At 41.7% G+C, this 57,671-nt stretch carries 50 protein-coding genes (2 of these 50 running past the window's edge); 8 read left to right on the top strand and 42 right to left on the bottom strand.

From position 1 onward, the window contains the following. From IGJ01_RS04250 to IGJ01_RS04225, 6 genes are all read right to left on the bottom strand, one after another. Nucleotides 1–187, bottom strand: the 5' end (the start) of a protein-coding gene (locus IGJ01_RS04250; protein ID WP_244733283.1) for a LacI family DNA-binding transcriptional regulator. Its footprint begins 761 nt before the window's first position; the window shows 187 of its 948 coding nt (coding positions 1–187); the start codon lies at nt 185–187; its stop codon lies beyond the left edge, outside the window. 188 nt (nt 188–375) lie between these two features. Then, complete coding sequence (hpf, locus tag IGJ01_RS04245; protein WP_005237301.1) at nt 376–933, bottom strand: ribosome hibernation-promoting factor, HPF/YfiA family; 558 nt, start codon at nt 931–933, stop codon at nt 376–378. 137 nt (nt 934–1,070) lie between these two features. Then, on the bottom strand, nt 1,071–1,754 hold the full coding sequence (locus IGJ01_RS04240) for a ComF family protein (protein ID WP_034872461.1): 684 nt from the start codon (nt 1,752–1,754) through the stop codon (nt 1,071–1,073). Continuing rightward, nucleotides 1,744–3,054 carry a DEAD/DEAH box helicase gene (locus tag IGJ01_RS04235; protein ID WP_244733281.1) on the bottom strand — a complete coding sequence of 437 codons (1,311 nt, stop codon included), beginning with the start codon at nt 3,052–3,054 and terminating at the stop codon, nt 1,744–1,746. The genes IGJ01_RS04240 and IGJ01_RS04235 overlap by 11 nt, the downstream gene beginning before the upstream one ends. 106 nt (nt 3,055–3,160) lie before the next feature. Beyond that, nucleotides 3,161–3,481 carry a PTS sugar transporter subunit IIB gene (locus tag IGJ01_RS04230; protein ID WP_005228768.1) on the bottom strand — a complete coding sequence of 107 codons (321 nt, stop codon included), beginning with the start codon at nt 3,479–3,481 and terminating at the stop codon, nt 3,161–3,163. Nucleotides 3,482–3,553: 72 nt separating this feature from the next. Then, nucleotides 3,554–3,847 (bottom strand): DUF7662 domain-containing protein, encoded by a 294-nt coding sequence (locus tag IGJ01_RS04225; protein ID WP_005237305.1) that lies wholly within the window; start codon nt 3,845–3,847, stop codon nt 3,554–3,556. Between the two features lie 110 nt (nt 3,848–3,957). Here IGJ01_RS04225 and IGJ01_RS04220 point away from each other — a divergent pair, with 110 nt between their 5' ends. Continuing rightward, nucleotides 3,958–4,599, top strand: a complete 642-nt coding sequence (locus IGJ01_RS04220; RefSeq protein WP_016613813.1) for a YigZ family protein — start codon at nt 3,958–3,960, stop codon at nt 4,597–4,599. 200 nt (nt 4,600–4,799) lie between these two features. Here the strand turns inward: IGJ01_RS04220 and IGJ01_RS04215 are convergent, their stop codons facing one another. Together IGJ01_RS04215 and IGJ01_RS04210 are read right to left on the bottom strand one after the other, a co-directional pair. Beyond that, complete coding sequence (locus IGJ01_RS04215) at nt 4,800–5,507, bottom strand: GntR family transcriptional regulator (RefSeq protein ID WP_005228765.1); 708 nt, start codon at nt 5,505–5,507, stop codon at nt 4,800–4,802. 199 nt (nt 5,508–5,706) lie between these two features. After that, nucleotides 5,707–9,933: a 2-hydroxyacyl-CoA dehydratase gene (locus IGJ01_RS04210; RefSeq protein WP_016620645.1), complete on the bottom strand. Its 4,227-nt coding sequence runs from the start codon at nt 9,931–9,933 to the stop codon at nt 5,707–5,709. 174 nt (nt 9,934–10,107) lie between these two features. Here IGJ01_RS04210 and IGJ01_RS04205 point away from each other — a divergent pair, with 174 nt between their 5' ends. Then, nucleotides 10,108–10,713, top strand: coding sequence for a TetR/AcrR family transcriptional regulator (locus IGJ01_RS04205; RefSeq protein WP_005237309.1), 606 nt, complete (start codon nt 10,108–10,110; stop codon nt 10,711–10,713). Between the two features lie 150 nt (nt 10,714–10,863). Here the strand turns inward: IGJ01_RS04205 and IGJ01_RS04200 are convergent, their stop codons facing one another. The 19 genes from IGJ01_RS04200 to IGJ01_RS04110 form a co-directional block, all read right to left on the bottom strand. Next, nucleotides 10,864–11,877 (bottom strand): LacI family DNA-binding transcriptional regulator, encoded by a 1,014-nt coding sequence (locus IGJ01_RS04200; protein ID WP_244733279.1) that lies wholly within the window; start codon nt 11,875–11,877, stop codon nt 10,864–10,866. A gap of 211 nt (nt 11,878–12,088) precedes the next feature. Beyond that, nucleotides 12,089–13,012, bottom strand: coding sequence for a carbohydrate ABC transporter permease (locus IGJ01_RS04195; protein WP_016613811.1), 924 nt, complete (start codon nt 13,010–13,012; stop codon nt 12,089–12,091). A gap of 35 nt (nt 13,013–13,047) precedes the next feature. Next, nucleotides 13,048–13,911 (bottom strand): carbohydrate ABC transporter permease, encoded by an 864-nt coding sequence (locus tag IGJ01_RS04190; protein WP_139843242.1) that lies wholly within the window; start codon nt 13,909–13,911, stop codon nt 13,048–13,050. Then, nucleotides 13,908–16,163 carry a DUF5696 domain-containing protein gene (locus IGJ01_RS04185; RefSeq protein WP_244733278.1) on the bottom strand — a complete coding sequence of 752 codons (2,256 nt, stop codon included), beginning with the start codon at nt 16,161–16,163 and terminating at the stop codon, nt 13,908–13,910. Before IGJ01_RS04185 ends, IGJ01_RS04190 begins: the two co-directional genes overlap by 4 nt. Next, a complete protein-coding gene (locus IGJ01_RS04180) occupies nt 16,160–18,175 on the bottom strand; it encodes a hypothetical protein (protein ID WP_244733276.1) in 2,016 nt (671 codons plus the stop codon). The genes IGJ01_RS04185 and IGJ01_RS04180 overlap by 4 nt, the downstream gene beginning before the upstream one ends. 1 nt (nt 18,176) lies before the next feature. Then, nucleotides 18,177–19,046, bottom strand: a complete 870-nt coding sequence (locus IGJ01_RS04175; RefSeq protein ID WP_430601446.1) for a carbohydrate ABC transporter permease — start codon at nt 19,044–19,046, stop codon at nt 18,177–18,179. Nucleotides 19,047–19,073: 27 nt separating this feature from the next. Next, nucleotides 19,074–20,009 (bottom strand): carbohydrate ABC transporter permease, encoded by a 936-nt coding sequence (locus IGJ01_RS04170; RefSeq protein WP_005237317.1) that lies wholly within the window; start codon nt 20,007–20,009, stop codon nt 19,074–19,076. Further along, complete coding sequence (locus IGJ01_RS04165; RefSeq protein ID WP_430601445.1) at nt 19,993–23,004, bottom strand: extracellular solute-binding protein; 3,012 nt, start codon at nt 23,002–23,004, stop codon at nt 19,993–19,995. The genes IGJ01_RS04170 and IGJ01_RS04165 overlap by 17 nt, the downstream gene beginning before the upstream one ends. Nucleotides 23,005–23,093: 89 nt before the next feature. Then, on the bottom strand, nt 23,094–24,620 hold the full coding sequence (locus IGJ01_RS04160) for an ABC transporter substrate-binding protein (RefSeq protein WP_005237319.1): 1,527 nt from the start codon (nt 24,618–24,620) through the stop codon (nt 23,094–23,096). Between the two features lie 739 nt (nt 24,621–25,359). Next, a complete protein-coding gene (locus IGJ01_RS04155) occupies nt 25,360–25,527 on the bottom strand; it encodes a hypothetical protein (RefSeq protein ID WP_005237320.1) in 168 nt (55 codons plus the stop codon). 457 nt (nt 25,528–25,984) lie between these two features. Beyond that, nucleotides 25,985–26,392: a NusG domain II-containing protein gene (locus tag IGJ01_RS04150; RefSeq protein ID WP_005237322.1), complete on the bottom strand. Its 408-nt coding sequence runs from the start codon at nt 26,390–26,392 to the stop codon at nt 25,985–25,987. A gap of 25 nt (nt 26,393–26,417) precedes the next feature. After that, nucleotides 26,418–26,813, bottom strand: a complete 396-nt coding sequence (locus IGJ01_RS04145; protein WP_005237323.1) for a hypothetical protein — start codon at nt 26,811–26,813, stop codon at nt 26,418–26,420. Nucleotides 26,814–26,850: 37 nt separating this feature from the next. Then, nucleotides 26,851–27,021: a 50S ribosomal protein L32 gene (gene rpmF, locus IGJ01_RS04140; protein ID WP_005237324.1), complete on the bottom strand. Its 171-nt coding sequence runs from the start codon at nt 27,019–27,021 to the stop codon at nt 26,851–26,853. A gap of 28 nt (nt 27,022–27,049) precedes the next feature. Beyond that, the gene (locus tag IGJ01_RS04135; protein ID WP_005237325.1) at nt 27,050–27,184 is read right to left on the bottom strand and encodes a putative metal homeostasis protein; all 135 of its coding nucleotides are present in this window, start codon (nt 27,182–27,184) and stop codon (nt 27,050–27,052) included. 15 nt (nt 27,185–27,199) lie between these two features. Beyond that, nucleotides 27,200–27,469 (bottom strand): 30S ribosomal protein S14, encoded by a 270-nt coding sequence (gene rpsN, locus IGJ01_RS04130; RefSeq protein ID WP_005237326.1) that lies wholly within the window; start codon nt 27,467–27,469, stop codon nt 27,200–27,202. A 16-nt stretch (nt 27,470–27,485) separates the two neighbouring features. Beyond that, nucleotides 27,486–27,638 carry a 50S ribosomal protein L33 gene (rpmG, locus tag IGJ01_RS04125; protein WP_005225339.1) on the bottom strand — a complete coding sequence of 51 codons (153 nt, stop codon included), beginning with the start codon at nt 27,636–27,638 and terminating at the stop codon, nt 27,486–27,488. A 298-nt stretch (nt 27,639–27,936) separates the two neighbouring features. Further along, nucleotides 27,937–29,916, bottom strand: a complete 1,980-nt coding sequence (locus tag IGJ01_RS04120; protein ID WP_244733272.1) for a S9 family peptidase — start codon at nt 29,914–29,916, stop codon at nt 27,937–27,939. Between the two features lie 78 nt (nt 29,917–29,994). Beyond that, the gene (locus tag IGJ01_RS04115) at nt 29,995–30,939 is read right to left on the bottom strand and encodes a tocopherol cyclase family protein (RefSeq protein WP_005237328.1); all 945 of its coding nucleotides are present in this window, start codon (nt 30,937–30,939) and stop codon (nt 29,995–29,997) included. 213 nt (nt 30,940–31,152) lie between these two features. Continuing rightward, a complete protein-coding gene (locus IGJ01_RS04110) occupies nt 31,153–32,190 on the bottom strand; it encodes an NADH:flavin oxidoreductase/NADH oxidase (protein ID WP_244733270.1) in 1,038 nt (345 codons plus the stop codon). 263 nt (nt 32,191–32,453) lie between these two features. Between IGJ01_RS04110 and IGJ01_RS04105 the strand changes: the two genes are divergently transcribed. Then, nucleotides 32,454–34,592 carry a HelD family protein gene (locus IGJ01_RS04105; RefSeq protein ID WP_430601444.1) on the top strand — a complete coding sequence of 713 codons (2,139 nt, stop codon included), beginning with the start codon at nt 32,454–32,456 and terminating at the stop codon, nt 34,590–34,592. A gap of 163 nt (nt 34,593–34,755) precedes the next feature. Here IGJ01_RS04105 and IGJ01_RS04100 read toward each other — a convergent pair whose 3' ends face one another. After that, a complete protein-coding gene (locus IGJ01_RS04100; protein ID WP_042890032.1) occupies nt 34,756–36,138 on the bottom strand; it encodes a CHAP domain-containing protein in 1,383 nt (460 codons plus the stop codon). A 392-nt stretch (nt 36,139–36,530) separates the two neighbouring features. Between IGJ01_RS04100 and IGJ01_RS04095 the strand changes: the two genes are divergently transcribed. Continuing rightward, on the top strand, nt 36,531–37,931 hold the full coding sequence (locus IGJ01_RS04095; RefSeq protein ID WP_430601443.1) for a metallophosphoesterase: 1,401 nt from the start codon (nt 36,531–36,533) through the stop codon (nt 37,929–37,931). A gap of 451 nt (nt 37,932–38,382) precedes the next feature. On the opposite strand, the gene IGJ01_RS04090 is transcribed toward IGJ01_RS04095, so the two are convergent. The 5 genes from IGJ01_RS04090 to IGJ01_RS04070 all read right to left on the bottom strand — a co-directional run bounded on the left by IGJ01_RS04090 (nt 38,383) and on the right by IGJ01_RS04070 (nt 44,515). Then, nucleotides 38,383–38,736: a nuclear transport factor 2 family protein gene (locus tag IGJ01_RS04090; RefSeq protein ID WP_087664402.1), complete on the bottom strand. Its 354-nt coding sequence runs from the start codon at nt 38,734–38,736 to the stop codon at nt 38,383–38,385. A gap of 558 nt (nt 38,737–39,294) precedes the next feature. Further along, nucleotides 39,295–39,495 carry a cold-shock protein gene (locus IGJ01_RS04085; protein WP_005225331.1) on the bottom strand — a complete coding sequence of 67 codons (201 nt, stop codon included), beginning with the start codon at nt 39,493–39,495 and terminating at the stop codon, nt 39,295–39,297. 247 nt (nt 39,496–39,742) lie between these two features. Next, complete coding sequence (locus IGJ01_RS04080; protein WP_086332108.1) at nt 39,743–41,203, bottom strand: glycoside hydrolase family 1 protein; 1,461 nt, start codon at nt 41,201–41,203, stop codon at nt 39,743–39,745. 1 nt (nt 41,204) lies between these two features. After that, nucleotides 41,205–42,647: a glycoside hydrolase family 1 protein gene (locus tag IGJ01_RS04075; RefSeq protein ID WP_016620634.1), complete on the bottom strand. Its 1,443-nt coding sequence runs from the start codon at nt 42,645–42,647 to the stop codon at nt 41,205–41,207. Continuing rightward, complete coding sequence (locus tag IGJ01_RS04070) at nt 42,644–44,515, bottom strand: beta-glucoside-specific PTS transporter subunit IIABC (RefSeq protein WP_016620633.1); 1,872 nt, start codon at nt 44,513–44,515, stop codon at nt 42,644–42,646. Before IGJ01_RS04070 ends, IGJ01_RS04075 begins: the two co-directional genes overlap by 4 nt. 107 nt (nt 44,516–44,622) lie before the next feature. Here IGJ01_RS04070 and IGJ01_RS04065 point away from each other — a divergent pair, with 107 nt between their 5' ends. Both IGJ01_RS04065 and IGJ01_RS04060 read left to right on the top strand, forming a co-directional pair. Beyond that, nucleotides 44,623–45,432: a MurR/RpiR family transcriptional regulator gene (locus IGJ01_RS04065; RefSeq protein WP_008377267.1), complete on the top strand. Its 810-nt coding sequence runs from the start codon at nt 44,623–44,625 to the stop codon at nt 45,430–45,432. A 245-nt stretch (nt 45,433–45,677) separates the two neighbouring features. Further along, nucleotides 45,678–46,259 (top strand): polymer-forming cytoskeletal protein, encoded by a 582-nt coding sequence (locus tag IGJ01_RS04060; protein WP_005237347.1) that lies wholly within the window; start codon nt 45,678–45,680, stop codon nt 46,257–46,259. A 193-nt stretch (nt 46,260–46,452) separates the two neighbouring features. Here the strand turns inward: IGJ01_RS04060 and IGJ01_RS04055 are convergent, their stop codons facing one another. The 4 genes from IGJ01_RS04055 to IGJ01_RS04040 form a co-directional block, all read right to left on the bottom strand. Further along, nucleotides 46,453–48,117, bottom strand: coding sequence for a peptide ABC transporter substrate-binding protein (locus IGJ01_RS04055; RefSeq protein WP_005237349.1), 1,665 nt, complete (start codon nt 48,115–48,117; stop codon nt 46,453–46,455). A gap of 228 nt (nt 48,118–48,345) precedes the next feature. After that, on the bottom strand, nt 48,346–49,293 hold the full coding sequence (locus IGJ01_RS04050; protein ID WP_005237351.1) for a hypothetical protein: 948 nt from the start codon (nt 49,291–49,293) through the stop codon (nt 48,346–48,348). A gap of 108 nt (nt 49,294–49,401) precedes the next feature. Then, nucleotides 49,402–50,241: a Cof-type HAD-IIB family hydrolase gene (locus IGJ01_RS04045; protein WP_005237353.1), complete on the bottom strand. Its 840-nt coding sequence runs from the start codon at nt 50,239–50,241 to the stop codon at nt 49,402–49,404. Nucleotides 50,242–50,397: 156 nt separating this feature from the next. Then, nucleotides 50,398–51,021 carry a GNAT family N-acetyltransferase gene (locus tag IGJ01_RS04040; protein WP_034878738.1) on the bottom strand — a complete coding sequence of 208 codons (624 nt, stop codon included), beginning with the start codon at nt 51,019–51,021 and terminating at the stop codon, nt 50,398–50,400. A gap of 73 nt (nt 51,022–51,094) precedes the next feature. On the opposite strand from IGJ01_RS04040, the gene IGJ01_RS04035 reads away from it, so the two are divergent. After that, nucleotides 51,095–51,883: a MerR family transcriptional regulator gene (locus IGJ01_RS04035; protein ID WP_430601442.1), complete on the top strand. Its 789-nt coding sequence runs from the start codon at nt 51,095–51,097 to the stop codon at nt 51,881–51,883. A gap of 87 nt (nt 51,884–51,970) precedes the next feature. Here IGJ01_RS04035 and IGJ01_RS04030 read toward each other — a convergent pair whose 3' ends face one another. Beyond that, nucleotides 51,971–53,743 (bottom strand): oleate hydratase, encoded by a 1,773-nt coding sequence (locus IGJ01_RS04030; protein ID WP_008377255.1) that lies wholly within the window; start codon nt 53,741–53,743, stop codon nt 51,971–51,973. Between the two features lie 244 nt (nt 53,744–53,987). Next, on the bottom strand, nt 53,988–55,628 hold the full coding sequence (locus IGJ01_RS04025) for an SH3 domain-containing protein (protein ID WP_430601441.1): 1,641 nt from the start codon (nt 55,626–55,628) through the stop codon (nt 53,988–53,990). Between the two features lie 611 nt (nt 55,629–56,239). Here IGJ01_RS04025 and IGJ01_RS04020 point away from each other — a divergent pair. Further along, nucleotides 56,240–56,380: a hypothetical protein gene (locus IGJ01_RS04020; RefSeq protein WP_005237363.1), complete on the top strand. Its 141-nt coding sequence runs from the start codon at nt 56,240–56,242 to the stop codon at nt 56,378–56,380. Between the two features lie 345 nt (nt 56,381–56,725). Here IGJ01_RS04020 and IGJ01_RS04015 read toward each other — a convergent pair whose 3' ends face one another. From IGJ01_RS04015 to IGJ01_RS04005, 3 genes are all read right to left on the bottom strand, one after another. After that, nucleotides 56,726–57,184: a GNAT family N-acetyltransferase gene (locus IGJ01_RS04015; RefSeq protein WP_430601440.1), complete on the bottom strand. Its 459-nt coding sequence runs from the start codon at nt 57,182–57,184 to the stop codon at nt 56,726–56,728. Between the two features lie 72 nt (nt 57,185–57,256). Then, nucleotides 57,257–57,556, bottom strand: a complete 300-nt coding sequence (locus IGJ01_RS04010; protein ID WP_196044459.1) for a MazG-like family protein — start codon at nt 57,554–57,556, stop codon at nt 57,257–57,259. Nucleotides 57,557–57,645: 89 nt separating this feature from the next. Continuing rightward, nucleotides 57,646–57,671: the 3' end of an FGGY-family carbohydrate kinase gene (locus IGJ01_RS04005; RefSeq protein ID WP_430601439.1), read on the bottom strand. 1,447 nt of this gene lie beyond the right edge of the window; 26 of the gene's 1,473 nt are visible here — the last part of the coding sequence; its start codon lies beyond the right edge, outside the window; the stop codon is at nt 57,646–57,648.

The raw sequence follows: 57,671 nt of genomic DNA, 5'->3' as shown, positions 1-57,671 counted from the left end.
TGATGATATGGGAACGCTTGGAAACTAATGATTTGGCAGCAATATTCGGCTGATAATCCAATTCAAGCATCGCTTGATGAACCAGCTGCTTTAACTCTTCAGTTACTTTGTCCGGATGATTGATCACTCGAGAAACGGTCATTGCGGAAACATTTGCTTTTTTAGCAACATCTGCTAGCGTAGTCATGATTCACTCTCCTTGTATTATTTCATCTATAGTATAACATAATAAACCAAAAGAAGAACCAAGGCACTCTATATATAAAAAAGATTTCCAGCCAATTTAACGAGTATAAAAAAACAGAGTAGCTTCTCAGCTACTCTGTCAAAAAAGACTATTTTTTTGGGGTGTCGAGAAAAAGGTATCAACACTTGTTAATCGGTTTCGATCAACCCGTATTTGCCATCTTTTCGACGATACACAATGCTCGTTCCATTCGTTTCCGCATCTTCAAAGATAAAGAAGTTGTGTCCAAGCATGTTCATTTGTAAAACAGCTTCTTCACTGTCCATTGGTTTTAAAGACAAACGTTTTGTACGTACGATGTCTAATTCAGAACCATTGTTTTCTTCATCGTTTGCTTCAGTTGTGAACAAATCACCATCTGTTGGCGGAACCAATGCTGTCTCGCGAGATTTGCGGTTGATTTTTGTTTTAAATTTGCGGATTTGGCGTTCCAATTTGTCAACAACCAAATCGATACTAGCATATAGATCAGGTGAGGTTTCTTCCGCACGCAGAACTAAGAATGGTAAAGGAATCGTTACTTCTACTTTTGCTGTTTTTTCAGTATAAACTTTCAAATTAACATGTGCTGTTGCTTCCGGCACATCGTTAAAATAACGTTCTAATTTACCTACTTTTTTCTCGACGTAATCACGGATCGCTTCTGTTACCTCGATATTTTCGCCGCGCACATTATATCTAAACATAAAAATTACCCCTTTCGTCTACCAGTAAAGAAGGAAAAGGACCACTCTTTTCTTCTTCTTAACTCTATTATATCGAACTCTTGCTCATTTGCCTAGTAAATCGAACAAATTTCTTTAAGCGTTTTCAAAATAACGATTCAACGGGCAAAGGAAAAGGATCGAATCGACTGGGGGCCAAAGGTCTGCAATGCTTCAGCTGCGTGATATAACGTTCTACCGGTAGTGTAAACATCATCGATCAACAACAGTTTCTTGTTTTTTATTTCAACCGTTGCCTCTGGCTTCACCGCAAAAGGTTGCACCTCCTCTAATCGTTGCTTGCGAGAACGTTGAGCTTGTGGTGCGGTATCAACCACTTTATCCAGCCATTCTTTCGACTTAACTCCGCCTGCGTCTAGCACAGCGGTCACTTGATTAAACCCTCGCTCCTGGTAACGTTCTGCCGATAGCGGGATGGGTATCAAACAATCGTAATCAAAGTTGTTGATCTTTTGTCTGATGGCAGCAGCAAAGGTCTCTCGCAACTGATAGTTTCCCATTAATTTGTATTCGTGAATCCACTCCTTCATCCCTTGATCGTAAGCGAACAGTGCCCGATGCTGCAAATGGATCATGGGACAGGTTTTCGCCCAAAAGAGACAGTCACTGCAGGAAATGGTATCCTTTTTGCCACATGTTGGGCAGCAGCTTTGCCAATTGATCACTGTAAATCGCTGAGCGCATTGTGGACATAATTCTTTTTCGGGGATGCGCCAAGGAGCCAACAGCTCAATGATCGTTACCTCTCTTGAAAAAAATATTTGGCACCAACTACACTCCATCGGTCAACCAGCTCCTTGCTAATTGGTTCATCTCATTGATTTCTTTGATTGCTTGACGGATTGCTTCTGTCATTTGGTCGTAGAAAAAAATGACTTCCCCTTCTGTAAACGCACCTTTGCGATCGACACGGCCAGCGATTTGTACTAACGCCGATTTTGTAAAGACCGGGTGATTGGCTCCCAGTACCACCACTGAGACATTTTCAAACGTTACACCTCGTTCTAAAATCATCGTTGTAAACAACACCTTGTACACTTGGCTACGTGCCGATTGGACTTTTTCCCTCCGTTTTTCATCTTGTGAAGAAACACTAGTGAGGAGCCATGATGCTTCTTGCCTGCGGACTGCCCCTTCCATTTCCTTCATCAGCTGAATACTTGGACAAAATACCAAGACAAAGTTTTTTTTAACCAACTGCTGCAAGTGCTGTAGCAATGGTCGCAGCCAACGTTTTTTGCGATAAGCCTGCGCCCAGCGGCTATAATGAATAGGTTTCGGAACGATCAGCGGACGCTGATGAAACCGTAGAGGCATTTTTAACACTGCAAATTCCGAATAAATTTCTTGCAACAATCGTTTTGAAGGCGTCGCACTTAAATAGATCAGACACCCGTTTTCTGCCAAGGCATTGTATAATCCGTAACGCAGCTGCGCATCGCCCTCGTAGGGAAATGCATCTATCTCATCCACTACGATCAGTTGAAAGCTGCGATAAAAATGCAGTAGCTGATGAGTGGTGGCAATAAGGATCGTTGTATAACGATAAGGTTCTTCTGATTTCCCATAAAGGAGCAGGCTTTCCTCTTGTGGGAACGCTTGTTGAATCCGGGGGAACAGTTCACGGCAGACATCGATCCGTGGCGAGACGATCGCCACACGACCACCTTCTTGCCGTATGTGGCGGATCGTTTCAAAGATCATCTCGGTCTTCCCTGAACCCGTGACTGACCAAACAAGAGACGATTTCTTTTGTCGACAATTTGCCACTAATTGCTGAGAAATTTTTTGCTGAAACGAAGTCAACACTCCTGGCCAAACGATCTTGTGATCAAAGGCTGCAAGATCCGTTTGTTGAATTACGAGTTGGCCATCTGATGTGATCCGACCATAGCGAATACAAGTTGGACAGTAATAGCAGCCTATCGGCAATAGAACCGACGGCTTGTGGTGGGAAGAACCGCAACGCTGACAAACGATTCTCTTCCCCTGCTCGAGCATTGCCGGTCGAGAATCAAAAGTTTTTCCTACACTCATTGTTTCATCTAAAACAAAAAATTGTCTTCCTTTTTGATTGGTCATAACATACACCTCAGTTTTAAGTACGCAAAAAAATCGGTTCAAGTACTTTTTGAAAAGTACTTGAACCGATTACAGGTTTCTTGTTTGCTTCAACAGCAGGTCTTGCTTATTCGCCGATCAATGTCAAAGCTTGATCTAAGACTTTTTCGCCGTTCATCATGCCGTAATCTGCCATGTTGATTACTTCTAATGGAATTCCTTTTGGCGCTAGACGTTTCTCGAAATCGCCTTTCATGAAACGAACTTGTGGTCCTAATAGTAAAACGTTTACGTCTTTGCTTTCTAAATGTTGATCTGCTTCTGATGCGGAAACTGCAAAAATATCTGCTTCTAATCCTTTTGCTTCAGCTGCTTTTTGCATTTTTGTTACTAATAAGCTTGTACTCATCCCTGCAGAACAAACTAACATAATTGTTTTTTTCGCCATATCGAACACTCCTTGAATTTTAAGAATAAGATAACATTTCCTATCTCTAGTATAGAACAAGTTTGAAATTTGTCAACGCTTTCTATCCAGCAACCAGTTTGATTTTACTAAACGATTAAAAACGACGTACTCTTTTTTTAAATTGACGAGGACTACCTCGTAGCCGGCATTCAGCCACGCATAAGCCCCATTTTCTGGATGTCGGTAATCATTCGCCCACCAATCGCTACTGGTGCGGGCACTTTTGGGCAAACCGGATGCGGGGAAAAGAAATTCATCAAACTGCGTAAACGTTAAGGTGATTTGCGAACCACCGTTGTTTTTTAAATAGTGAGTGATCGTATCGTACTTTTTGCGTCTACCCAAAGCAACTGCCTCCTCTTTTTAGAGTCTATGTTCGTACCTGTTTCTTTCTTCTATTTGTAACTTTCCTTCCGATTGCCTATACTAGAAATATAAAGGAGGCGATCGTGCGCGTGACTTATCGAACGATTCGACAAGACGGAGAAACAGAAATAGAAATCAAAAAATCGCGTTTCCTCTGTTCATTAAAACGAATTCAATCAGAAGACGAAGCCAAAGCGTTTATTCAAGCCCTCAAGAAAGAGCATTGGAAGGCAAATCATCATTGCAGCGCCTATGTATTAGGTGAAAATCATGAGATCCAGCGCAGCAGTGATGATGGTGAACCGAGCGGCACCGCTGGGGTACCGATTTTAGAAGTGTTAAAGAAAAACGAACTGATCAATGTGATCGCCGTTGTTACCCGCTACTTCGGTGGAACGAAACTGGGTGCTGGTGGATTGATTCGCGCTTATTCAAGTTCGGCCTCTGCTGGAATCAAAGAGGTAGGAATCGTCGAGGGTATTTTGCATCAAGAACTTGCCTTGACCATCGAGTATCCACTTTTAGGCAAGCTCCAAAACTACTTAGAACTGCAGAATATCTATATAAAAGATATTGCTTATACGGAGAAAATCGTTGTCACCTTAATGATTCCTGAAGCAGTACTTGCCGACCAAGAAGCCGCTCTGATCGATTTGCTACAAGGTCAAGTGCAATTGACCAGAGGGACTACCGAATATGTAGAACGCTTGATCGAGCAGTCAACAGAGTAAGCCAGCTTACTAAAGACCTTCCAGTGTGTGCTCTTTTCCTCAAGGAGGACGCTGCCAAGTTTGCTACAACCAATGCAGGAAGCCCAAATATTTGAAAAGCCGAAACGGTCATGCAACCAGCGACGCTACGCAACAGCTGAAACGCTCGTAGGGTCCTTTCGGCTTTTTTGGTCTTTTTGTTGCCAATTGGAATAGACAGGTTATTTTTCCATATAAAATTCAAAACGATTACCAACATATTGGGTGCGCACGTATTCAAATGGTTGACCATCTTCAAATGAAGTGATTTGCCGCATACGTAAAATCGCATCGCCGCGTTTGATTTGTAAGTAATCAGCAATTTGCTCGGAAGCGACCATAGCTGAGATCGTTTGCGAAGCGCCGCCAATTTTCCGCTGTCCTTTTTCTTCCAACACTTTATAGAGGGAAGAGATGATCTCCTCCTTGCTAAAGTCATGAATAAACTTTTCAGGAATACTCGCTACTTCAAAACAGATCGGCACATCATCCGCATACCGAATCCGCTCCATCCGTAAAATCGTTTCGTGACCTTCTAATTGCAGCTTTTCCATCTCACTGGAGCTAGGTGCCGTCAAGAAATAAGCGACCGCTTTGCTGGAAGGTTTACGACCAAGAGAATTCATGATTTCGGTAAAACTCGTCGTGCCCGTCATTTTCTCTTGTACTTTTTGGCGAGCCACATAAGTGCCGGAACCGATTTTACGCTCAAGAATCCCCTCATCTGCTAAGGTTTGGATCGCTTGTCGCAACGTCATGCGACTCACGCCGAATTGTTTCGACAACTCGCGCTCTGAGGGCAGACGATCCCCGATTTTGTATGTATTGTTTTCAATATTGGCTTTAATTTGATCATGAATTTGGATATAAACAGGTAATTTTTCCACCACTACACATTCCTCCGTTCCCCTCCTATTATAACTGGTATATACCTAAATAGCTAATAAAAAAAGCAAAAACTGCTCTGTTTTTCTCAATTTGTGCGAATTCTTTCCCTATTTTATAGGCAGAAGAAAGAAGTTATCACAAAATGTCCAAACAAGAGCAGTCGCTTTTCTTTTAAATTGGTTCGGTCGCTGGCTTGAGAATTTATTCAGCCAACGCTTTATTGGCAGTGGCCATCAACAAGCGGATACGATTCAATTGATTGACGATTGAGACACCTGGATCATAATCAATGGCCGCAATGTTCGCCTGCGGGTATTGACGACGTAATTCTTTCATAACACCTTTTCCTACCACATGATTGGGCAGACAGCCAAATGGTTGCAGACAAATGATATTGTTGACATTATTTTCCAATAGATCAATCATCTCACCGGTCAAGAACCAGCCTTCTCCCGTATGATTACCAATGGAAACAATCTCGCTCGCTTGCTCCGCAAGCTGATGGATCGAATGGATACCATCAAAACGCGTTGACGCCCTCAGTGCTTTATCCATCGGTTTTTGGAGCCTTTCAATCGCCATGATCGCAAAATCAGCGATCATTTTACTTTTCTTCGCCATCCCCAAATGCTCGTAGCGCCAAATCTGATTGTAGAGGGAATAATTCATGAAGCCGACAATATCTGGTACGACCGCTTCCGCTCCTTCTGCTTCTAACAGGCGAACGACATCGTTATTGGCAGTCGGTGAATACTTCACTAAAATCTCTCCCACGACACCGACACGCGGCTTCTTGATATCTCTTATCGGCACTTGATCAAAGGCTTGAATGATTTTTTTCATATTTCGATTAAACAGACTGAAGGAGCCATTACGAACGTTTTTGGCAATTTTTTCCAGCCATTCTTGATGGAGCCGATCGACAGCCCCTGCTTCTTGCTCATACGGACGGGTGCGATAAACGACCCGTTCAAAGAGATCTCCGTATAAAAATGCCACCGCCAAACGCTTCATCATCGGTAAGGTAAAGCGAAAGCCCGGATTTGATTCAACCCCGGTGTTGCCCATCGAAATAGATACCACCGGCACTTGTGGAAATCCTGCATCGTTCAGTGCTTTACGTAACAAAGGAATATAGTTCGTTGCACGACATCCGCCGCCCGTCTGAGTCATCAAAACACTGGTATTTTCAACATCATATTTTCCGCTTTGCAATGCTTCTACTAGCTGTCCAATGGAAATGATCGCCGGATAGCACGCATCATTATTGACAAAGCGTAAACCGACATTAACCGCCTCACGATCTTCACTAGGTAGACAGACCACTTGATACCCAGAAGCTTGCAAAGCAACATCGACTAACCCGCTTTGATGGATGGGACTCAACATCGGCAATAAGAGCGTGTGCTGCTTGCGCATCTCTTTGGTAAAAATGATCTTTGCCGGTTCCTCGTATTGCTTTTTAGGTACAAAGTGCTGTTTGTCCCGTTCGTTGACTGCTGCTTTCAAGGAACGCAACCGAATCCGAATTGCCCCAAGGTTCGCTCCCTCATCGATTTTCAACACCGTATATAACTTCCCATACTGCGCCATAATCTCTTCGACTTGATCAGTAGTGACTGCGTCGATCCCGCAACCGAATGAGTTTAATTGAACCAGTTCTAATTGTTTGTTTTTCGCGACCACTCGAGCTGCCGCATACAATCGCGAATGATAGACCCATTGATCCACAACCCTCAGATCGCCGACATTTGCTAAATGAGCAATACTGTCCTCAGTCAATACATGGAAACCTTCTTGGGTAATGACTTCTGCAATCCCATGGTTGATTTCAGGATCCAAATGATATGGTCTTCCAGATAAAACGATCCCTTTTTGATTGGTCGTCATCAGCATACGTAGCGTTTCTTCTCCCCGTTGCGCAATATCTGTCTTGAACTGATCCAGCTCCTCGAAACCGCTGCGTAGGGCTTGGGCAATTTCTTCTTCTACAAAACCAAAATCTTGAAAAGTACTCGTTAAAGTTTTGACCATTGAGGCTTCATCCGCCAAATTCAAAAACGGACAGCGGTAGTCAACCGCCCCTTCACGAATCGCATCGACGTTATTACGAATCACTTCTGGATAGCTTTGCACAATTGGACAGTTAAAATGATTCTCAGCGGCAGTGTTCTCTAGTCGCTCAAAAATAACACCTGGATAAAAAATCAACGGTACGTTTTGATCAATCAGTGCTTGGATGTGTCCATGGGCTAGTTTGGCTGGGTAACAAACCGTATCACTAGGAATCGTTTCAATCCCTTGCTCATATAGTTCTTTGTTGGAACGTGGCGACAAGGTTACTCGAAACCCTAACTTGGTGAAAAAGGTATGCCAAAGCGGATAATTTTCATAAAGATTCAATACTCTTGGCAGGCCGATTTCGCCATGGACGGCCTCTTTTTTACGTAAGGAACGGTACTTAAACAAGCGGCGATATTTTTCATCCACAAGATTGATTTTGCGGTCTTCTTTCTTGATTTTGATTCGCGCACCACGTTCGCAGCGATTCCCGGTAATAAATTTTCGGCCGTCAGAAAAGAGGGTCACCGTCAACAAGCAATTGTTTTCGCATAGACCGCAATTCGTAAATTCTTTTTCTGCTTGGAAATCGGCCATTTCTGCTGGAGACAACAACGTACTAACATCGTCAAGGGCTGCTTCTTCTAAAGCGATCAAGGCGGCACCATATGCCCCCATCAAACCGGCGATCGATGGTCGAACGACTTCACGGCCGCTGATCAATTCAAAAGCGCGCAGAACCGCTTCGTTATAGAAAGTCCCTCCTTGGCAGACGATTTTCTCGCCGAGGTCTTCAGGTCGCCGAACCTTGATAACTTTATAGATAGCATTTTTTATGACCGAGTAAGATAAGCCGGCTGAAATGTCGCCAACAGAAGCCCCTTCTTTTTGGACCTGTTTCACTTTTGAGTTCATAAAGACGGTACAACGCGAACCAAGGTCAACAGGTGCTTGGGCTTTTGTAGCTGCCAACGCAAATTCTTTGACATCCTGATTCATAGATTTGGCAAAAGTCTCAATGAAGGAGCCGCATCCTGAGGAACAGGCTTCATTCAATTGAATCGAAGATAACGCGCCATCTTTAACCGTCATCGCCTTCATGTCTTGTCCACCGATATCTAGGATAAAATCAACCCCCGGCTGGAAATGTTCGGCAGCTTTGTAATGGGCCATCGTTTCCACTTCACCGATATCGACTTTCAGTGCATGTTTGATCAAATGCTCGCCGTAACCTGTGATCGTTGACTTTGCGATGTAAACGTCAGAAGGCATCTGACGATAAAGCTCTTGTAAAACCGCCATCGTTGTCGCTAACGGTTCACCTTCATTATTGCCATAGAAAGAAAACAATAATTCCCCTGCATCATTGATCAAAACCACTTTCGTTGTGGTTGATCCTGCATCGATGCCTAGATAAGCAGCGCCTGTATGCTCAGACAACGCTTTTTCTGTGGCCACCGCTTGAGCATGGCGAGCACGAAAAGCAGTCAATTCCTCCTCGTCTTTAAACAATGGGGCTAATGTATCAGTTGGCGCGAGTTTGCCATCTTCTCCGTTGGCTAAGCGGGCTAATAGCACGGAAAGCTGTTGCTCTTCTTCTGCATATAGTGCAGCCCCCATCGCCACAAACAGTTCTGGGTTCTCGGGAAAAATGATATCTGCTTCTTGCAGGTTCAACGTATCGATAAATCGTTGACGCAATTCCGACATAAACGTCAACGGTCCACCTAGAAAGGCTACCTTGCCTTTGATTTTACGACCAGCAGCCAAGCCAGCAATCGTTTGATTGACCACCGCTTGAAAGATACTCGCCGCAATGTCTGCTTTTGCTGCTCCTTCATTGATCAGCGGCTGCACATCGGTTTTGGCAAAGACCCCACAGCGTGAGGCAATCGGATAAAGGGTTTGATAATCTTTGGCTAGTTCATTGACCCCATTGGCATCCGTTTTCAATAAAACCGCCATCTGATCAATAAACGCACCCGTTCCACCGGCACAACTGCCGTTCATTCGCTGCTCCAATGCCCCTTCAAAAAAGGTGATCTTCGCATCTTCGCCGCCTAACTCGATAGCCACATCGGTTTCGGGAATCATTGTCTCAACTGTTTTGGTACAAGCGATGACCTCTTGGACAAATGGGATCCGCAAAACTTCCGCCAGACCCATCCCACCCGATCCGGTAATCGCCAGCGCCAGCGGCTGATCTTCGATCACTTCTTGCGCTTCTCTAATGATTTTTTCCGCTGCCTTCTGGATGTCTGCATAGTGTCGTTCATATCTTGAAAAACACGTTTGATTGCCTTCATCTAACAGAACCATCTTGACTGTTGTCGACCCGACATCGATGCCCGCTTTATATTTTTTCATTTGTTGCCTCCATCTAAACAACACTTTGTTGATTATCTAACAAGCCGTTTGTTATAATACTTATGTTCATTGTAATTCTTTTGATTGATAATTCAACAAACAATTCTAAGGAAGGTGTGGGATAAACAACAATTACCCGTTTTTTGTTGTTTATTTTGAAAGGAAATTCACAATATGAAAAAATTGGATTTACGTGTCAAACGAACCAATAAGTACATTATTGAAGCTTTTATCCGCTTAGTGGAAGAAAAAGGCTTCGAGCAAGTGACTGTCCAAAATATCGCCGATGAAGCCATGATCAACCGTGCAACCTTTTATGCCCATTACAAAGACAAACAAGACTTGTATGAAAAGATATTTGACTTGGCTGTCGAATCATTTACCGCGATTCTTGATTTTGAAGATTTTGTTCAAGGAAATCGCATCAAAATCCGCAAAATCGAAGCGGCCATGACCGAACTTTTTTTACACATTCAAAACAATCGTTCCTTTTATTTGACGATCATGGATGCCTCTGCCATTGAGATCATCCGTAAAAAGTTGGGCCTGATTTTGACTGAACGTTACCAAGAGATCTTTTCAACGTTAAGAATCACCGAAGGAGACATTGAAGTGCCCTTAGACTTCATCATTGACTATATGACCTCGATATTTGTTGGTACCTTGCATTGGTGGCTAACGGCAGAAACAACGATGACACCCGACCATCTAGCAAAACTTGTCATCAAACTGGTGGCAAACGGCCACCTGACTGTCTTGGGGATTGAGATTGAGGAATAGCTGCCAAACCCACTTTACTGGTTTGCCCAAAGAGAAGGGGGTCGCTCCCTTTTTGCGAAGAGCATTCATTTTAACAACGTTTAACCGTTTATTTTTTTCTAGAATCATGGAAAAACCCGTCCAGATCGCTTGATCACATGGACGGGTTTCTTACCGATTATTTACGTTCTTTTTGACAGATTTGCGTTCAATCAATTCGAAAGGAATGATTTCTGAGGTGATTTTTTTCCCGTTAAGAATACAGTCAAGCAGCTTTAAACAAGCGCGTTTCCCCATCTCATGAAAAGGCTGGGAAATGGTGGTCAGCGGTGGACTGACCATTGCGGCAATCCGAGAATTATCATAACCGACTACCGAAAGATCATCGGGGACGACGATCTTGTTTTCATAACAAATAGAGATAATCCCTAGTGCTGTTTCATCACTCGCACAAAACACAGCTGTAATCGGTTCTTTCCTCTCCAAATACCCGCTCATTGCACGTCTTCCAGATTGAAAACTAAAGTAGCCATAATCAATAAATTGTTTATTTACGGGAATCTGATTCTTCTCTAGGGCGTCGACATACCCTTTGATCCTAGGCACACTCGTATTTTCATCATCATAGCTTAATCCTGCCAAGCCAATATTGTAGTGCCCCTGTTTGATCAGATAATCAACAGCGGTAAAAGATGCCAAATAGTCATCCACTTTTATCGAAGGAATTTTTTTGTTTGTATCAGTACTAGAAACTAGAATAATCGGGATATTCAAGCTTTCGATCGGTGCTAAATCGTATTTAGACAAAAAAATGGAAAACACAATAATACCATCGACTCGACGTTCAGCCATAAGATCTAAACTTTTCTGAAACCCTTCTCCACCAACACCTGCATGAGTCACGATCACACTAAACCCTCTAGCGTGTGCTTCTTCTTCAATCCCCTCGATGATTTTTACATAAAAAGAGGTGTCGGAGTTCGGCATAATGATCCCCACCGTCTTTGTCGTTTTCGTTACAAGACTGATAGCAGTTTCATTCTTACGGTATCCTAACTTTTTGACTGCCGAAAGAACACGTTCTTCAACTTCTTTGCTATATCCGCCAATATTATTCAGCACTCTCGACACAGTGGCAATTGAAACGCCTGTTTCTCGAGCAATATCTTTGATAGTTGCCGCCATATCAAAACTCCTTTTATCTGCTTTCATTGCCTTTTCTTTCGATCGAATAGAAAAAGGCTTGTTCCTTCCATACTTGGCCGACAATTTCAGCCAAGTGTCTCTTCCATTCTAACAAATATTGAGAAAAAAACGATAGTTAGAAGAAGTAAAAACGACTTCTAGCTATCGTTAATCGGAGGAAAACGATGGAAATTGGTTCTAAGATACCTGCTTATTCACCCGTGATCCCAGACTTGTCGATACTTTCAACAAACCATTTCTGAACAAAAACATAGAAGAAGATCAATGGAAAAATACTCAGAATCGTTCCCGAATAGGCTACCGCCTCTGTATAACTAAGATTGGGATTGACTCCTGGATCACCTAGATTCGAGGTATTGTTGACGACATTGTTAAATTGACTTTCCAATGAATTGAGTAACATTGGAGTTGTTTGAATGTTTCCTTCTAAATAGAAAGAAGTCAACAAGGTTTCATTCCAGTACAACGCAAACGCATAGATCCCCACAATCACAAATGCAGGTCTCACCATCGGTAAGGCGATCTTATAAAAGGTTTTAAAGGCACCCGCTCCATCCAAAAAGGCTGCTTCTTCTAATGCAGTTGGGATCATTTTGAAAAACTGATAAAAGATCAAAATGAATAAAGCGGCTTGTTCTCCTTGACCCATAAGAGCTGGAAAAATCAGCGCCCCCATATTTCCGCTTAATCCTAACGTCGTAAAGAGTTGATAGCGAGGAATAAAAAACAACACCTTCGGCGCAAGATACGTAAAAAGCAACAATGAAAAGATCAGAAATTTTCCAGGTACTTGAAAACGGGCTAACCCGTATGCAATCAAAGCAGAAGAAAGCATCAGACAAACGGTCGATACTCCTGCAACAAGTACCGTAGTGAAATAGCTCCCTGGCAAACGTAACGCCCGCCACGTAAGCCGAAAATTTTCTAGATAAAATTCTGAAGGAATCCATTCGATCGAGTGATCAGCCAAATCTAAATTTGACATCAATCCTACAGTTATCATATTGATCAGCGGGAAGATAAAGACAAAACTAAGCACGATCAAGATTGCATAAATGACGATTTTTCCTAATAAGCCGTTTGTAAAATTGGTTCCCAGTAACAGTTTTTTCATTCTATGGGTATTTCCTCTTCGTCGTATCATCATTCTTAACCCGCCTTACTTTTCTTGCGTTCTTTTATGACCATATACAAAATACCAATCATTATGAATTGGAACAACGTATATAAAATAGCAATCGCTGACGCATAGCCTTCTCTTCTCGCTCCATCGTAGGTCGATTCCAGAATGATCGAAACAATCGGATTTGCTTCAAAATTCGCTAAAAAAACCACAATAAAGACGACCGCTACATTGATCAGTGGAAAAATGATTGGTAAGGTGATTTTCCAAAAACTGACCCAGGAAGAAGCACCATCGATTGATGCGGCCTCATAAATGCTCGGGTTGACATTTTGGAGGGATGCTAGAAAAATCAATACCGGAACTGCACAATACCACAATAATTGCGCAATCATTTCAAATAATTCTGCAACCAGCAGGACAACGGCTTGTGAAGGAATAAATAAATCTAAGATATTGAGAATCACCAGATTCTCAACGATCCCTGTACCACCATACTCACTGATCATAGTCATCAATTTGCCACTTAAGATAATGATTGGTAGAAAAAAGACTAAGCGAAAGAACCAATTGCCGTGAATTTTTTGATTCAAAAGCATGGCAATAATCACCGATAAAGCGATAATCACAGGAACTTGAAACAAGGTAGCAACAAAAAAATCTTGTAAGGCAATCACGAAGTCAATATCCTGAAACAAAATTCGGTCATAGTTCTCCCAACCGACCCAATTATAACGCCAGCCAGAACGAATGCCATAGGAGACATTATGAAAGCTAAAGAAGATCGTTCGAGTAAGCGGATAGGCCACTAATGTCAGAAACCCAATGATCCATGGACTAACAAAAAGCAGCCCTGTTAATTTCTTTTTCTTTTGCATGGATAATTTCACCGTACAACGACCCCCTTTCCTTCTACTATGACTTCTCCTGTTTCAAAGGTTGTCTCATTATAGTTGATTGTTAGTGTCTTTTGATTTGCATAGGTTACTTGAACGACTCCGTCGGCTAAGAGTTGATGATCGACCATCTCACTCCCTCTGACAACTGACAAAGCTTCATCCATCGCTTCATAATAAAACATGATTCGCTCTGATAAATACTCATATTCCGAAACAGTGATCGCACTCGCCCCAGTATTTTTCATTTTGTATGCAGGCTCTCCCGTCAAGACAAATGTGGGATACACACCAAATTCGATCAGCCGCAAAAGAGTATCTTGATCATGGGAAACACTATTAAGATACGTAGAATACATCTCTACTTGGCCACTTAAAATCAGCTGCAATAAAGGAATCGTTTCATCAATAAACACAAAACCGGAAGAGTAGATGGGTGTATCATAATACTCATCAAGATAAGGGAAAAGATACGCATTTGGTTGATAGATATTCGTTGCTATTTCAGCTGCTTCCAACCGCTCAAGCAGCTGTTTGACACTGGTCATCGCCACAAGACTACTATGGATCTGACGTTCTTCAAAAAAAGTAAATACATTGTGATCAAAACCAGCCAAAGCCAGACTTACTCCCGCAAGATCAGCGAGTGTCGTTAAATCATTTTCTAAAGATGAAGCATAGAAGTACGGACTGTTCATATAATTGAGGGTTGCCTTTTCAGGATCAAAAAATTGAAAGTCATTCCGATTTAATTTGTATGTTTGCTGATTGCTTGCATTGTGATACGTTTTTGTATAGTCGACGTAAAAATTGAAATCTACCTCGTGTTCATGAAAGTAAGCCAGTAACGCTTGGAAATCATCGTCATTGTTCAGATTTTTTTGTGGGCCAATGCCATACGTCCAACGGTCTTGCAGAAACGCTTTGGCAGTGACGGTTAATTGCTCGATGCCATTTTCTAGTAATTGTTCCGTGATAGCTTTTGCTTGAAGAGGATCTGTCAAGGTTACTTCCTCAATCCCCAAATTCCCCATCTTTACTTCATTCATCAAAAAATCGATTTTTAAAGGCAGCGATTGTTCGGGCGTTTCTTTATCTTTGGTTTTTCCAAGCTGTTCAATAAAGCTGCGATAACTCTTTGCCAGCCCAACATAATTTGCCTCATCTTCTCGCAAGAAAACATAGCGTTGCACGACATCATACTCGTTGGGAAGTTCTTGAAAACCTAGGATATGCTGATCTTCATTGATCCGACTTTGAAATTGAGAATAGGCGGTTCGATACGTATAAGTAAAATAAGATTGATAGAAATGTGTATCCGTATTTTTGGGTCGATAGTTATACGTGGCATAGCTTTCTCCGTTTTCAGAAATGACTAAAACACCGGCACTATTCTCTTCTTTGATCACACCATAAAGAGGCAATGTCAAAAGTTCAATTGGTTTTGAAGGATAGGCACCGCCTCGAGGATTGTCCTCATATCCTTGATCTAAACCATAGACTGGTGCCGAATACCCCACCAATGACCGCGGTGTCTCATCAAGGCGAATGGTTGCTCCAGGACCATCGGGTATGACCAAATACCCCGTTTCTTCCCCTTCTGTACTAGCAAAAAAAGGATACATGATCAATTGGTTCAATGAAATATTATTGTTTCCCGGCTGCCAAAGGTTTTCATTGTATTCTTCAATACTCTCCTTCGGAATATGAACAAGAAGATCCCCGCCTTGAATAGTGACTCTCATTTCAAAACGAATCTTTTGTGAAGTAAAATCAATTGCAACAACAAAGCCATCCTCATGAAATTGGTATTCCCTCGTGACCCCTGAGTCCATCAGGGTACGCCGTCCCGGTGTGGCTCGGTCATAGGTAACGATCGAAACACCGGACTTGATATAATTGATGATTTCTTGACTATACTGCATCTCAACATAGTCTGCTTGGTAATCATAAGACGCCCACTGCTCACCATTCACCTTATCAAAGACAAGAATTGCTGCCGTCTCCTCCTCGACATACAACACGAGTTGTTCATTTTCAGCCGCTAATCGAAAAGTGTCTGGAATTTCTGATGGTGCCTCATACCTCCCCTCAGAAACGTTTGCTGCGGTATTGACAGTCACCGCCTGAAAATCATTCATCAGCGGCTCGATCGTAGGTCTTACCTCTTGCGAATCGAACAACCAAAATCCCAGTAAAACAATCACTGGTAAAAATAGTATATAAGTCAGCCATTTCTTATTCATCGGGCACTCACCTCAGTTATCACGTCTAGAATAAAGTTGATTAGCTGGCTGCCTAATGTATAAAGGACAAACACACACAATCCAATAATCAACATGGTAAAAATACTTTTGAAGATAATCGTAAAGGTCTCGCCAACTTCATAGTTGTGTAGATCTTTGATCACAAAAAATTGTAAAAATAAGACCCAAAGACCTGCAATCGCTTGTGGGAGATAAAAAAAGACGCTTTGTTCTAAAGTGAGACCATTACTCAGCAAAATCACCACTGGGAAAACAAACAATATTGGTGTCATCGCATAAGCTGTCCCATTGACACTTTGAAGAAACGTGCCTTCCCCATCATTGATCGAGCAAATCAAGTAATTCGATACCATCCATAACAAGACGACAAAAATGAAGGTTGCTAGCTCATACAAAAGATAAGGATTATCTGCTACAAAGATCACATTCGTCCATTGATGGTACATGAGAAACAAACCGATGTAGAGAAGAAAGAGAATCATAGAGAAGAACACGGATACCCGTTTGCGACGCTTGATCGTATAGATCCCATCAAAAATTGCTTGATGAAACTCGAAAATAAACAAAAAATTATCGACGAATTTATACTTTTTCAGCCATTGAAGCTTATGAGTGAGTGAAATAGAACGCCGACTAAATTTCTTCACCAATCGCCATAAACTCCACAATATCAATCCAACTATCATCAAGACAAACAACGTATTTAAATTGGCACTCAACCAGTCTTGCCGAATCTCCCAAAAAGCCGCTGATATTCCTGGTTTAAACTCAGCACTCATAAATTCTTGGTACGCCAACTGTGCTTCACCTTCTCGCAAGTAAGCGTTACCCAATCCGATCCGTGCATTATCAAACACTGAATTATAATTCAAGGTATATTCCCAAAGTTCTTGACTGACTCGGTACTCTCCTTGTTGATAACTACTCATGGCTTGATGGACCGCTTCGGTGAAACGAGTGCGTTCATACTTCACTAGCGAAGCGGCTCCTTGATCGACGACGATCAGCTCATTTTCGGACGTTGCTGCAATACTCGTAGGTCGGCTTAAAATCCCGAAACGACTAGAGATCACATCATTCCCTCCAAATACGAAGAGCAACTGCCCTTGAGAATCGTACTCATAGATCCAACCATCTGAAGAAACTGCATAAACACTGTCCTGCTGACCGACCCAAATACTTTCCATATTAAACTCACCTAACAAGTTGTCTGGAAAATAATTGGTCCCTGCAACGTTAAACTTTTTGATCGCACCATTTGCCAACGAAGAGGTCACCGTGTAAACAAATCCTTTTTGGTCAATACTCACATCCGCGATAATGTTTGGAAAGACAGTTTCCATCGCTTGTTGCTGCGTTTCTGTTAAAAAGAAGGAACGGATTTGATCTAAGAGGGGGACATTTAAGGGATTGGCACCAAAAAAAGTCACGAACTCTCCTGCACGATTCAGCATAATCAAGCCATTACTTGATTCAGAACTTCGAACATAGATGTTCCCCCTCATATCCACCGCAAGATGCGTTGGTAAGAAAGGATAGCCTTCATTGAATACAGGTGCATCTGGCGTACCAATTTCTTGTAATAATTCATGGCTCTCTTTGTCATATGAGAAAATTTTATTTTGGCTCGTATCTACTGCATAAATAATATCTTCTGTCACGAAAGTACTATGTACTTCCACTAATTCTTCACTCTCTAGAAATCCTTGATAGGACAACGTTTTATCAAGAATGATGACTTGATTCAGCCCCGTATCAGAAATATAAACATTGTCTTCATTATCAACAAAAACATGATTTGGTTCGACAAATGAATGACCATCAAACGCTGTGATTTCTTTTGCAGGTGTATAGGCTGTTTGGGTCCGCAAAAAATAATTTTCACTATCCGTCGTAAAAGTAAAATATGGAACCTCTTGGGCAACGGCTTTATTCGGTAAAATAGTTGCGAAGACCATAACAAATAAAATAAGCATCGTCATCTTTTTCATATCACTTGATCCCCGTATGCGCCATTGAATTCATGACTTTATTTTGTAAAATGATAAACAACAATAAATTAGGGACAAACATAATCAGTCCACCAACCGCTTCGACACCCGCACTTGCGACGACATTTCCCGTTTGCGAAGATAGGGTCGACATATAAAACGGAAGCGTACGGATAGTTTCACTATCCATAAAAATCGCTGAAGCTTCTACGTTGCCCCATACGGACTGAAACGTCAACAACGAAACAGTGATCAGTGCTGGTTTGATCATCGGCATGATAATACTCCAATAAATTCGGGCGAAGCTTGCTCCATCCATTTTAGCTGCTTCGATCAAAGAATCTGGGATCTGATCGATAAATTGCTTCAATAAAAACAAGCCGACAGGCATTGCCAACATTGGGATAATATGTGCCCAAATCGAGTTGTATAAGCCCAATTGGACAATGATCAGAAATCGGGGGATCGCCACCGCAACCGGAACGAACATCAGCGCCAAAGTATTGATTTTATTGAAGGTCTCCTTACCTTTAAAATGCAGTTTAGACAATGCAAAGGCAGCAGAGGAACTGATCAACAACGTCAAGACAATCAACGTGAACGCTACGAATAAACTATTGAATAAATAGCGGCTCATTGGTATGCCTGACTGATTGGAAAAATTGGTCAGTAGTTGAAAGTTTTCTAATGTGGGTTGCCGAACAAAAAAAGTCGGCGGATAAGCAAATAACTCGGTAAAAGGTTTAAATGCATGATTCACAATAAAGATCACTGGTAACCCCATGATCAATGAGACGAAGACCAAAAGTACATGTATTTTTAGTTGATCCTTATGAAATCGCTGCGGATTCACTTTGACGGGACGGGACATCTTTTCACCACTCTCTAAATAATAATTTTAGTTTTCACTAAACAGCTTATAGCTGACACGATTAAATAGAATCACAATAAGTAATAGCACAACTGTAACCGCTGAGGCATAGCCTAACTCATACCGGGTAAAGCCAAAATCTTGGGCATGATCGACGATCAACCAGCCGGAATATTGAGGTGGTGGATTGCCACCACTCAAAGCTGCCGCCAAACCAGCTGTGTTAAACGTGCCAACGATGGCCATGACTGCGCCAAATAGCATTTGTGGCTTCATGGAAGGAATGGTAATAAAGAAGACTTCCTGCCATCTATTTTTCACTCCATCAATACTTCCTGCTTCATAAAGTGAGCGATCGATATTCAATAACCCGCCTAGCATAGCTAAAAAGCCGACCCCCATGCTACTCCAGATCCCGATAAAAATCATAATGACAAATAAAATCGTTGGCTGTTGTAAAAATTGAATCGGCTCTCGCACGATGCCCCACTCTAAGAGCCAATGATTCAAGTAGCCGGTCTCATCACCACTGAATAAAACCCGCCAAACTGTCCCCATCATGATGGAGCCTGTAATCGAAGGTGAGTAAATGATCACTGTATAAATGGTCCGCATTCGATGGGTAACTTGCGAAATATTCCAGGCGAGAAAAAAAGCGAGCATATAGCCGACAGGCCCAACAATCACACCATACAAAATCGTATTCATCAGCGCATTTTGTAAAAAAATCGTATCTCCCATAATCAAATCAATGTAATTTTGAAACCCGATGAATTCTGGAAATTGAACAGTATTGAAATAGGTAAAGGACAAAAGAAATGCGACGATGACTGGCAATAAAATTAACAAGCCAAATAATAGCGCATAAGGCGAAAGAAAGAGAAACGATGAATTCAGTAGACGATCTAGCCAGCGATACTCTTTTTTGGCTGTCTTTTGATTTGATTTAGTTATCCCCATCATGACTTGGTATCCACCTTTCAATTGTTTCTAGTACGGGAACATTAAAAGGCCGAACCAAGACGTCTTCTTGGATATACCCAAACTCCCTCAATTTTCTTTCCAACTCTTTGTCGATTATCCTGACCGCATGATCGATGGCGATCCGCGGATTCTCTCCATCGAGAACTACTTTGTTCCAAGCATTGCTAAGCTCTCTTTCTACAATATAATCACCGGGAACTCTCCCTGTTGTTTGAATCCATTGCCATTGCTCTAAAATCACTTGCTTTGATTCTTGCGGCCAAGCACTTGCTTTGAATCCTTCTAGGTTGGCTGGCAAATAGAGAAACTGGTGTCCCAGAGTCGCCTGCAGATCATAGGAGAACGTCGCCTGTGTTTGGCTACTGTTCCACCATTGTAAGAAAGACCAGCTTCCTGCTTTTTTCTCACTATCGCTAAAAATAATCGACGCAGAACCATAGGTAGGATCCCATCGTTCGATCTCTCCACTGTCATTTTCGATCCCAGGAATTGGGATCATCCCCCACTGACCGGCAATTTCAGGCGCTGCATGCTTCAATTGCACATAGAGATTAGCATCGCCGATCCCAATAGGAGTTTTCCCATCACGAAAACTCTGATAGAATTGCGCAGTAGTCAAGGGCATGTTGTAGACTGTAAAAAGACTGGTCATAAAATCAAACGCTTCATAGGAACCACCTAAATGAATCTCCGTCTGACTCCCAGTGTCATCGAACAACCGCCCGCCATACTGATAAATAAACGGCGTGGTCGTGTCGAATCCTTTATGTGAACTGTCGGATCCTAAAGGGATATAAATATTCATATCGTATCTTTGTAATAATGGAATGATGCTGATCATTTCTTCCCATGTTTGCGGTGGTTCTTCTCCGATCATCTCCAACAGATCCTTACGGTAATAAAGTAACTTGACTGTCTGTGTTTCTGGAATCGCATAGACTCCTTCGTCATAGATATATTGCGTAAAGGAATTTGGGTTGTATTCAGCGGTAAGCTGCTCAAATCCTTCCAGCTCACTTAGATCTTCGATGATTCCTCGCAGTCCCAACTCAAAAGGCATCCCATGACTGACACTTAAGGCCGCATCCGGCACACTTCCTGCAGCATTGTTTAAGATGATTCGTTGTTCATCAGGCAACAAGGATAAATTCACTTGGATGCCCGTTTTAGGTGTAAATTCTTCATCAACAAGTCGCTGAATGATCTCTAAATTTAAACGCGATTGATTGACCCAAACCTCTATCGCTTCTCCCTCAGTTTCATTTATTTGACGATATCTTGGATTGATAAACGTATAAGCAAATGCCTTTACGCTTTCCAAAGCTGTGGTAAAAATCCCTACTCGCTCCCTTGGCAGTTCGACATTCGCATCATGGATAAAAATTCGATCCATTGATAAGGGACTAGCAATTAAAGTTGGTAAGACAGATTGGATCCTTCCGTAGGCCGAGGAGTAGCCTTGATTAAAACGGGTTAAATAATGAGGCAATGTATCCGGCTGTTCATAGAAACTCTCGACCATAGCGATTGCAACCGCTAATTCTGTCAAAATCGGTAATTTTTCATTGCCTAATAAATCGATCAACACTTCTCTTTGTGCGTTCAATCCATCTAGGATCTCTGCTAATGATGTTTTGAGTTCTGGGAAATAGGTTTCGATCCGCCAGTCTCTCTGACGATCAACCAATCCACCCGTCAAGCGCACCACTTCCGCACCGATGCCATCCATCTTTGCCAGTAATGCCAACAATTCATGGTATGGTGCTGCAACAAGCGTGCTGTCAATGACAAGCGATAGCGTATGTTGTCCCTCTTCTAAATAAAATAAAAAGGCGTTTCCCTCATCATCACTCAGTGTTTCATGGATCCACTTATTTGAATAATCAAAGGAATAAGTACTCAATTCTTCAAACGGAACTTCGCCATTTAACTCGATTCGTCTTCTAGCAGGCATTCCGTTATTCATGTTTTGTAAGTATTTGAAGGTGATTTGGTAAAAGCCACTCTCTTCCACAGTCAAAACATACGACACTTGGTCCCCAGGCTCAGAAAAAGAAGCACCATCTAAAACATTCAATAATCGGGTTTGATAGTCATAGGGACTTAATGCTGGGTTACGAAGATATTGACCGCGGATACTTCTTCGACTTTTAGTCACAGGATTTTCTGTCTCGATCGTCAATAATTGTTGATCATTTTGTTTTGATGCGCCTTCGTGCACGACAAGATATTCCTCATAGGAAAGGATGGATCGTTGCGTGTTCTTGATAATGATATCTCCTAGTAAAATAGCTCCTTCAATCAATTCGAAGGAAAGCGTGTTCTCACCTTCTGCTAGTTCAAACTTCAACGGATCAGCAAAGAAATGATTTGGGTCTTTCAATGGTTGTTGGTCCCATTCCCCAGCTAGCTCTGATCGCACCTGAAGCTGATCGCCATAACGATCAAATTGAATTGCAGATTCCTCGTGCGCTTGTTGCCATTGCAAGGGCAACGTTAAGGCGTTCATCTCATTAAACTGAGTCGTATCGTTGATTTCGAAGGACAGTTCTGGGTTTAAAAATGTCTGCTCTTCTACACGGTAATCCAGCCAAACCTCATACAAACCCCCAACAGGCGCATTGATGGTCAACTCGATTTTATCTCCAGCTTGAAGATTCGTGACATATCCCTCATAGTTCTTACTCTGAGAAGGAGGCACCAATTCACCACCCAGGCGCTCTTGCGCTAAGTTAACTGACTCCTCAGTAGGTATTTCAAGCCCTTCTCGTAATCGTTCCATCGCTACCGCATAGTAATGATCTGCTTCGTGGGAAAAAGCCATTAATTCTTCCGTACTCCTTAGATCACTCCGACTTACTTCCTTTTCTTGTTCGGTATCATTTCTCGAAAAAAGAACGGATGCCAATACGATCACTGTTGTGATGCCGATTGACCAGGCTATTTGAAACATACTTCTTTTTTTCTTTGTCATAGAATCCCAACCTATCACTCATTTTTTGATGTAAGGAAACCTTGTTATGGTTCAAATGACCATAACAAGGTAGGTACTGATGGAAGTGATCAACGATTGTATTGTCGTAAGTATTCTTCGATCTGTTCATTGATTCTGCGGTCCCATTCGCTAGCGATGTCACTATAGCGAACTCCTTCATCCTTGATTTGATGCATGATTTCCCAAGGATCAACATCCCCTTGGACATTAGAGAAACCAGGCATTTGTCTCGGATAAGCGACAGGGTTAGATAATTGTTGCTGGAAGGCTTCTTCTTTAAAAGCGGCGAAATTGTAGTTAGCTAATCCACTCTCTTCATCGAACCCTTTTACCAATGGATGATTCGCTAACACCGTTGGATTAGTCGTAATTGGCCATCCTTGAATGAAGTCCATCAAACGATCCTCAGCTCGTAATGGTGCATCTTCTGGAAGACCTGAGTATTCATCGATCAAGGCCCATCTTGAAAGTAAGCCTTCCTCGCCATAAGTTAGCCACTTCAACAGCTCAAACGCCGCCTGAGCCTTCACCGGATCATCTTCTAACTGACTAGAGATACTAAAAGTATCATAGTAACCAGGAATGTATGTTTCGCCACGAGGAGCAGTTGGCATTGGATAAATATCGATCTCCATGTCTCGTGTTTCAATCAATTCAGAGACATCGCCGCTTAATGCCCACAACCAACCACTTTCTAAGACTTGCAAGCCATCACCAAATGCCCAACTCAAGTTGCCGACTTTTGCAACTCGTTCTTCTTCACTGAGATCATAAAAATGCAATCCTTCGATCGCTTCACGGGCAAATCGCTCATAGTACTCGCCAAAGTTTGTCGCACTAGCTAAATCCCATCGTTCTGTTTCAATATTGAACCCTTTCCACCCATTGGGAATATCATCAAAATAATTAGGTCCTATTTCCCCAAACCCAACAACGCCGGGAAAGATCGGGCTATTGGCTGTCAAAACTGCAATTTCACTTCGAAGCTCTTCATACTCTTCATAACTCCAGTTATAATCTGGAATCGAGAGATTATTTTCTCTCAAAAGACGTGTATTCACTAATACATATTGGGAAACAGACTGCCAAGCCAAGCCATAGATTTCTTCACCATCATGGGTACGTAAAAACTCCATCGCATTATCAGAGATCCATTGCGCTTCATCATCTGCTTCTAAATAAGGTGTTAAATCAAGCGTAAACTCACGATCATAAACTTCAGCAGACATCGGCGAAAAGTAAATGTCTGGTAAGTCATTGTCTTGCGCACGAGCATTCAGCATTTCCAATTGTTCAAAGTTTCCATTCTCGCCATTGGCAAATTGCGCATCGCGAATAACGTTGATATTTGGATACTTCTCCATAAATTTCTCAATATTTAACCACATTGGATTTTCGCTATTTTCTTCCCCATAATAGCGGCTGGCAAAAACCAGATCGATCTCCTCTTCTTGCCATGCCAAATCCCCTTCTTCATCAGATGTAACATGGTTTCCAGATTCTGTGGTATCTGGATCATTGGAATTACTACAAGCTCCTAAAAGGAATAAACTTGAGAACAAACAGACCGACCTTACTATTTTGCTTTTTTTCATACAAAACACTCCTCATTTATATTTTTGTCTTTTATTTTTCTTATGGAAATGGAGGTACTTTCCTTAAGGACTTAAAAAATCACTTTTAGTTAAACGTTTACGTAAGTAATACGTAAACGTTTAACTATTATTCATTACTTGCTTCATTTGCTTCCAATCTACTTCTAGCTTTGCAATGCACGCTCTTAAACGATAGAGATTAGAACGTTATTGCCTTTTTCTCCTGATTCTTCTGTTTATCAGGATGCCGAAGTATGTGATTACCTGTCATCCTCTTTCTTTTGATCAATAATCTACCCAAGCGAGGATGAAGCAAGAACTTTTAGCTCTTCTTTTAGTCCTCAACTGACGATAGAAAAGCCTCTCTCACCTATGAAAGCGCTTAAGATATAAATCAATAGTACCATATGATAACAGATACTCAATATAAAACTTATAATTTGTATAAATAACCCACCTATTTCGTTTAACATATCAGATTATTTTCGTCTAAAAGAGCCTTAAATAATTAAAAAAATATATTTTTAAGACAATTTTAATGAAATCGAAAAAAACCGATTAATAATAATATAACATAACATTCTATAGACGACCTGAACGATTAATTAATCAAACCATTTAACTCCTGCTGCTTGCTGGTTTTCTATTTCAGGCAACAAAAAAAAGCATTGATGCTTGCATCATGCTTTTTTCTCATTTTCTTCTACTCATTAAAAACTATTTATTGTTGAAGAGGATATTAGTGATTCTTTGAACGCCATTTGATCGTGTCTTTCGTCTTGCGCTGTTTCGTTACTTTGATTCCTTTTGGAGCCACACGAATCGCATAATCTTCCTTTTTCACCACATCATAGACATGCTCTGCAACTTCCGTTACTTTTTCTTTTAGATTCAATTTAAATTTCATGTGTTTTCATCTCCCGAATGCTTTACTAATAGCCTATCGCAAATAAAAAAAATCTTCAACTTATAGCCCTTCATAAAAAAGGATTTTTAGGGTTTTCGTTCCTCTTTATTGGACAAGCGATTTAGACGCAACCAATGCTTCGTAATGCTGAACTGTTTTTCTAGGTTTAGAAGAAAATTTGTTGAACAAACGGAACGATCCTTTCTTCTCCCCTTCACCGTTCCCCATTTCTGGCAATACAGCATTATTGACATAGCTTTGGTTTGAAGGATGTTTACAGAAACTTATCTTTTTCATATGCTCCTCGTTTCTTATCAAATGAGACTGAGTTTGATCAACAGATTGTCTCCAGTTAGACGCACTTATTTTCTAGTTTCAATAAAAAAGTGTCAGTAGAAAATCCAACGATTTCCCACCAACACAAAATAGTGTAGTTTCCAACTACCACAAAGTTCGATTAATAAATCAAATAGTCAGAAGCACCAGCTTGCTTGATCTCGATCACTAGCTTATGAGGCAGGCAAATGCTCGTCTGTCCATTGCGATAGATCCAGCTGGTTTTGACAGCAATTTGGTCCGGGCTATTGTCTTCACGCACTCGGATCGCACCATCTTTGATCTCGACGATATTGTACTGACCTTCTGCTGGATAATACGTTTTTTCCATCGCATCGATTTCTTCCAAGTTAAAACGGTCAACTTCTTCCCCATTGATTCGCACGATCGCATAACGATCCCCAGTATCACTTTGGGCTTGCGCTTCAAATAGAAAAAGCGGTAAAAAAGAGCCAACAACTAATAGAACAAACAATAGATAATCATAGGGCTTTAAAAGTTTTAAAAATGGCTGGATCGTCTTTTTCATCACATGTACGCCTTTCACTGTTCATTCACTGTTTCTTTTTAGAAGGTAATCGCTCTTCAAAAAAAGCAGTCAGATCAATGATCTCTTCCTCTGTGAAGGTTTCTCGTTCCCATTGGTCAAGAATTTGTTCTTGCAAAGCCAAATCCATTTCCCAAAAATGATCGATCTTCTTGAAATGCTTTGGGTCAAAAGAACGAAACACGGGGTAGATCATCAAAAATTCTTCAAAGGTAAGATCCCAGTCCTCAGTATAATCTTTAACGACCCCTTCTGACAAGGCTTTTTCCGTTGGATCGCCATTTTCTTTGATTAAACCAGCTTCGTAAAAATGGCGATAGATGGCCTCTTTGGTGATCTCTGGATGAAATTTTTTACTGTGACGGTAGGCTTCTTCAATCAATGACGGATAGATGATCTCCATTTTCCCCCTGCTTTCTGGACGGCGTCATAAGACGGCGTTAATTCTTTTCGATTGGGTGCTGTGCTTTGTATTCTGCTAAAGATACATGGTGGCTGCGCTTGAAGGTTCCTGTTGTCCCATCAAACGAAATCGCTGGGGATTTGACGCCATGGTGGGTCCGACGCTTATTCTTTTTTGCTTTTGATGTTTTTCTTGCAGGTACTGCCATGTCATTCCAACTTTCTTTCACTTTTTCATTATGCACGCAGCTGCAATGCATTTTTTCGTTTGTTTCGTTTAAATTCATGAATGATTTTTAATGCGCGTTTCCTTGTTTTGATGTTCGGGCTCTTTAAACGTCGATACGCACTAGACAAGTCCGTTTTTTCCATGTTGACTCCTTTCTGTTACCAGCTTGCTTTTGTAACGCCGGGAATTTCTCCGAGGTGTGCATGCTTACGGAAATTGATCCGTGACATGCCGAATTTATTCATGTAGCCCCGAGGACGACCATCGATCATATCCCGTTTCTTCAAACGAGTCGGATTCGAATCCTTCGGTAGTTTGGCCAATGCTTGGGTATCTCCTTGCGCTTTTAATTCTTGACGCACTGCTCGGTATTGTTCGATCAGTTGTACTTGCTTGTTGTATTTTGCCATTTTTGATTTTTTTGCCATTCAGTTATTGTCCTTCCTATTTCTTGATTTCACGAAAAATCGCTCTGCGCCGCAACTTTGGTGAATATTTTTTTAATTCTAAACGTTCCGGCGTATTGCGCTGGTTCTTATTAGTCAAATAAAGTCTTTCCCCTGTCTCCACACATGCCAAAATAATATTGTTTCTCATAATAACCAGCTCCTTTCTCTTGCGTCACACCAAAAAAGGTTAAAGTGTAACAATTACGTTTTGTATCATATCACACTCAAACATAGGAAGCAAGCAAAACTATTTCTTCTTTTTGTTATTTAACAAGTGAAGAAAACGTCATATGAATTTGTTTTCAATCGTTGCTGTCATTGGCGGCAAGGTAACAGGAACCTGTAGCTTTTGATCGCGCAAAAAAACCACCTGATCTTTAAGGAATCACTGGTCGGGCTTTTCAAGCAGCCCACGTCGTGATCCTTTATCAGGTGATTTCTTTCGGTTAATTTACTGATTTGTTCTCATGTGATGCAAGCCATTCACTGATCGCTTGCAAGCGTTCTATCCGCAAGTTCGGCAAGCCATTGCGTGATAAACCATGAGAGGATTGAGGAAACAGCATCAGCTTCGTATCGACGCCTTTACGCTGCAACGCCATGTAAAACTGCTGTCCTTGTTCTTGCGGACATCGCAAATCATTTTCCCCATGGAGGACTAGCGTAGGTGTCTTGACTTGGCTGGCATAGGCCAAAGGCGACATCTTCCAAAGTCCTTCGGTCCCATCAAGTTCCCGCAACAATTGGAATTTGACAAAGGCAGGTCCAATGTCGCTCGTCCCATAAAAGCTGATCCAATTTGAGATCGAGCGTTGCGTAACTGCCGCACAAAAACGATCGGTATGACCAACGATCCAGTTGGTCATAAAGCCACCATAGCTGCCACCAGCTACATGGATCGTGTTCGTATCGATTTCTGGATGGTTTGCCACCACGGCATCAACCCCCAACAGCAAGTCCTGATAATCTTTATTGCCATAATCACCTAAAATCGATTTGACAAACGCCTGACCGTACCCTTGCCCGCCACGAGGGTTCAACAAGATGACCCCATAGCCGTTAGCGGCATGGACTTGCATCTCGTGGAAAAATGTTTCGCCGTAGCAGACTTGCGGACCGCCATGGATGTACAAAATTGCTGGATGACTTTCTTGTGTTTCGGTCGGGGGCAAATACCAGCCTTGAATTTGCCAACCATCTGCTCCTTCGTACCAAAACGCTTCGGGTTTACTGATCGCTAACTGTGACATAATTGCTTGGTTGGGATCGTATAGATCAGTTACTTCGCCACTTGCTAAGTCAATCAAGCCTAAGCGACTAGGGATCGTTGTGGTCGCATAAGCAACAGCAAGTTTGGATTCCGAATAGATCGCCGCATCAAGGATATCCATTTTTTCATCAAGCAGTTTGGTCCATTCTCCTTGGATCGAGGCGCGGTACAATTGTAGCTTGCCATGCTCCGTTACGGGTACAAGGAATGTGTCATCCGTCAACCAGGTGATCGCTACGCCGCGATTTTTTTGTTGAAAATCACTGATGATCGCATTGCCAAAAGCAACATCTAACTCCTTGGAAAGATTTTTGACTGCTTTCGTTTTTAAATCGATCAAAAATAAATCATCCAAGGTCACAAATCCGTAAGAGAGGTCATTGCCTAATAATAGCAGCTGATCATTGCGCGCTGCAGCAAAAGTATACGATCCTTCTGGCAGAATGTTTTCTAAACTTTCTGTCTTTTTCGTCTGGCTATTTAGGAGACAAACCTTCGATCCATAGTCCCACTCGTCTTCTTCCTCTTTGTCAAAAGTGAGAAACAAAGTCTCTTGATCATCCGCTAAGCCAGAGAACACAAAGGGATACTTATGCTCAAAAATCAGTTCCGTTTCTTGTGTCGCGATCGTTTTTTTGATGATCGAATGTTTTTTTTCTTTTAAAAAGCCGACGCCATCCGCCAAATAATTGACCTTCGTAGTAGCTTTTACTTGTGGAAATTCCTTTTGCTTGTCCGTCTTTTCTTTGTCGTCTTGATTCTCTGAAACCGTCTCCTCTTGTGCCAGCTGGTAATAGATAGCCGTTGCGTCTTGCTTCCAAAAATAGTCGCCCAGACCTTTTTCAGTCACAAGTGCTTGGGGCTTGCCGCCGGACACCGACATCGTCCATAACGTACTTTCACCTTTCTTTGGATCGGTCGTCACAAAACTGAGCCATTGCTCATCTGGCGAGACCTTTAGACTGTTGTGGGTCGTCGCTTCGGTGCCCCACTCACGCCGTTGTTTGGTCTTTGCGTCAATACTATAAATCGCTGAATCATACGTGTTGGTCTCTGGGTTGACTACCGTTTCCAAGTAAAAAACCTGATTTTGCCCCACTGCAGGCTGCGCAATCGTTTTCAGTTCAAACAGTGTCTCATTCGTTATTTTTTTCATCCATTTCCCTCCAAATATACGTGTTTTCGTAGTAACTATCTACTAGTATATCAAAAGAAACGAATTTTTCTGCTTTTTTTAATAGTGAAATCCTCGCAAATTCGCAACTTCTTCAAAACCAGCCGACATCCCTGTCTGCCTTAAGATCTCCTGCCCATTTTCTAAAAGGGTCAAGGTGATTTCCGTACTGGCACTTTCGCGAATGATCCGATTCATTTGCCCAATAGAAGGTGCCCTCAAAGAATGCCCTTCTTTCGTCAAAACTTCGATCGTTAAGGACCATTGTTTTTGTTTGAGATGGATCACTAAACGGTCTTCCGTGCGTTTGACATCATGAATCTTTGCACCATGATAAGTAGCAAAACGATATTCTTGGCTGCCGACTTGCAGAACACAAATCGTTCCCAAAAAAGCAAAACCAGCAAAGGGAATGTCGGCTGCGGAGAAAAAGAACCGAACATCTGGCGCATCAAAGCTGTTGCACTGAACCCAAATATAAGCTGCTGGAAAGGAGGTTCCCCAATCTTTTTCCAAATAACCGATCCCGTTCGTAAAATCGATTGGTTCTTCGTTCCAGTACAGCGTACCTTCTAAGGTATGACTCATGCTCAAGACCCCGTGATAACACTCCATAAATGACAGATACGAAAAAGGACCCATGATACTCGGCGCATAACGTGTCCGCTGAATCGGTTTGTGGTCGTTATACTTTACTGACCCTTGTACTTGAAGTTCGTTATTTTTTAAAGAGACTTGGATGCCTGCTTCACTAAAGATATTGTCACCAATCGTTACTTTACGCTCCTCTTCTGACACTTGAAAGTCAGTTTCTGGAAAGGAAAAGTAATGCGCACCCTCATGATTGATCACTTGAATGAATACTTCTTTGGTCCCGTCTTTTTGAATCGAAAAACCAGGAATAAAAGCATAGACTTCTTCACCGATTTGGTGTTTATGGTACCAGCCTTCAAAAAAAGCGGTCTGCTTGTCGTGGCCGTGAAAGAACTGATCTGTTGTCAACATCTTGATTTCCCTCCGTTTCTTTTTTAGTGTAGCATGAAGCAGAAAGATTCCTCAGGATAATGCTTTTTCTATGTAAAAAAAGCCAGAAACAAGTAAGACACTTGTTTCTGGCTTTGCTTATTGCTCTTTCATCACTCGTTTGAAAATATTCTAGCAGAATAAAAAAATCTCCTAAGAAGAATTTTCTTCTAGGAGATGTTTTTATCAAATATATCAACGTTTCACCCCACGTTGATAGGAATCATTGTACGCTTGAAAGGACTTATCGTGAAGTTTAGCCGCTGCATCTGCCAACCAGTTGACATTTCTGATCAATGCGCGCCCTTGTAAAACCAAATCCACTTGATTGGTTTGCAAAAGATATTCGCAAAGATCAGGATTATCCAATAAACCGACTGCTGCTACGGGAATATCGACCACTTGCTTGATGGCTGCAGCAAAGGGCACTTGGTAGCCATCATAGATCGGAATATTAGGCTTTTTATCCACCACACCGCCTGTGGAGCAGTCAAGACAATCAATGCCATCTGCTTGAAGCCATTGGGCTACTTGCTGCCAATCTTCCAACGAATTTTGGCGTCCTGGTTCTTCATAGTCTGTCAGTGACAAGCGCATCCACAATGCCCCAGAAAAGACCGCCCGAACTGCTTGTACCGTTTCTTTTACAAAGCGATACCTATTCTCTAAGGAACCACCATACAGGTCGGTGCGTTGATTGACGAGAGGGGAAAGAAATTGATCCATCAAGTAGCCATGAGCCCCATGAAGTTCGATCATCGTGACACCCGCTTTGGCTGCTCGTTGGGCAGCCTGAACAAAACTATCTTGCACCCGTTTGATTTCCGACAGGGTCATTTCTGACGGTAACGGGTAGCGTTCGTTAAAGGCAACGGCACTTGGTGCCAAAGGATTGGTGGCATCAACTGCTTTTCGTCCTGCATGGCTTAGTTGGATGCCTACTTGCGCATCGAACCCATGCAGCAGTTCCACCAATTTCGTCAGTTCTGTTTGCTGTTCTTCATTCCATAACCCTAGATCATTGTTTGTGATTCGTCCGTCTGGTTCAACGGCAGTTGCTTCGATAATGATCAATCCGGCTTTGCTTAATGCTCGTGCCCCATAGTGAACAAAATGAAAGGGCTCCGCAACACCGTCTTCTTTTTTTACTTCATACATACACATCGGCGACATAACGACGCGGTTGGCCAATGTTAAATTCGCTAGCTTCACTGGTGACAATAGTTTGGACATGTTGACACTCCCTCAACGATTTTTCGCTTTGTATTTTTCTCTATATTCAGTATAAACAGCCCCTTCAAAAACACAAGCAATGACCCTTTTTCTCATTTTTAAAACAAAAAAATAGACGCATTCTGCTTGCTCCCATGACATTGGAACAATCAGATGCCTCTTCCCACTATTATTATACCGCATCCAGAGTCAAAAAAATAGACTAGTATTTTTGGTGGATGCCCGTATAATTGAGTTACTTTGGAGAATGGATGTGAGTCTGAATGAACAACCTAAAGGCTGAAAAGAAGCATCTCGCAGACACGTACCAGCAATTGCTAACACGAAAGACAGTGCTGAACAGTTTCTTGACTGAAGGCAGAAAAAAAGATCGCCTTGCGATGCAAAGCATCGGCGAAGAGATTCGCTTAAACTTTGATAATTTTGCTGACCGTTTAGATACTTTTGCTGCCATCGAAAGTAAGAATCGTGAGATCGACCAAATGAACGCCGCTCTTCAATCTGCTGAACGTGAATTAGCTGCCATCGACCGTCTTCTGGATAGTCCCTACTTTGGTAAAATCTCCCTACAATTTGAAGATGAGGAAACGATAGAAGATTTTTACATTGGGATCAATGGTTTTGTTAATGAAAATAAGGAAGGGCTGATCTATGATTGGCGCTCCCCAATTGCCGAATTGTTCTATGCCAAACGCTTGGGTCCGGTCTCTTATCAAGTGAACAATCAGACGATTTCTGCCGTTCTTGAACAACGCCGTCAATTTATTATCGAAAAAGATCAATTGAAGCAAGCCTTTGATACCTCAGTGGCGATTCAAGATGACGTGTTACTGGCAGCCCTTGAAGCCAATAATAGCCAAAAAATGCAGGATATCACTGCTTCGATCCAACACGAACAAAACGTCATCATCCGTGACTTAGCGCATAAAAACCTACTGGTCAACGGTGTTGCTGGAAGCGGAAAAACTTCTGCTGTCATGCAGCGGATCGCCTTTTTGCTGTACCATTTTCGTGAAGAGATGACCGCAGAGAATGTCTTGATCCTCTCCCCGAATTCGCGGTTTATTGATTATATTTCGCAAGTGCTGCCTTCCCTCGGTGAAAAAAATCCATTGACGTTGACCATGCGGCAGTTTTGCCAAGCATTTCCTAGCGTTGACTTAGAATCGGAAGAGGCTTATTTTGACCGCATCCAGCAAGCACCCAGTGAAGCAATCGAACTTTTACGCAGTGCTGACTTCAGCCGCTTTCTTCAATCCTTGAGCAAACAGCTGCCAGAAGAACTTGTGCTTCAGTTTAAACCAATCAAAAGAAAAAACGTCGTCCTTTTTTCTGAAGAAACGATCGACACTTTCTTCCAAGAAACACCGAAACAGGCACCCTTGCGCGATCGCATCCAAGCTGTCAAAAAGAAATTGGCTTACGCTTGGGAGGAACGATTGCAAAAAAATGCCTTAGCAGCGAATGTTCACGACCAAGTTCGTTCTTTGACTGAAGATGAACAACGATCCCTTTTAGGGACAGTTTTAAAAGATGATTCAGAAAAAACGATTCAGAAAGCAGCCCTTCGCCTCCTAAAGAAAAAATATGCAAAAGTTACGAAACAAATCAACGACCTTACGTGGTTTGATACGAAACAATTGTTAGCAGACAGTGCCGACTATTTTACTCATGGACAGATCGCTTTGACGCAAACAACAGATAGTTTGGATTATACTGTTTGTCTATTGCTGATACGTCATTTGGTGGCCGAAAAACAACCTGTCCCTGCTTTGCGCTATCTCTTTATCGACGAAGTCCAAGATTATACGCCAGCACAACTGCAGTTTCTATTATGTCTTTTTCCTATGACCGCTTTCACCCTCGTGGGGGATCAGCAACAGGCGATTTTTACAAGTGCCATCACCGTATCAGAAATCCAAACGATATTTCAACAACAGGCGAAATCCCTCGAAACGTATCAGCTGACTACGAGTTATCGGTCTAGCGGTGTAATCACACGGTTATTTGCTCAAATGCTACCAAAAGAAACCAATTTAAACATCTCTGCCGTTCGACCAGCAGGAAAGTTGCCACAGTTTTATGCCAATCTGACTGACGTTGCCTTGGTAGACATAGTAAAGGAACTTAAGCAGCCAGTAACGATCATCACAAAAGATAGTCGATCCAGTGAAGAGCTTAAACAATTCTTCGATAAACAGGCCGTGTCATTTCATGGAACGGTTTTACCGATTCATCTTGCCAAAGGATTGGAATTTAAGCAGGTTCTTTTATATGATGTTTCAGCAGAAAATTATCATACCGATCAAGATCAGCGGATTCTCTATACGGCGATTTCTCGTGCAATGGAAGAACTGATGGTAACTTCAAAAACGACCTTTTCACCGTTTCTCACTATTTGATAGTAGAACGAGAAACCTCCTATTTTCTATAGAATCTTGATAAGATTTGAGAGAACCCTGTCTTGTCTCTCTGGGTAATTCTCTTGTCTGACCGATTTAGAAAGCGATCGATCAAATAAAAAAGCATCAACGCGATTGCGTTGATGCTTTGCTTTTGATTTGATTAGCGATGGATGTAAGTATATCCAGATGCGCTCAATGTTGCAGTGTTTGGTCCACCAGGACTGTCAAAGCCCATTCCGCCTTGAGAGATCGTGATCGTATTGTTTGATGGGTTGTATGATTCAACATAGGCTACGTGACCATAAGTTGGATCAGCAGTCCAAACGCCACCAACTGATTGACCAGCGGCAAAGACTACAACAGCACCGGCTGCTGGTGTACCATTGACAGTGTACCCATCAGCTGCAGCTGACGCACCCCATTGGGCCCCGTTACCCCAGTAAGTACCTACCCAAGGAGCACGGTTTTTCACGTACCAAGTACATTGACCCCAAGCATACATGTTCCCTGAGCTTGAATGATCTTTTCCGCCGCCTGTAGAAGTACTTCCGGTAGAATCATTGTTTGATGAAGAGTTTGAACCTGAGTTACTTGAACTTGAATTGCTTGAACCAGTGTTCGAAGAGCTTGTGTTCGATGAACTTGAGCTGTTAGAACTGCTAGTATTGCTTGAACTTGAGCTTGTGTTGCTTGAAGAACTACTTGTTGCTGTTTCAGTAGAAGCAACTGTATTTTCTGTCGTGCTCTCTGTTGATTGGGCAGCAGCTTCTTCTTGTGCTTCTTTCAAAGCAGCAGCTTGTCTTTCTTCTTCTGCTTTTTGAGCAGCAGCAGCTTCTTGTTGTTCTTTCAAGATACGGGCTTTTTCAGCTTCCGCTTCTTGTTTTTTCTTGTTCAATGCATCTTTGTCTTTTTCAGCAGTTGCTTGTTCTGCTGCTAAGTTTGCTTTCAAGACATTTAAATCAGCTTGTTTTGCTGCAATGGCATCTTTTTGTTGGCTAAGTTCTGCTTGGTTTGCAGCAACTTCTTGGATCTTGCTTTCGTTTTCTTTGACTTTGTCTTCAACATCTTGTTTGTCTTGTTTTTGTTGTTCAACTAAATCATTGTTTGCATTGACGATCGTTGTCATCGCTTGTACGCGACCGATAACATCCGTTAAAGAATCTGCTTCTAAAACAGCATCAATGAAATTGGTGCTTTGACCGTTAACTTGTACATCACGGGCTTGCTTTTGGATTGCTTCTTCACGTTTGGCAATACGCAATTTCAATGTTGCGATTTTGTCTTGCAATTTCTCAGCTTCTTGACCTAACTCAACTTGTTTCGCTTCTAATGAAGCAACTTTTGCACTCACTGTTTCAATTTCTGCTTCTAGAGAATCGATTTGTGATTGGGCGTCAGCTTGCTGACCTTTAAGAGAATTGATTTTTTGGTCTTGCTGCTCGATTTGATCATCAATGGAATCTGCAAATGCTAATGCAGGTGCTGCAACTGCTGTTAATGTTAGTGAACACACCATTAATGCTGATAACAAACTATTCTTCACTCGTTTTTCCTCCGACTAGCTGGTTGATTTGACAGATGAACTGCCTTTATAAAAACTTAATTTTGTCTAAGAAAGTTTAATGTTCGATTTAACGACAAATGAATTCTACCATAATGATATGACACACAGATAAAGGAAATGTTACAAAAATGTTTCAATCTAACACTTCCTTTATCTCAGCGATAAATAACAGAACAATTAAAGACCGTTAAATCAATGTTTCTGAATAAAACACCGCGTTTTCTTTTCATTTTCAAAAAATGATGTTCTTTCTATTTTAGTTATTTTTATCACATAAAAGCACCTAAATAAGAGCACTTATAGTTTTTTCGGAATTATCTTAACAAGAAAAACTATGAAAACAAGAAATCTTTCAAAAAAAGACCCTTTATGTGACAAGATTCCTTTTCCTTCCTATAATAAATAAAACAAGCGAGGAGGGAATCGCGATTCGTACACACAAAAAATGGTTTTGGCCATTGGCACTTCTTACACTTTTTGTCACCTGTTTCCTGTTATTCTTTCAATTTCGTAAGGTGCATGAAGCCGATACACCTTTGCAACAGGCAAGCAACAGTGAGTTTTGGCTCTTAAGTGATATTCATTTTCTTTCCTCCACGCTTCATGATAATGGCGAAGCCTTTCAGACCTTCACGCAAGGAGCTGCTGGCAAAGAGATGATGTATCAAGAACAATCAATCGAGGCCTTCACCGCTCAAGCCTTAAAGGAGAAACCAACGGGAATTATTTTGACCGGTGATATGACGCTCAATGGCGAGAAAGCAAGTGCTCAAGAGTTGGCAAGATTGCTTGAACCATTGCAAGAAGCTGGCATTATGGTTTTAGCATTACCTGGCAACCACGAGATTTACAATGGTTGGGCGCGAGCATTTCAAGGTGAAAAGGAATACTATGCCGATCAAATCAGTCCTGAGGATTTTCAAACGATTTTTGCTGAAGGTTACGAAAAAGCCAACAGTATCGACAAGTCTTCCCTTAGCTACAGCATTCAGTTAAATGACAAGTATCGCCTCTTTTTACTAGATTCATGTATCTACGATTCTGAGGTTAATTGGGATGAGCCTACAACGAATGGTGAGTTGAAACCAGCTACTCTAACCTGGTTGGAGGAGCAATTAACCCTGACAAAAGAAGCAGAGCAAGTACCACTGGTCTTTTTACACCATAACTTGTTCAGTCATAATAAATTGTTACAAGACGGTTATGTTCTCAACAACGCCTCTGAGACTGTCGCTTTGTTGGAACGCTTCAACGTGCCAGCCGTTTTCTCTGGTCATATCCACATTCAAGACATTAACGAAGGGAATGATTCGCTTTATGAAGCAGTCACTGGGTCTTATTCAACAGCAGAATTAGGCTACGGCGTCCTTTCTCTTTCTGACAAAGATATCGACTACGAAGCTCGGCAGATTGATCTCGATGCTTGGGCGGCTGAAACGAAGCAAACTGATGAACAGTTACTGGACTATCAAAACTACCAGAAAAGTATTTTTGAAAATGATACCGACCAACTGGTCCGTGACCAATTGTCCGCCGTGTCTGAACTGTCAGAATCCCAGATCACACAACTTTGCACGTTTGTCACGAAGCTGAACACAGCCCTTTTTACTGGCAATGATACTTACTCAGTCGAGGAAATAGCTGCCATCAAAGACTCCGAGGAGTATCAGTGGTTAGCGACCTATTCTTACTTTTTGAAGCAATATGTCGATTCAATGCTCGACGATCAAACCGATGATCGCAAGCTGACGATCCCCCTCACAGCAGAATAAAGCCAAAAAGTGTCTTCTTCCTTTCTTTTAGGAAAAAGACACTTTTTCTTTTCTAATGAACGATAGCCCTCTCGTTTGGGTAAACGAGAAGGCTATCTGACGAGTCAATATTTATTCTTTGAAAGTGCAGCATACTATTACTACTATTATTTATTTCTCATTTAAACGATACAATCCCTAACCTCTATTGTATCCTTGTAACTCTGAAGTTACGCCAGGTTTGAATAAATTTCTTCAAAACAAGTAACGTGTGGTACAAAAATATTTGTCGCTTATCAATAACTATACCACGCAACTAGGCGCCGACGGAAGTAAACTAACTTATTCTTAATCATTACTTAAAACAAAAGGTATTGTTTTCAAACAGTGTTGCTCCTTTAAGAATTCTACGTGAAGCGATTAACCTTCCTGTCATGCATATCTGCTAACCATTCCTATAAGGGAATTCCTTTTATTCAATAGGCAAGTCGTGCTGTTTTAAGAAAGATAATTTATCCCAGTAGCCTCTTTGAAATAAAATTTTATCATTTACTATTTGAAAAAAACCGCAACCTCTCAAACCTAAGGGGTCACGCCACTCTAAAATTGCCCATTGTCCATCTTCGAAAATGTTCTCAACGATACAAACCATTTTTGCGTTAGAAAAATCTTGCTCAAACATCTGCTTGATCGCTTGTTTCCCAACAACTGGCTCATTAGCAACCTGGTGGTTTATTGCATTCTCATCATATAATTCTGAAATAATTTCTACATCTGCCTGATTAAACGCATCAACCCATTGGCAAAGTATTTCTTTTGGCTTCATATAAATCCCCCTCGAAATGTAATCATCTTTGTTCCCATCTCCAATAAAAAAAGCAGCTAATTTGTACCAATATATTCTACTTTTACAATTCATTCAAGACAATATCGATGAAACGAATAAGAAATATCGATCTTTCACATCGATTACTCTTGTATAAGTACGGGGTACCATATATTGAATCGTAGCATGTTTCGCTTTACCTGTTTCTTTATTCCATTCACATGAGTCATGCCATTTGAATCACTAGTAATCATTGCTTTTAATGGTAGCAACGCCACTAAACCTATTCAACCACTTTATTAATTTATTGAATACGGTATACAGCCCCTCTTTCTTTTTATACGCTTATCATCGAATGAGAAATCATAGGTAAGTAAACCGCGACGCTTAGGGCTAGTTGAATAGTGAAATCAAAGATGTACTATTTACCATGTCAGGTCCTCAAAACCTGCAACTATTCTCTTGTAGCAGATCATCAACACCCGATCCATTTCAATATTTATATAAAATAAAACAAAAAAAGCGAGAACCCAATGGATTCTCGCTTGTTAACGTCAATTAACCTTTAACGATGTTTGTTGCTTGTAAGCCGCGTTGGCCTTCTTCAACGTCGAAAGTCACTGCTTGACCTTCTTCTAAAGTTTTGAAGCCGTCGCCTTGGATAGCTGAGAAGTGAGCAAATACATCATTGCCGTCTTCACCTGTAATAAATCCAAAACCTTTATCTGCATTAAACCATTTTACTGTACCGTTATTCATAAACGTATACCTCCATATTACACATCGACTGTGTTTATTTGTTTGTAATAGAAAATGATGTGTAATTGAAGTGTGTATCAATAGAAAAGATAAACAAGTATTAACATATCAGAACTTTACCTATTCATCATAGCACGGTTAAAATAAAATAGCAAATAAATTTGGGCTTTTTTCTTGATAATAAGCGAAATTGTTATGAAATCTTATGATTAAGCCTAGGAATTGCTTTATCTGGAAGAATCAAAAATCAAAGAGTTGCGCCGTTTGAAGCAATTACTTTTTTGTACCAATCAAAAGATGCTTTCTTGATGCGTTTCTTTGTGCCATTGCCTTCATCGTCTTGGTCGACGTAGATAAAACCATAGCGTTTCGACATTTGTGAGGTCGAAGCACTGATGATATCGATGCAGCCCCATGCCGTATAGCCAAAGACCTCGACGCCATCATGTAACGCTTCATTGATTTGTTCAATATGCTGACGCAGATAGTCGATTCGATAAAAATCATCGATGGTGCCATCTTCGTTTACGACATCCTCTGCTCCCAAACCGTTTTCGGCAATAAACAAAGGTTTTTGGTAGCGGTCATAGAGTTGATTCAATGCTGTTCGCAACCCTTTGGGATCGATCTGCCAGCCCCATTTACTGCTTGGCAAATAGGGGTTTTTTATCCCACCAGTAATCAAATTCCCGACAGCACTTTCCAATCGTTCTGGATGCGCGCTGACTGCACTGGACATATAGTAACTAAAGGAAACAAAATCCACAGGGTTTTCCCGGATGACTTCTAAGTCTCCTGGTTCGATCACCAATTCCACTCCTTTTTCTTCAAACATGCGGTTGGCATATGCTGGATAATAGCCTCTTGCCTGCACATCACTGAAAAAGAGTGAGGTTCGTTGACTTTCGACTGTTTTTTGGACATCATCTGGATCACAGCTGTACGGCGTTAATAATTGATAGCTGATCATACAGCCGACCTTGGCATCGGGAATCAATCGATGGCAATAGTCAGTCACGATTGCGCTGGCGACAAATTGATGGTGCGCCCCTTGGTACTTTTCTTGTTCAATATTAGGATGGCCTTCTTCAATGATCCCAACACTAACATATGGATGGTGTTTGACACAGTTGATTTCATTAAAAGTCACCCAGTATTTGACTTTCTTTTGGTATCGCTCAATCACCGTCTTGGCAAAACGGACATAAAAGTCGATCACTTGCCGATTCGGCCATCCTCCATACTCAGTCACTAAATACAAAGGCATCTCATAATGGGATAGTGATACCACTGGTTCAATCCCATACTTCAAACATTCATCAAAGACTGCGTCGTAAAATGCCAATCCAGCTTCGTTTGGCTCTACCTCATTCCCCTTTGGAAAGATCCGTGTCCAAGCAATTGACATCCGATAGGCTTTGAAGCCCATCTCAGCAAATAAGCGAATATCTTCTTTAAACTGATGATAAAAATCGATGCCCTGTCTTTTCGGATAGTATTTCGTGCTGTTAGGATCCTGTGCTTCTGCAACTTGCTGATGAGTCATCATATGCCATTGGTCAGTCCAACGTTCTTTCGGCATTGAGGAATCGAACAGATAGACATCAGAAACCGACAAGCCTTTTCCATCGATCCCAGAGCCTCCTTCAACTTGGTTGGCAGCTGTTGCTCCCCCCCAGAGGAAATCTTTTGGAAAATAACTTTTCATTTTACTTGCCGCCTTTCAAAAATGATTCGTACGCCAACGCTTCCCCATTCGTGGCGATCACTTGCTGATAATACGCAAAACTAGCTTTTTTCTTGCGGGAAAGATCTCCGCTACCATCATTTTGCTTATCGACATAGATAAAGCCGTATCGTTTTTCCATCTCTCCTGTCCCCGCAGAAACGATATCGATCGGTCCCCACCATGTATAGCCTAGAATCGTTGCGCCATCTTTGATCGATTCCGCCATTGCCTTTACATGGTCTTTCAAATAAGCCATCCGTTCTTCATCGACGATCGATCCATCTTCATTGACAACATCCTTTAAACCAATTCCGTTTTCAACGATAAATAATGGTTTTTGATAACGATCAGTCAATTCGCTGCAAACATAACGTAATGCCAACGGATCGATCGGCCATCCCCAAGCAGTTTCTTTTAGGTAAGGATTCTTTTTCCCCAATAATCCGCCAGTATTGCCTAAAATTTTCATGCCCGCTTCATGCAATGAGCTGCGGTAAAAACTAAAGCCTAAATAATCGCAGGTCCCCGCTTTAATGATCGCTAGATCTTCTTCTGTAATGTCCAGCAACAGATGATTATCCTTCACGATGCGGTCGAAGTATTCAGGATACGCTCCTCGCAATTGCACATCACTATAAAACAAAGAACGACGGCGCAGTTGATACGATTCAAAAACATCTTGCGGGTTGCACGTTGCAGGATAAATCGGACTCAGTGACAGCATACAGCCCATCTGATTGTTTTCATCTACTGCCTTCCCATTCAGAACTGCTTTGGCACTTGCAACAAACATATTATGACTCGCTTGATAAAGTGCCTGTAATTTTTCTTCTTCAGTCTCGAAAGAAAACACATCGATACCTGCTGCGAGTAAAGGGATCGTATGGGTATGGTTGATTTCATTAAAAGTCATCCAATATTTCACTTTCCCTTTATAGCGTGCAAAAACCACTTTTGTATACCGATCAAAAAAATCGATCAGTGCACGATTTTGCCAACCACCATATTTCGTTACCAAATGCAGTGGTGTCTCAAAGTGAGCTAACGTAACAACTGGTTGGATCCCTTTTTCATTCAAGGCATCAAATAAATCATCATAAAATTGTAAACCTGCTTCATTCGGTTCCGTCTCATCCCCATTCGGAAAAATGCGACTCCAAGCAATTGAGGTACGCAAACACTTCAAGCCCATTTCCGCAAACAGTTCAATGTCTTCTGGGTACCGATGATAAAAGTCGATGGCTTCATGGCTCGGATAAAAGTTTTCCTCTTCAAGCTGCAGTGAAACTTGCTCAATACGTTTTTCACCAACTGGTAAAATATCTGCTACGCTTAATCCTTTTCCTCCTTCCAAATAAGCTCCTTCGGCTTGATTTGCGGCGATTGCGCCGCCCCATAGGAAATTTTTTGGAAATACACTCATGAAATCGCTCCTTTTAATAAATCATTTGCTACCAATGCGGTAACGTCTTTTTTCGCTTGATCCACAACTGTCAATGCATCTTCTTTGATCACACTGGTAAAGACCAACATGGTTGTCGGATCATATCCTTTTTCAATAATTTTTGCTAAGTCAAAGGTGCCAATTTTTTGCCCCTTCACGACTTGATCCCCTTGTCTCACCGAAATCTCAAACACGCCTTTTGCTAAATCAACCGTGTCTAAGCCGATATGAACCAACACTTCCGTCCCAGCAGCTGATTGGATCCCAAAAGCATGTCCAGTTGGAAACACTGTCACAACCGTACCAGTAAGTGGCGCATAAATATCGCCGGCTGATGGATAAACGGCTAATCCATCTCCCATTGCTCGAGAAGAAAATACTTCATCTTTGACATCATCAAGCGTGATCGCTTCACCAGCAACTGGTGTCATCACTTGCAGCCCTGCACCATCTTCTAAAACAGGTTCTAGCGTTTCTTCAAATCCTAATACATAGGTCAAAATAGCAGTACCGAAGAACGCAAAGGCAATGCCGATCAAATAGTACACAAAGGTGTCCCCAAAGAAAGCTGGCAATGTCGTCAATGCTGGAAAAACATAGACGATGGCCTTGGTTTGCATCATGCCCATAAACGCACCAGCAATGGCACCAACGATGGTTTGAGCAATCAACGGCTTTTTAAATTTTACCGAAAGTCCATAGACGATGGGCTCTGTAATTCCTCCAAGCAATGCTGGAAGCAAGGAAGATAGCGCCAGGCCTTTGGTTTCTTTTCTGCGAGAGCGTAAAAATACACCTAAAGCAACCCCAGCACTCGCAAATGTTGCTGCTGCGATCATCGGGCGCAGCGTATCATAGCCATATACCGCTAGGTTATTGACCATGATCGGTACAACTCCCCAATGGATCCCGATCATTACTAAGAATGTCCAACCGCCACCGATCAACAAGCCAGCCAACAGCCCACTCTTATCGCTGATAAAGTTCATGGCATTGCCTAAACCGTCCCCAAGCATTACACCGACCGGTCCAATGATCAAAACGGTCAGAGGCACCATGATCAAAAGAGCCACTAGCGATAGAGCAAAAATCTCGATACTCTTAGGAATGATCCGTTTGAGTAGGCGTTCCAAGTGCGAGTAGATATAGATCGAAACGATCGCTGGAATCACGGTACCCGAATACCCCATCAGCACAGCTGGGATGCCAAAGAAATCAACCGTCACACCGTTTTCCGTCACCATTGCTGTAAAATTCGGCTCCAGCAACGCCCCAACGATTGCTAAAGCAATAAACATATTGACTTTGAAAATCCGCGCTGCACTGATCGCTAAAAATAAAGGCAAGAAATAAAAGACACTATTGCCAGCAGCAGCTAATATTTTATAGGTGCTTCCTTCTGCGTCCATCAAATGATAGGTCGTAAAAACAACTAGTAAAGCTTTCAACATCCCTGCCCCTGCAAGCGCAACAATGATTGGATTAAAGATCGCAGACAATACATTGAAGAATCGGATAAATACATTGCCTTGTTTTTCTGTTGATTCTTCGGCATCTCCATCACTTTCCAAAGCGTTTTGGATCGAATACTTGCTCATGATCGTTTGAAAAACATCTGCCACATGATTCCCGATCACGACTTGAAACTGGCCATTTCCTTCAATGACTGACAATACCCCATCAAGCTGCTGGATTTTGTTCTTATTTTTTCGTGCCAACTCGACATCTTTCAACTTAAAACGCAATCTAGTGATGCAATGATACAGGCTAACGATATTTTGTTCCCCACCGACCTGTGCTATAATTTCACTAGCAAGTTTTGAATAATCTTTTGCCAAATGACTCACTCCCGTGTTTGATTTATAAAGCGCTTTATGGCGTTACTATAGCAGATTTTTTTCTCTCACCTGCGAAAGTTCGCAATTTGGAAACTGCTTACAAGAAAGGAAAGAAAATGGGCCTCTTAATCATTCGTTTATTGAATCTTTTAAATAATGCACCCACTGATTCCACCAACTACTATATCGGTTTGACCATGATCAACTATTACGATCAGATCCAAACTCTAAGTATTGGTGAATTCGCCGCTCTTTGCCATGTGTCAAAGTCAACCGTTTCAAAATTCGCCCGTACCTTAGGCTTTGATGACTATGGTGATTTAAAAGACAACGCAGCTTTCATCGAGAACCGCTTCAACAATCCGCTAAATTATCGCTCGAATATTTTGTCTGCTTTGGAGCAAGAAGGCGTAGACTCCTATTTTGACGCAGTGATACAAGACATCGATTATCTGCGGCATCATCTTGATCTGCCAGCCATCGAACGGGTCGCACAAGCAATTGTTTCGCATAAAAATGTCTTTGCTTTTGGAATATTATTCTCAGAATCGGCTGCTATTGATTTCCAGATCAAACTAGCTTACAACGGCAAGTTCATTCGGACCTTCCAAGACGATCTCGTACAAGAAGAAATCATCAAATCTGCCGATGAAGAATCGCTTTTTATTATTTTTACCAATTCCGGTGACTACCTGACCAAGCAACAAATTCGAAATGGAACGCCTCGAAAAGATTTCTTTGATCGAACCAAAGCCAAAGTCATTGTGATCACCGCCAACCCACAGATCTCGGAACTTCCCTTTGTCCAAGAAGCCATCATCTTCCCTCATCAAACCCATTTCCAAACCCATGCCTTTATGTATCAGTTCATCATGGATTTGATCGTATCGAAGTTCAAGCAGTTGACTGATCGAAAGCGAATGTAGTAATGACCCTCCATTATAGAAGAAGTGCATTTCCTCCATAATGGAGGGTTCTTTGTGAATGAGATGTCTCATTCATTCGTAAGCGTCACGCATTTATTCCTAGTTTCTTTGAAATTTTTTTAATCCTAGGCTGATATTTATTAAATTTCTCCTCATTTATGTTTTTTGTTTCACAAACTTCACTTCGGTATGGTATAATCATTTTGTTTTTAAGAAAACTATGGGAATACAAAGGAGAAGGAAACATGAAAAAAACTAAAATCACTTTAATCGCTGCATCATTGCTTATGGGAGGCACTCTTTTAGCTGCATGTAGTTCAGATAACGACACAGCTGCAAGCTCATCATCAACAGCAGCTTCAACTGCTGCATCAACTGAATCATCAGATGATGTTGTTTCAACTGCTTCTATCAGTGACCAAACTTCAGTCATTGAAAAAGCATTGGGTGCAGATGGTAACTGGATCGTTGCTGTAACTGCTGACATGACATTTGATAACGATGTAACCGTTGATGGCGAATTCCATGATAAAGGCGATGACTCAGCTGATATCTACCGTAAATTTGCATTGTACTCACAAGATGAAGACCGCAACGTAACAGCTGAGTACACAGTAACTGTTCCTAAATTGATCGTTAACTCAGAAAACTTCAACATCGTTCACGGTGTAATCAAAGGTGACGTTGAAGTGAATGCAAACGGCTTTGTATTGAACGGTGCAAAAGTTGAAGGTAACGTAACATTCACTTCAAAAGAATTCCAAGATTCAGCAACACTTGACGAAGATGGCGCTTCTGTAACAGGCGACGTAACAGTTAGCGAATAATCTTTCACTGGATTTCTGTGAAATAGATGAAGAAAAAACGAGGTTGACAAGTTGATCATTGATCCTTGTCAACTTTTTTTTGTTTTTTTATAAACAATTGCATCCGCTCTCATTACTAACATTGTGTAAGTAAGAACAAAGCACAAGAAAAAAACTGGCTTGCTTACGCAAAACCAGCTTCTTCTTTAGGCGCTTATTCTTCAATAACTGCCCACTTGTAATCGTATTGCGCACCGGCACCGTGAGAAACGACCCCTTTTACTTTTGGTGCACGTAAATGAGCTTCAACGTTTTGGTACACAGGGATAACCCCTTGTTGATCCATGATGATTTTCTCTGCATCCAACAAATCTTGCCAGCGGGCATCTGGATTGCCAGCATTTGTCGTGGCAGATGATTTCACTGCTGCATCGTACTCATCGCTTGTCCAACGACCTCGGTTGTATGAATTATCGGTTACAAATAGATCTGTAAAACTGCTGGCATCCGCATAGTCAGCACCCCAGCCACCCATAACGACATCAAAATCACCTGAGTTTGAACGATCAAGGCGAACGGAGAAAGGTACTGGACTTAGGCTAACTTTCACCCCATCAAGCGTATCTTGAATCGCACTTTGAATATATTCAATGGCTTTTTTGGTTGAGTCTGTGTCAGAGGCCAAAATTTCAAAACTTAAAGAATCGATTCCCAAAGCCTCTTTGGCTTTTTCCCAATGTTCTTTGGCTTTTTCTTGATCGTATTCAATGACACTTTCCGCTTCATCGACAAAATCAGTATTATCAGTTGGGTTAAAGGTCATTCCTTTTGGTATCAATCCTGTGGAAGCCAATGAACCATCACCTAAAATCGATGTCACTAATGCATCACGATCGATGGCATAAGAGATTGCTTTACGCAGATCCTCATTGCGAAATGGCGAATCTTCTTCTCGCTGATTCAACTCGATATAGGAAGTACGGGCTAATGGTTCTGACACAAACGCTTCATCATTGGCCATTTGCTGCGCCAATTCTCCTGTTAAGATGACGTCGTCCGCTTGCCCATCCTGGAATAGATTCAAAGAGGTCGATGATTCTTTTACGACACTGACATTGATCGTATCAAGTTTCACCGTATCTTTATCCCAATATTGGTCGTTCTTTTCATATGACCATTCTGTATCGGTTCCTGGACCATCAAAGCCAGCTAACACAAACGGTCCATTGTAAACGGCATTGTCGCTTGTTGAAGCATATTGATCGCCGTTGTCTTCTACGACTGCTTGGCTTTGTGGGAAGAAGGATGGAAATGCCAATAAGTATTGGAAGTATGGCGTAGGTGTCGTCAGCGTGATTTCTAATTCATAGTCGCTGACTGCTTTGATCCCCAATTCTGAGGCATCTTTTTCACCTGCTGTTATCGCTTCGGCATTGGTTACGGGCGCAAATAAGTACGCATATTCAGAACCTGTTTCCGCACTTACGGTGCGTTGCCAGCCAAAGACATAATCCGCTGCTGTTACTGGTTCTCCATTTGACCATTTGGCATCTTCACGTAATTTCAATTTATAGGTCAGACCATCTTCACTGACTTCCGCTAATTCGGCGGCACCTGCTGGTTCGGGCTTACTATCAGCATCTAAGCGGTACAACCCTTCATACACATTATTTAAAGCACTGAAACTGATCGTATCGGTGGCTAAGGATAGATCAGCACTAGGCATTTCTTGTTGAACCACAACATTAAAAATTTGTTCGGCAGCTGCTGTCCCACTACCACTTGAACTTTCACCTGTACTTGATGTCCCTCCTGTTGAGCAACCTGCTAATACGATTCCACAAACAGCGATGACACCATATCCCCATTTTTTCTTCATCTTACCTACCCCTTATGAAAATCCAAAATTTTCAGAATTATTACAAAACTCTGAATGTAAATAAGATTTTAATAAATATTAATTATAAAAGCAAGCTATTTTTCTCATTTTATTATTATTTATTTTTTATGTTAACACTGCATGTTATTATTTATGACACAAAAACAAAAAACACAAAGCGAAAGAGATCGCGCTTTGCGTTTTTTTATCTTTGGATAGAAAAGTGGATTACTCCATTTTATAGCTTTGACGCGTCACTTTCCCCTCTCGTACCGCAGCGATAATAGTTGGAATAGCCCCAATCGCCGTAAAGAGATAGACCAGACCTAAGTTCCCGTAATATTGACTCGCTTCCAAATACCCTTCACGAATCAAATCAGGTAAAATACGGAAAGCGTAGAAGACATCAACGTCTGTGTAATAATTCGCTACACTGATCGACCAGTCGATACGATTCCCGACATAGACCATAATGATCATGACGATGATACTACTAATAATACCTTTTGTACTGAGTTTTCCACCTAATAATTCATACCCTTTGATGGCACAGATCGCCATTGCGATTCCAGACAATGCAGCTACATATCCCAGTTGTCCTAATAAAATAATTGCGCCGGCACCAATCAGTGAACCAAGAAACGCGCCCACTGTTCCAGCTAGCCAATTTTCTTTTTTCTGCCCTTTTTCCCGTTCTTGTGCAAGGACCGCTTCTTGTTGTTTCTTAAAGCAAGCTTCACACGCAATGACGGGAGTGCCGCTAATAGCATACAGCGAAACCGGCTCAGTGATCGTTCCGCAGAAGGTACAAGCATTTTGGTAAGCTTTCGTCTTCAAGAAATTCGTCAATTGGTCCAACGCAGTACGGATCTTGTCCACAGTTTTCCCTGCAGTCATCGCTCCGCGTAATGTATAGGCAACTTGATATCCTTGGATCACACAGTCGGTGATCTCTTTTGACTCACTTAAAACTTCTTTGACTTCTTCTTGGTTCGGAAGTTCCCCCTCTTTGCTAAGGGAAAAATGAGCCACAAGAGAATAACTATTGTTATTCTCTTGAACTAAAAAAAGTTTATAACTATGATACGTTCCATAAATCACCCCGGTGGAAGTATCAACTGAGAGCCCCAACGGCTCGGCAAATTTGGTCAATGTCTTCTCGATCTTCTTATTCATTTTTCTCCTTCTTTCCAACAAACACTTACCTTTTTAGGTATAGCTAAAAGTTTAAGGAGAGTAGAAATGAAAGTCAATCAATTTGTTCAAAAAACCTAGTTTTTTTATTTATTCTGTGACAAATCGCCGCAATGCATCAGCAACCCCATGGTCTGTATTGCTAGCCGTCACAAAATCAGCTTTTGCTTTGACCAAATCGGGCGCATTCTCCATCGCAACACCGATACCGGCTGAAGCAATCATTGGCAGGTCATTAAAATTATCGCCGATCGCTAAGGTTTGCGCCAGCGGCACTTGGAAATAGGCCGCTAATTCATTTAGCGCCTTATCTTTTCCCACAGCTTGATGAGTGACTTCCAAATAATTCTCTTTGGATAAATAAAAGGCGCTTTCTAAAAAGTCAGCGTTCTGGCAGGCAGCATGAAGCGCTTGGATTTCTGCCGTTGTGCCGATCAAAAGAAACTTATGTACCTCAAAAGCTTCTTGTGCCAACAGTTGTTCCAATGAAGTTTCCAAAGGGGTCTCTTTGGTAATCGCCGCTTCTGCCTGTGCCCACTGATCCACTCTTTCGCAATACCACTGATCACCAGAGTAGACATTGATGGAAACGGCAGGAAAATCAGCTTTGATGCGAGCAACCAAAGTCTTTGCTTCTGCTTTTTTGACCTCATGACTAAATATTGGTACAAGCGTACCCGTATGATCGTACCGTCCAATCAGGGCACCGTTGTAGCAAGCCAAGGGCCAGTCTTCTATCTCTAATTCTTCAGCTATCGGTAGCATTCCTTTCGGGGAGCGAGCGGAAGCCAAAACAAAAGGAATCGCTTGCTGCTTCAACCGTTTGATTTCTTCAATCAAAACCGGATCGATTTGATGTTTATGATCCAAGATCGTCCCATCGATATCACTTAAAATAAACCCAATCTGCTTTTTTTCCAAATAAACCATCCTTTCCCATTCCCATCCTTTTTACGAAAGCGAATTGATCCATCGCTTTCGACCAAAACAAGCGCCGTTTCCATAAAACGAAAACAGCTTTCTTGTCCTTCTTTGCTTCCAGTTTACCATACTAGCCAATGAAAAAAAGAGTGCATCGCTGCACTCTTAGGAAGTATAGATATAAAACTCGATTTCCTTCTTGATCGGCTTTTTGATCCAGCGTTTCACAGCAGCTGCCCGCTTCAAGCCCATATGCTCATAAAAACCGTAATTACAAGTGGTATCGGTATAAAGGAAAAACGGAGCTGTTTTATCATGCTGGACCATCGCTAAGAAGGAAGTAAAGAGTTGCTTGCCTACACCCAATCCTTGTGTTTTGGGACTAACGGCAAACAAACCAACTTCGGTCTGAAAAGGAATTTGTAAGTCTTTCAACATCGCTTGATTTAACTCAGCCACCTCTTTGGCATAATGCAGCAGCGTGTTTCTCCCTTGATTAGAAAGCACTAAGCAGCCAGCATGCCACATCGTTTTCCCCCAATAGCGCATTGGATGAAGCTTCTTCCCTCTTTTACTGTCTGCTAATAAGATACCGACAGCTTCACCATTTAAAAGAGCCACACGTGAATAGGTAGCACGGGCAAGTTCATAACACAAAAAGACATGAGCAAAGTGTTTGGCGGTCTTCTGGTCAAATTGCTTGTCGTAGTTCCAGCTATCAATAATTACTTGCACAAGCGCAGGCAGATCTTCTCGTTTAAATGGTCGATATGTTACTTGTTTATTCATTCTATCTTCCTCCCAGTAGTTGACTATCTTTAGTATAAAGTTTACAGTAACTGTAAAGTCAAGGAGGAGCGCCATGAAAACCAAATTAAAAGTATCGGAAATGGCACGCTTAGCGCGAATCAATCCTCGGACACTCCACTATTATGACGAGATTGGGCTATTTCAACCAAACAGCAAAGACGAGAACGGGTACCGGTATTATTCCCTTGATCAACTTTTGGATCTCGGATTGATCCTGTCATTGAAAGAATTATCGATGCCCTTAAAAGAGATTCAAACAGCGTTGCAGGGGGATGCCGAGACCATGAGAAACTTATTGGAAGCCAAGCGGCAAACCATCGATGAAAAAATTCAGCAGTTGTCCAACATCCAAAAAATCATCGAACGAAAAGCAGCGGACTTGCGTCTGGCTGCAGAAAAAACTTCCCCCTTCACCTTGAAGGAACAGCCAGAGGAGTATTTCTCCCTTAGTCCTAGATTAAACGGCAGCAGCATCCCAGAGATGATCACCCAAGCCTACGACCTTTTGATGGCACAGCCTTATCTTTTCTCGAATAACGAATACGGTTTTATGATTCGGACGAACAAAGACAATACGCAGGACATCGACTACGTTTATGTGCGGCAAGAAGAACCACAACGAGCTTCCTTCGTGAAACCAGCAGGTTGCTATTTAACCACCATTTATCAGGGGGATGACGAAGGATTGAAGCAGTTCTATCAAAAACTCAAGCAGCTGATTGCAGCGCACCAATGGAAAATCGATGACTACTTCTATGAACGATCGATCCATGAAACGACCCTTAGCAACGAGCAAGCTTATTTGACAGAGATCCAAGTACGGATTTTATCTGAGGAATAAGGATTCGTCTAAACAACACTAAAAAGTAAATGAAAAAACGCAACGACCACGAGCAGTTTCTTTCGCCTCGCCGTCGTTGTGTTTTAATTAAATCAAATGGTTTTCTTTCAACAGATCGCCAATGTAGGTATGTTCGGTTTTCTTAACGAATCCTTCCAATAGTTTCCGTTCGATAAATGGTAGCTCCATTTCCGTGATTTTTTTCTTATCGGTCAGATAATAGACAGCTTTGGCCAAGGTACGCAGATCATAAGCGGAAGCAAACACTTCTGGTACCCCGCGTTCCACATCTAATAGCTGATAAACAGCCTCCATTGCAGTCCGAACGGAATACTCTGTTGTAAAAACAGTGTCTCTTTCAGTCTCTGCGAAATTACCGATAAAAGCTAAGTTTTTGGAGCCATTTGGAATAACCAATGGCCGATCCCCTGGCTCACGCAGCATGAAGTAGGAAGTGATAAACGGCATGTAAACCGGAACTGCCACACTTGATTCTTTTGAAATGCGTTGGATTTCTGCTTCCGGCACGCCTAAATGGTAAAGCAGTTCTTGCACGATTTCTTGTCCCGAACATTGTTCAATTGGTTTTTTGATGTAGTTTCCTGGCGTATTTGACAACAATCCATACACCCATGTGATCGTTTGTTGGTCTTTTTGTTCTTTAAAGTGCGGTTGGCGATGGGTCGCAAAGCTCATCATCCAATTGGAATCTTTGATGGTGATGATCCCGCCAGTGACGATTCTGCCTGTTCGCAACTTGCGATGGGTCAATTTTTCTAAATAAGGTTCAACATCAAAATTTTGCCAAGTGACAGTTGCCGAAACAAACCAGCTTTCTTCAGGTAAGTTTTCATAAAAGACTTCTGGATGACCAAACTCAGGCGATTGCGCCGCCAAGTTTTTCCATAAACGCCAGCTACCACCAGGTGCTTTTGAGATAGGCGCTGGAGTATAATGGTCCCCTTGCGTGGAACTTTCAGTGATCGATCCGTTGGTAACAAAGACCAAGTCATCTTCTGACAAAGGAATTTCTTCGATTGCCCCCGCTTTTTCTAGCACAAGTTTTTGAGCAACTTTTTCCTCGCCCACGATCCGAACATCGATATTGCTGACTGTGCATTCATATTGGAAGTCGACTCCTTGTTCTTCCAAATAAGCAAGTAGTGGTTTGACCAATGACTCATATTGGTTGTAACGGGTAAATTTTAACGCGGTAAAATCAGGCAAGCCATCGATATGATGCACAAAACGCAACACATAGCGCCGCATTTCAATCGCCGAATGCCATTTTTCAAAGGCGAACATCGTACACCAGTATAGCCAAAAATTGGATTCAAAGAATTCTTCGCCAAAAACATCTTCGATTTTTTTCCCGATCAATTGATCTTCTGAAGTCATAAATAATTGAGTCAATTCTTTTTGTGCTGTAGCAGACAAGGTAAATTCTCCATCATCTGCTGCTCGTTGGCCGCGATTGTGGATGATCCGACAGTTAGACGAATTTGGATCATCGTGATCCAACCAGTAAAACTCATCTAACACCGAAGCATCTTCCACCTCCAAAGACGGAATCGAGCGAAATAAATCCCACAGACACTCAAAATGATTTTCCATTTCTCGACCGCCGCGGGTCACAAATCCATCATGGGGAATGAATTTTCCGTCTAATGAACCGCCTGATAAAGAAAGTTCTTCAAGGACGTGGATTTTCTCACCCGCCATATGGCCGTCACGGATCAAGAAGACTGCCGCAGCAAGTCCTGCTAATCCACCACCAACAATATAGGCTTCTTTCTTTTCGACATCTTTCGGTTTTCTGCTTCTTGCAAAAGCTTCGTAATTTCCGTTCGTATATCTCATGTAGATCCCTCCTAATATTGGTACGTTTTTATGGTATCAGTAACTATTTTTTTTGACAAAAATTTGTACTAGTAAAATCAAGTGATTTTGACAAATCGGCCTTTTTGTCAAAAAAACAAGGGCAAAGTCCCACCTTTTAGAAGATCTGCGCCCAGCACAAAAAGCGCCCCTAAGAAAACTGATTGCAGCTTTCTTAGGGGCGTTTCTAACAAAGGACAAACCCTTTGCCTTTTCAATAAAATATTTATTTCACGCGTAGAGCGAAGCTAGCAGTCGAAAAGCCTGATTGTGCTTCGGTGACTGTATAACCCGTGCTTGGCGCATGGATATAGCTTGTATTACTTGTAGCGATCGCTACATGGTAGGTATTCCCTTTTTGACCCCAGAACAGCAAGTCGCCAGCTTGTGCTTGCGAGACAGGAATGATCGTCCCTGCGCTTTCTTGTGGGACTGTCCAATCACCGATGTTTTTGCCCGTCACTTTTAAGAAGACGTAGCGTGTAAACCCAGAACAGTCGAAGACATCTGGTCCTTTGCCTCCCCATTGATAAGGAGTGCCGATATGTTTTCTAGCTTCTGCAACGATCGCTGCTCCGTTCACGCTCATCGGAACATTAGTATTGCCTGCGTTGTTATTGTTGCCAGGAGTCGTCGCACTGACTTCTTTGACATATGCTGCAGATACCCAGCCACCCGTTGATAACTTATACCAAGTGGTATTGCCATTGACTGACGTGCCTTGTTTTTGAGCCACTGCTTTGAAGGTCGCATTGCTGCCCAAACTGCTGACTACACTTGCAGAAGTTGATGCATTTGAGCGCACATTCATCCCAGTGGTTGTTTGGAACGTCTTATTGATGGCTTGCTCACTCGCATTGCTTGAGCCGTTTGATGAGCCAGTATTGTTTGAACCTGTGTTTGAATTATTATTACTTGTATTTCCAGAACTAGACGTGACATCACGCACATATGCCGCTGTGATCCAGCCACCGGTCGATACTTTGTACCAAACATTGGTGCCGCCAACGGATGTGCCATTTTTCTGGGCAACGACCTTCACCGTCGTGCTGTTGCTTAGGCTGCCAACGACACTGCCGCTTGTTGAGGCACTCGAACGAACATTTAATGCCGCTGTTGTTTTCACGTTCTTGCTGATAGCCGTTTCTGCAGAAACACTTGTATTGCCGCCAGAAGAACTATTGCCTGTGGAGCTACTGGACACATCTTTGACATAGGCTGCCGTGATCCAACCGCCTGTGGACAATTTGTACCAAGTGGTCGTGCCATTCACCGATGTCCCACTCTTTTGTGCAACGACTTGTACTGTCGCATTACTGCTCAAACCGCGTACGACACTAGAACTTGTCGTTGCATTTGAACGGACGTTCAATGCAGTAGTCGTTTTCACTGATTTCGAAATTGCTTTTTCCGATGAAGAAGACGACGAATTGGACGAGCCTGTATTGGCAGAAGAAGAACCTGAGGTGCTCTTCACATAAGCCCCTGAGATCCAGCCGCCTGTTGATAGCTTATACCATGTTGTATTGCCATTCACTGAGGTACCGTTCTTTTGAGCCACCGCAGTGATTGTTGTATTTGCTCCTACACCACTTACGATAGAGGCACTTGTTGAAGCATTTGAACGAACATTCAGTGAAGCTGTTGTTTTAAATTGTCGATTGATCGCCGTTTCAGCTGACGATCTGGCAAGAGTAGCAGTTGTGTTGGTTGATGACGAAGCGTTCGTCGTTTCGGTCGCATGAGCAAGAGACGTAAAGACACCTGATGTTGATGCTAACGCTGCTGTGATACCCAATCCTTTTTGTACGAAAAGGGACCGTTTTTGTTTCACTAAACGCTTCCGTTTGATTTTCCGAGATTCCAATAAAACACCCCCTGTACCCCATTTTAACAAAAATTAATATTTTTTGATATTGTTTTCGTTTTGTATTTTTTTAATTTGCGTTTAATAAAACGTGTCATTTATTTTCCTGCGTTATTCTTTTTAATCACTTTCTCTTTGACGCTGACCACTGACACTATATTTACAAAGATTTCTATAAACAACAAAAAAATGCTATTTCATTCAACGTTATTTTAATTCGCGAATAAAAACAGGATTTTTTTTGCAAACAAACCCACTTTTTGAAAATCAAGACTGTTATTTGAATAACATTTCTTTCCTGATCCCCTTTTTCAAAAATCGATACTAAAATCACCCATTTATCATTCCTTTTTTACACACGGGATTCTGTGAAAAAGTTTTTTCAAAAAGAATGCTTCTTTCACAAGTGTGATCGACGCTATGATGAAATCCTGTTACATCGCTTCCAACCGGATACGAATTTTTTGATAGAGAAGTCCCTCACTTCTACCGAAAGAAATATTTTCACAATGTATTTCATACGAAAGTTTATAATACCAAGGATAAAACCAAGAATTTGCATAAGTTTGTGAAATTATGCTATACTGTAAAAAAGGAAGAGGTGACCGAGTATGAAAACAAAGACGAAAGAAAAAGTTTATGCTGAACGACAACATAACTATAAAACGAAAAAAGAAGAGATTTTCAAAAAAGCCCTAGATTCCGTACCGACCACAGACAAGAAAAAAGAAGAACAGAAAAAGAAAGCGTAGACTCCTGCGTTTTCTTTTTCTGTTGATCTGTAAAAAGACGAGGCTTCGCCGAAGGGTGGCGAGTCTCGTCTTTATTGTAATCGAAAAAAAGCAGGCTATGATACTTTCTATCTCAACCATTGTCAAGTCACCTTGAAAATCACCGAATGACTACCATCAATGCAATAAAGGGAAACTCTTCCTCAAAAGAAGCGACAGTTTCTTATTCCAACGAGTCTTAAACACAATATTTAGTAGGCGAAAACACGTTCCTACAATATATTGTGGATAAACCTGTTGAAACTGTGCATAACTAAAAAGCCTGCGATTTTTTCGCAGACTTTTTTATTTATTGACATGCTTGAATTAATCTAGAGATAAATAATAGCTCACATTATCTGGTAACGGTTTAAAGCCATTCTTTTTGTAAAAATCCGCTGCGGGCATACTTTCTTCGGTATCTAACAGGATCGTTGGAATCTCTTTCTTGAGCAGATCCTCTTTGATCATTTCTAAGAAAGTGGAACCCAAGCCCTTTCCTTGGTGCGTGCCTGTAATTAAAAAGGTGTCGACCACATACTCTTTTCCTTGATACCAGGGCTTGATAAAGCCTAATGAAAGACCAATCAATTCATTCGATGCTCGGTTTGTTAGTCGATAACCAATAAAAGTATTCATTGTCATCATTGATGATACATAGTCGGTGATTTGCGGCACTGTCAATTGGTCATTCCATGGTTCTGCTGAAAATACAGCAATATAGTGGTCCACTACTTCTGCTAAATCTGCCGTTGTTAATTCACGCATGCTTACGTTCTTTTCCATCCTATCTCCTGCTTCCATTTCTATTTCGGTAAGAGCCTATACTCGAAGAATCCACTAATTTTTGTGCGTGTATCAATCATCGATTCGTTTTGCATAGCCATTGCCATAACTGATATAACGGCGCTTTTGGTTGACGGCCATTTTTTTATGAATCTCAGCTTCAAGATCGATGGAAAGGATTTCTGCTAACCCAAGAAGATAAATCGCCACATCCGCCAATTCTTCTCCTACCTCTTGTTGCTTCCGATACGCGTCAAAGGCTTCCCCTACTTCACCATATAAAGCCAAAAACTCTTTTTCAATATTTGTGACATTGAATTGGTGATCGATTTTGTTTTGATAAATCGCTTTTTGCATTTCTGATAGTTTCATAGTCGCTCCTTTTGGGATAGTATACCATTTTATCTTACCTAATTAACAATTCTGCCAATCAATAATTGTATAAAAAAGAAAAGCCCCTTCTAAGAAGTGAGCTTTCCTTTCGTTA

This window comes from Enterococcus sp. AZ089 (assembly GCF_050547225.1).
GTDB lineage: Bacteria > Bacillota > Bacilli > Lactobacillales > Enterococcaceae > Enterococcus_D > Enterococcus_D entomosocium.
The sequence above is the reverse complement of the archived record's forward strand: the minus strand, read 5'-3'. Positions and strand labels throughout refer to the sequence as shown.

Bases quoted from the DNA above. Each gene is read 5' to 3' on its own strand.
- IGJ01_RS04120 (WP_244733272.1), bottom strand. From the start codon at position 29,916: ATGAAAAAAATAACGAATGAGACACTGTTTGAACTGAAAACGATTGCG.
- IGJ01_RS04240 (WP_034872461.1), bottom strand. From the start codon at position 1,754: ATGGAGTGTAGTTGGTGCCAAATATTTTTTTCAAGAGAGGTAACGATC.
- IGJ01_RS04165 (WP_430601445.1), bottom strand. From the start codon at position 23,004: ATGACAAAGAAAAAAAGAAGTATGTTTCAAATAGCCTGGTCAATCGGC.
- IGJ01_RS04050 (WP_005237351.1), bottom strand. From the start codon at position 49,293: ATGAATAAGAAGATCGAGAAGACATTGACCAAATTTGCCGAGCCGTTG.
- IGJ01_RS04080 (WP_086332108.1), bottom strand. From the start codon at position 41,203: ATGAAAAGTTATTTTCCAAAAGATTTCCTCTGGGGGGGAGCAACAGCT.
- IGJ01_RS04205 (WP_005237309.1), top strand. From the start codon at position 10,108: ATGAAAAAATTGGATTTACGTGTCAAACGAACCAATAAGTACATTATT.
- IGJ01_RS04085 (WP_005225331.1), bottom strand. From the start codon at position 39,495: ATGAATAACGGTACAGTAAAATGGTTTAATGCAGATAAAGGTTTTGGA.
- IGJ01_RS04195 (WP_016613811.1), bottom strand. From the start codon at position 13,012: ATGAAAAAACTGTTACTGGGAACCAATTTTACAAACGGCTTATTAGGA.
- IGJ01_RS04090 (WP_087664402.1), bottom strand. From the start codon at position 38,736: ATGAAGCCAAAAGAAATACTTTGCCAATGGGTTGATGCGTTTAATCAG.
- IGJ01_RS04230 (WP_005228768.1), bottom strand. From the start codon at position 3,481: ATGGCGAAAAAAACAATTATGTTAGTTTGTTCTGCAGGGATGAGTACA.
- IGJ01_RS04035 (WP_430601442.1), top strand. From the start codon at position 51,095: ATGAAAACCAAATTAAAAGTATCGGAAATGGCACGCTTAGCGCGAATC.
- IGJ01_RS04040 (WP_034878738.1), bottom strand. From the start codon at position 51,021: ATGAATAAACAAGTAACATATCGACCATTTAAACGAGAAGATCTGCCT.
- IGJ01_RS04075 (WP_016620634.1), bottom strand. From the start codon at position 42,647: ATGAGTGTATTTCCAAAAAATTTCCTATGGGGCGGCGCAATCGCCGCA.
- rpsN (WP_005237326.1), bottom strand. From the start codon at position 27,469: ATGGCAAAAAAATCAAAAATGGCAAAATACAACAAGCAAGTACAACTG.
- IGJ01_RS04060 (WP_005237347.1), top strand. From the start codon at position 45,678: ATGAAAAAAACTAAAATCACTTTAATCGCTGCATCATTGCTTATGGGA.
- IGJ01_RS04170 (WP_005237317.1), bottom strand. From the start codon at position 20,009: ATGATGGGGATAACTAAATCAAATCAAAAGACAGCCAAAAAAGAGTAT.
- hpf (WP_005237301.1), bottom strand. From the start codon at position 933: ATGTTTAGATATAATGTGCGCGGCGAAAATATCGAGGTAACAGAAGCG.
- IGJ01_RS04180 (WP_244733276.1), bottom strand. From the start codon at position 18,175: ATGAAAAAGATGACGATGCTTATTTTATTTGTTATGGTCTTCGCAACT.
- IGJ01_RS04175 (WP_430601446.1), bottom strand. From the start codon at position 19,046: ATGTCCCGTCCCGTCAAAGTGAATCCGCAGCGATTTCATAAGGATCAA.
- IGJ01_RS04065 (WP_008377267.1), top strand. From the start codon at position 44,623: ATGGGCCTCTTAATCATTCGTTTATTGAATCTTTTAAATAATGCACCC.
- IGJ01_RS04020 (WP_005237363.1), top strand. From the start codon at position 56,240: ATGAAAACAAAGACGAAAGAAAAAGTTTATGCTGAACGACAACATAAC.
- IGJ01_RS04105 (WP_430601444.1), top strand. From the start codon at position 32,454: ATGAACAACCTAAAGGCTGAAAAGAAGCATCTCGCAGACACGTACCAG.
- IGJ01_RS04055 (WP_005237349.1), bottom strand. From the start codon at position 48,117: ATGAAGAAAAAATGGGGATATGGTGTCATCGCTGTTTGTGGAATCGTA.
- IGJ01_RS04145 (WP_005237323.1), bottom strand. From the start codon at position 26,813: ATGGAGATCATCTATCCGTCATTGATTGAAGAAGCCTACCGTCACAGT.
- IGJ01_RS04185 (WP_244733278.1), bottom strand. From the start codon at position 16,163: ATGAATAAGAAATGGCTGACTTATATACTATTTTTACCAGTGATTGTT.
- IGJ01_RS04010 (WP_196044459.1), bottom strand. From the start codon at position 57,556: ATGAAACTATCAGAAATGCAAAAAGCGATTTATCAAAACAAAATCGAT.
- IGJ01_RS04150 (WP_005237322.1), bottom strand. From the start codon at position 26,392: ATGAAAAAGACGATCCAGCCATTTTTAAAACTTTTAAAGCCCTATGAT.
- IGJ01_RS04110 (WP_244733270.1), bottom strand. From the start codon at position 32,190: ATGTCCAAACTATTGTCACCAGTGAAGCTAGCGAATTTAACATTGGCC.
- IGJ01_RS04160 (WP_005237319.1), bottom strand. From the start codon at position 24,620: ATGAAAAAAAGCAAAATAGTAAGGTCGGTCTGTTTGTTCTCAAGTTTA.
- IGJ01_RS04015 (WP_430601440.1), bottom strand. From the start codon at position 57,184: ATGGAAAAGAACGTAAGCATGCGTGAATTAACAACGGCAGATTTAGCA.
- rpmF (WP_005237324.1), bottom strand. From the start codon at position 27,021: ATGGCAGTACCTGCAAGAAAAACATCAAAAGCAAAAAAGAATAAGCGT.
- IGJ01_RS04210 (WP_016620645.1), bottom strand. From the start codon at position 9,933: ATGAAAAAATATAAAGCGGGCATCGATGTCGGGTCGACAACAGTCAAG.
- IGJ01_RS04155 (WP_005237320.1), bottom strand. From the start codon at position 25,527: ATGAAATTTAAATTGAATCTAAAAGAAAAAGTAACGGAAGTTGCAGAG.
- rpmG (WP_005225339.1), bottom strand. From the start codon at position 27,638: ATGAGAAACAATATTATTTTGGCATGTGTGGAGACAGGGGAAAGACTT.
- IGJ01_RS04200 (WP_244733279.1), bottom strand. From the start codon at position 11,877: ATGGCGGCAACTATCAAAGATATTGCTCGAGAAACAGGCGTTTCAATT.
- IGJ01_RS04235 (WP_244733281.1), bottom strand. From the start codon at position 3,054: ATGACCAATCAAAAAGGAAGACAATTTTTTGTTTTAGATGAAACAATG.
- IGJ01_RS04030 (WP_008377255.1), bottom strand. From the start codon at position 53,743: ATGAGATATACGAACGGAAATTACGAAGCTTTTGCAAGAAGCAGAAAA.
- IGJ01_RS04045 (WP_005237353.1), bottom strand. From the start codon at position 50,241: ATGGTTTATTTGGAAAAAAAGCAGATTGGGTTTATTTTAAGTGATATC.
- IGJ01_RS04135 (WP_005237325.1), bottom strand. From the start codon at position 27,184: ATGGAAAAAACGGACTTGTCTAGTGCGTATCGACGTTTAAAGAGCCCG.
- IGJ01_RS04115 (WP_005237328.1), bottom strand. From the start codon at position 30,939: ATGTTGACAACAGATCAGTTCTTTCACGGCCACGACAAGCAGACCGCT.